At 65.2% G+C, this 54,555-nt stretch carries 57 protein-coding genes (2 of these 57 cut by a window edge); 32 read left to right on the top strand and 25 right to left on the bottom strand.

The genetic code is table 11. From position 1 onward, the window contains the following. Positions 1-813, bottom strand: partial view of a branched-chain amino acid aminotransferase gene (locus AB7535_RS43680; RefSeq protein WP_085403340.1) — the 5' portion only. 270 nt of this gene lie to the left of the window's left edge; only the first 813 of its 1,083 coding nucleotides appear in the window; the start codon lies at positions 811-813; its stop codon lies beyond the left edge, outside the window. A 336-nt stretch (positions 814-1,149) separates the two neighbouring features. Here AB7535_RS43680 and AB7535_RS43675 point away from each other — a divergent pair, with 336 nt between their 5' ends. Genes AB7535_RS43675 through AB7535_RS43665 form a run of 3 tightly spaced genes read left to right on the top strand, consistent with a single transcriptional unit; the run spans position 1,150 to position 3,827 of the window. Then, entirely contained in the window at positions 1,150-1,692 is a 543-nt protein-coding gene (locus tag AB7535_RS43675) for a MarR family winged helix-turn-helix transcriptional regulator (RefSeq protein WP_063985573.1), read from the top strand. Then, positions 1,689-2,420, top strand: a complete 732-nt coding sequence (locus tag AB7535_RS43670; RefSeq protein ID WP_028169830.1) for a response regulator — start codon at positions 1,689-1,691, stop codon at positions 2,418-2,420. Before AB7535_RS43675 ends, AB7535_RS43670 begins: the two co-directional genes overlap by 4 nt. 18 nt (positions 2,421-2,438) lie before the next feature. Beyond that, complete coding sequence (locus tag AB7535_RS43665; protein WP_028151545.1) at positions 2,439-3,827, top strand: ATP-binding protein; 1,389 nt, start codon at positions 2,439-2,441, stop codon at positions 3,825-3,827. Between the two features lie 255 nt (positions 3,828-4,082). Here the strand turns inward: AB7535_RS43665 and AB7535_RS43660 are convergent, their stop codons facing one another. The 3 genes from AB7535_RS43660 to AB7535_RS43650 form a co-directional block, all read right to left on the bottom strand. Next, positions 4,083-5,042 (bottom strand): IS5 family transposase, encoded by a 960-nt coding sequence (locus AB7535_RS43660; RefSeq protein WP_166348444.1) that lies wholly within the window; start codon positions 5,040-5,042, stop codon positions 4,083-4,085. Between the two features lie 83 nt (positions 5,043-5,125). After that, a complete protein-coding gene (locus tag AB7535_RS43655; protein WP_063985575.1) occupies positions 5,126-5,656 on the bottom strand; it encodes a DUF3617 domain-containing protein in 531 nt (176 codons plus the stop codon). A 30-nt stretch (positions 5,657-5,686) separates the two neighbouring features. Continuing rightward, a complete protein-coding gene (locus AB7535_RS43650) occupies positions 5,687-5,980 on the bottom strand; it encodes a hypothetical protein (RefSeq protein ID WP_063985576.1) in 294 nt (97 codons plus the stop codon). A 183-nt stretch (positions 5,981-6,163) separates the two neighbouring features. Here AB7535_RS43650 and AB7535_RS43645 point away from each other — a divergent pair, with 183 nt between their 5' ends. The 4 genes from AB7535_RS43645 to AB7535_RS43630 all read left to right on the top strand — a co-directional run bounded on the left by AB7535_RS43645 (position 6,164) and on the right by AB7535_RS43630 (position 8,977). Continuing rightward, positions 6,164-6,625, top strand: a complete 462-nt coding sequence (locus AB7535_RS43645; RefSeq protein ID WP_063985577.1) for a hypothetical protein — start codon at positions 6,164-6,166, stop codon at positions 6,623-6,625. Positions 6,626-6,747: 122 nt separating this feature from the next. Then, entirely contained in the window at positions 6,748-7,467 is a 720-nt protein-coding gene (locus tag AB7535_RS43640; RefSeq protein WP_085403341.1) for a ribonuclease T2 family protein, read from the top strand. A gap of 179 nt (positions 7,468-7,646) precedes the next feature. Further along, entirely contained in the window at positions 7,647-8,507 is an 861-nt protein-coding gene (locus AB7535_RS43635; RefSeq protein WP_085403342.1) for a 23S rRNA (adenine(2030)-N(6))-methyltransferase RlmJ, read from the top strand. A gap of 254 nt (positions 8,508-8,761) precedes the next feature. Then, complete coding sequence (locus AB7535_RS43630) at positions 8,762-8,977, top strand: cold-shock protein (RefSeq protein WP_063986700.1); 216 nt, start codon at positions 8,762-8,764, stop codon at positions 8,975-8,977. Between the two features lie 85 nt (positions 8,978-9,062). Here the strand turns inward: AB7535_RS43630 and AB7535_RS43625 are convergent, their stop codons facing one another. Next, positions 9,063-9,686, bottom strand: a complete 624-nt coding sequence (locus AB7535_RS43625) for an outer membrane protein (protein ID WP_014491976.1) — start codon at positions 9,684-9,686, stop codon at positions 9,063-9,065. A gap of 249 nt (positions 9,687-9,935) precedes the next feature. Here AB7535_RS43625 and uvrC point away from each other — a divergent pair, with 249 nt between their 5' ends. The 7 genes from uvrC to AB7535_RS43590 all read left to right on the top strand — a co-directional run bounded on the left by uvrC (position 9,936) and on the right by AB7535_RS43590 (position 16,231). Beyond that, positions 9,936-11,999, top strand: coding sequence for an excinuclease ABC subunit UvrC (gene uvrC, locus AB7535_RS43620; RefSeq protein WP_085403343.1), 2,064 nt, complete (start codon positions 9,936-9,938; stop codon positions 11,997-11,999). Positions 12,000-12,095: 96 nt separating this feature from the next. Continuing rightward, a complete protein-coding gene (gene pgsA / locus AB7535_RS43615; RefSeq protein ID WP_014491974.1) occupies positions 12,096-12,713 on the top strand; it encodes a CDP-diacylglycerol--glycerol-3-phosphate 3-phosphatidyltransferase in 618 nt (205 codons plus the stop codon). Then, entirely contained in the window at positions 12,710-12,961 is a 252-nt protein-coding gene (moaD, locus tag AB7535_RS43610) for a molybdopterin converting factor subunit 1 (protein ID WP_015688556.1), read from the top strand. The genes pgsA and moaD overlap by 4 nt, the downstream gene beginning before the upstream one ends. Positions 12,962-12,964: 3 nt before the next feature. Continuing rightward, a complete protein-coding gene (locus AB7535_RS43605) occupies positions 12,965-13,462 on the top strand; it encodes a molybdenum cofactor biosynthesis protein MoaE (protein ID WP_071909541.1) in 498 nt (165 codons plus the stop codon). Then, entirely contained in the window at positions 13,462-14,421 is a 960-nt protein-coding gene (prmB, locus tag AB7535_RS43600; RefSeq protein ID WP_071909540.1) for a 50S ribosomal protein L3 N(5)-glutamine methyltransferase, read from the top strand. Before AB7535_RS43605 ends, prmB begins: the two co-directional genes overlap by 1 nt. 90 nt (positions 14,422-14,511) lie before the next feature. Next, entirely contained in the window at positions 14,512-15,099 is a 588-nt protein-coding gene (locus tag AB7535_RS43595; protein ID WP_085403344.1) for a hypothetical protein, read from the top strand. A gap of 1 nt (position 15,100) precedes the next feature. Next, positions 15,101-16,231, top strand: a complete 1,131-nt coding sequence (locus AB7535_RS43590) for a YihY/virulence factor BrkB family protein (RefSeq protein ID WP_085403345.1) — start codon at positions 15,101-15,103, stop codon at positions 16,229-16,231. 49 nt (positions 16,232-16,280) lie between these two features. On the opposite strand, the gene AB7535_RS43585 is transcribed toward AB7535_RS43590, so the two are convergent. Further along, positions 16,281-17,120 carry a class I SAM-dependent methyltransferase gene (locus AB7535_RS43585; protein WP_063985583.1) on the bottom strand — a complete coding sequence of 280 codons (840 nt, stop codon included), beginning with the start codon at positions 17,118-17,120 and terminating at the stop codon, positions 16,281-16,283. A 120-nt stretch (positions 17,121-17,240) separates the two neighbouring features. Between AB7535_RS43585 and AB7535_RS43580 the strand changes: the two genes are divergently transcribed. The 3 genes from AB7535_RS43580 (at position 17,241) to AB7535_RS43570 (ending at position 21,379) form a co-directional block, all read left to right on the top strand. Beyond that, the gene (locus AB7535_RS43580; protein ID WP_085403346.1) at positions 17,241-18,803 is read left to right on the top strand and encodes a winged helix-turn-helix domain-containing tetratricopeptide repeat protein; all 1,563 of its coding nucleotides are present in this window, start codon (positions 17,241-17,243) and stop codon (positions 18,801-18,803) included. Between the two features lie 230 nt (positions 18,804-19,033). Next, on the top strand, positions 19,034-20,509 hold the full coding sequence (locus AB7535_RS43575) for an EAL domain-containing protein (RefSeq protein WP_063985585.1): 1,476 nt from the start codon (positions 19,034-19,036) through the stop codon (positions 20,507-20,509). Positions 20,510-20,524: 15 nt separating this feature from the next. Next, the gene (locus AB7535_RS43570) at positions 20,525-21,379 is read left to right on the top strand and encodes a TIGR01459 family HAD-type hydrolase (RefSeq protein WP_063985586.1); all 855 of its coding nucleotides are present in this window, start codon (positions 20,525-20,527) and stop codon (positions 21,377-21,379) included. Between the two features lie 215 nt (positions 21,380-21,594). Here the strand turns inward: AB7535_RS43570 and AB7535_RS43565 are convergent, their stop codons facing one another. Continuing rightward, entirely contained in the window at positions 21,595-21,990 is a 396-nt protein-coding gene (locus tag AB7535_RS43565; RefSeq protein WP_007596883.1) for a response regulator, read from the bottom strand. Positions 21,991-22,220: 230 nt separating this feature from the next. Here AB7535_RS43565 and AB7535_RS43560 point away from each other — a divergent pair, with 230 nt between their 5' ends. The 7 genes from AB7535_RS43560 (at position 22,221) to arfB (ending at position 31,242) form a co-directional block, all read left to right on the top strand. Continuing rightward, positions 22,221-23,192: a bifunctional riboflavin kinase/FAD synthetase gene (locus AB7535_RS43560; protein WP_085403347.1), complete on the top strand. Its 972-nt coding sequence runs from the start codon at positions 22,221-22,223 to the stop codon at positions 23,190-23,192. 218 nt (positions 23,193-23,410) lie between these two features. Continuing rightward, complete coding sequence (ileS, locus tag AB7535_RS43555) at positions 23,411-26,410, top strand: isoleucine--tRNA ligase (RefSeq protein ID WP_135214812.1); 3,000 nt, start codon at positions 23,411-23,413, stop codon at positions 26,408-26,410. Positions 26,411-26,419: 9 nt separating this feature from the next. After that, the gene (lspA, locus tag AB7535_RS43550; RefSeq protein WP_085403349.1) at positions 26,420-26,914 is read left to right on the top strand and encodes a signal peptidase II; all 495 of its coding nucleotides are present in this window, start codon (positions 26,420-26,422) and stop codon (positions 26,912-26,914) included. Positions 26,915-27,020: 106 nt separating this feature from the next. After that, positions 27,021-27,743, top strand: coding sequence for a hypothetical protein (locus AB7535_RS43545; RefSeq protein WP_085403350.1), 723 nt, complete (start codon positions 27,021-27,023; stop codon positions 27,741-27,743). 204 nt (positions 27,744-27,947) lie between these two features. Continuing rightward, the gene (locus AB7535_RS43540; protein WP_420480971.1) at positions 27,948-29,342 is read left to right on the top strand and encodes a M16 family metallopeptidase; all 1,395 of its coding nucleotides are present in this window, start codon (positions 27,948-27,950) and stop codon (positions 29,340-29,342) included. Then, a complete protein-coding gene (locus tag AB7535_RS43535; RefSeq protein ID WP_085403351.1) occupies positions 29,339-30,706 on the top strand; it encodes a M16 family metallopeptidase in 1,368 nt (455 codons plus the stop codon). Before AB7535_RS43540 ends, AB7535_RS43535 begins: the two co-directional genes overlap by 4 nt. A gap of 116 nt (positions 30,707-30,822) precedes the next feature. Further along, positions 30,823-31,242: an alternative ribosome rescue aminoacyl-tRNA hydrolase ArfB gene (gene arfB, locus AB7535_RS43530; protein ID WP_063985592.1), complete on the top strand. Its 420-nt coding sequence runs from the start codon at positions 30,823-30,825 to the stop codon at positions 31,240-31,242. Between the two features lie 70 nt (positions 31,243-31,312). Here the strand turns inward: arfB and AB7535_RS43525 are convergent, their stop codons facing one another. Continuing rightward, positions 31,313-31,618 carry a hypothetical protein gene (locus AB7535_RS43525; protein ID WP_085403352.1) on the bottom strand — a complete coding sequence of 102 codons (306 nt, stop codon included), beginning with the start codon at positions 31,616-31,618 and terminating at the stop codon, positions 31,313-31,315. Positions 31,619-31,920: 302 nt separating this feature from the next. Between AB7535_RS43525 and AB7535_RS43520 the strand changes: the two genes are divergently transcribed. The 4 genes from AB7535_RS43520 to AB7535_RS43505 are packed head-to-tail and all read left to right on the top strand — an operon-like array spanning position 31,921 to position 34,895. Continuing rightward, positions 31,921-32,307: a c-type cytochrome gene (locus AB7535_RS43520; protein WP_085403433.1), complete on the top strand. Its 387-nt coding sequence runs from the start codon at positions 31,921-31,923 to the stop codon at positions 32,305-32,307. After that, entirely contained in the window at positions 32,308-32,703 is a 396-nt protein-coding gene (locus AB7535_RS43515; protein WP_085403353.1) for a VOC family protein, read from the top strand. A 45-nt stretch (positions 32,704-32,748) separates the two neighbouring features. Continuing rightward, positions 32,749-33,297, top strand: a complete 549-nt coding sequence (locus AB7535_RS43510; RefSeq protein ID WP_063985596.1) for a hypothetical protein — start codon at positions 32,749-32,751, stop codon at positions 33,295-33,297. 29 nt (positions 33,298-33,326) lie between these two features. Beyond that, a complete protein-coding gene (locus tag AB7535_RS43505) occupies positions 33,327-34,895 on the top strand; it encodes a GMC family oxidoreductase (protein ID WP_085403354.1) in 1,569 nt (522 codons plus the stop codon). Positions 34,896-35,155: 260 nt separating this feature from the next. Here AB7535_RS43505 and AB7535_RS43500 read toward each other — a convergent pair whose 3' ends face one another. Continuing rightward, complete coding sequence (locus tag AB7535_RS43500; RefSeq protein ID WP_085403355.1) at positions 35,156-35,473, bottom strand: ribbon-helix-helix domain-containing protein; 318 nt, start codon at positions 35,471-35,473, stop codon at positions 35,156-35,158. A 241-nt stretch (positions 35,474-35,714) separates the two neighbouring features. On the opposite strand from AB7535_RS43500, the gene mutL reads away from it, so the two are divergent. Next, a complete protein-coding gene (gene mutL / locus AB7535_RS43495; protein ID WP_439037200.1) occupies positions 35,715-37,526 on the top strand; it encodes a DNA mismatch repair endonuclease MutL in 1,812 nt (603 codons plus the stop codon). Between the two features lie 104 nt (positions 37,527-37,630). On the opposite strand, the gene rsmD is transcribed toward mutL, so the two are convergent. Continuing rightward, complete coding sequence (gene rsmD, locus AB7535_RS43490; RefSeq protein ID WP_085403357.1) at positions 37,631-38,185, bottom strand: 16S rRNA (guanine(966)-N(2))-methyltransferase RsmD; 555 nt, start codon at positions 38,183-38,185, stop codon at positions 37,631-37,633. Beyond that, a complete protein-coding gene (locus tag AB7535_RS43485) occupies positions 38,186-40,345 on the bottom strand; it encodes a pseudouridine synthase (RefSeq protein ID WP_085403358.1) in 2,160 nt (719 codons plus the stop codon). A gap of 119 nt (positions 40,346-40,464) precedes the next feature. Here AB7535_RS43485 and AB7535_RS43480 point away from each other — a divergent pair, with 119 nt between their 5' ends. Continuing rightward, positions 40,465-40,923: a nucleoside deaminase gene (locus AB7535_RS43480; RefSeq protein WP_071909524.1), complete on the top strand. Its 459-nt coding sequence runs from the start codon at positions 40,465-40,467 to the stop codon at positions 40,921-40,923. 142 nt (positions 40,924-41,065) lie between these two features. Here the strand turns inward: AB7535_RS43480 and AB7535_RS43475 are convergent, their stop codons facing one another. The 5 genes from AB7535_RS43475 to AB7535_RS43455 form a co-directional block, all read right to left on the bottom strand. Further along, the gene (locus AB7535_RS43475) at positions 41,066-41,968 is read right to left on the bottom strand and encodes an alpha/beta fold hydrolase (protein ID WP_085403434.1); all 903 of its coding nucleotides are present in this window, start codon (positions 41,966-41,968) and stop codon (positions 41,066-41,068) included. Between the two features lie 215 nt (positions 41,969-42,183). Then, a complete protein-coding gene (purD, locus tag AB7535_RS43470) occupies positions 42,184-43,467 on the bottom strand; it encodes a phosphoribosylamine--glycine ligase (protein ID WP_085403359.1) in 1,284 nt (427 codons plus the stop codon). 223 nt (positions 43,468-43,690) lie between these two features. Next, entirely contained in the window at positions 43,691-43,990 is a 300-nt protein-coding gene (locus tag AB7535_RS43465) for a winged helix-turn-helix domain-containing protein (protein WP_085403360.1), read from the bottom strand. A 3-nt stretch (positions 43,991-43,993) separates the two neighbouring features. Further along, positions 43,994-44,548 carry a hypothetical protein gene (locus AB7535_RS43460; protein WP_135214809.1) on the bottom strand — a complete coding sequence of 185 codons (555 nt, stop codon included), beginning with the start codon at positions 44,546-44,548 and terminating at the stop codon, positions 43,994-43,996. Then, a complete protein-coding gene (locus AB7535_RS43455; RefSeq protein WP_085403362.1) occupies positions 44,545-45,555 on the bottom strand; it encodes an alpha/beta hydrolase in 1,011 nt (336 codons plus the stop codon). Before AB7535_RS43455 ends, AB7535_RS43460 begins: the two co-directional genes overlap by 4 nt. A 136-nt stretch (positions 45,556-45,691) precedes the next feature. On the opposite strand from AB7535_RS43455, the gene xseA reads away from it, so the two are divergent. Beyond that, positions 45,692-47,314 carry an exodeoxyribonuclease VII large subunit gene (gene xseA / locus AB7535_RS43450; protein WP_085403363.1) on the top strand — a complete coding sequence of 541 codons (1,623 nt, stop codon included), beginning with the start codon at positions 45,692-45,694 and terminating at the stop codon, positions 47,312-47,314. Between the two features lie 181 nt (positions 47,315-47,495). Here xseA and AB7535_RS43445 read toward each other — a convergent pair whose 3' ends face one another. After that, positions 47,496-47,645, bottom strand: a complete 150-nt coding sequence (locus AB7535_RS43445; protein WP_008130160.1) for a hypothetical protein — start codon at positions 47,643-47,645, stop codon at positions 47,496-47,498. Positions 47,646-47,870: 225 nt separating this feature from the next. Further along, positions 47,871-48,695, bottom strand: coding sequence for a dienelactone hydrolase family protein (locus tag AB7535_RS43440; RefSeq protein ID WP_085403364.1), 825 nt, complete (start codon positions 48,693-48,695; stop codon positions 47,871-47,873). 194 nt (positions 48,696-48,889) lie between these two features. Between AB7535_RS43440 and AB7535_RS43435 the strand changes: the two genes are divergently transcribed. Continuing rightward, complete coding sequence (locus AB7535_RS43435) at positions 48,890-49,117, top strand: DUF2093 domain-containing protein (RefSeq protein ID WP_014491939.1); 228 nt, start codon at positions 48,890-48,892, stop codon at positions 49,115-49,117. 146 nt (positions 49,118-49,263) lie between these two features. Here the strand turns inward: AB7535_RS43435 and AB7535_RS43430 are convergent, their stop codons facing one another. The 7 genes from AB7535_RS43430 to AB7535_RS43400 all read right to left on the bottom strand — a co-directional run. Next, positions 49,264-49,578: a hypothetical protein gene (locus AB7535_RS43430; RefSeq protein ID WP_085403365.1), complete on the bottom strand. Its 315-nt coding sequence runs from the start codon at positions 49,576-49,578 to the stop codon at positions 49,264-49,266. A 534-nt stretch (positions 49,579-50,112) separates the two neighbouring features. Next, positions 50,113-50,283, bottom strand: coding sequence for a hypothetical protein (locus AB7535_RS43425; protein WP_166083903.1), 171 nt, complete (start codon positions 50,281-50,283; stop codon positions 50,113-50,115). Between the two features lie 386 nt (positions 50,284-50,669). Beyond that, complete coding sequence (locus AB7535_RS43420) at positions 50,670-51,005, bottom strand: GYD domain-containing protein (protein ID WP_063985608.1); 336 nt, start codon at positions 51,003-51,005, stop codon at positions 50,670-50,672. 297 nt (positions 51,006-51,302) lie between these two features. Then, the gene (gene lpxK / locus AB7535_RS43415; RefSeq protein WP_071909517.1) at positions 51,303-52,319 is read right to left on the bottom strand and encodes a tetraacyldisaccharide 4'-kinase; all 1,017 of its coding nucleotides are present in this window, start codon (positions 52,317-52,319) and stop codon (positions 51,303-51,305) included. After that, the gene (locus AB7535_RS43410; protein ID WP_354113967.1) at positions 52,312-53,646 is read right to left on the bottom strand and encodes a 3-deoxy-D-manno-octulosonic acid transferase; all 1,335 of its coding nucleotides are present in this window, start codon (positions 53,644-53,646) and stop codon (positions 52,312-52,314) included. Before AB7535_RS43410 ends, lpxK begins: the two co-directional genes overlap by 8 nt. Continuing rightward, entirely contained in the window at positions 53,609-54,322 is a 714-nt protein-coding gene (locus AB7535_RS43405) for a lysophospholipid acyltransferase family protein (RefSeq protein WP_085403367.1), read from the bottom strand. The genes AB7535_RS43410 and AB7535_RS43405 overlap by 38 nt, the downstream gene beginning before the upstream one ends. Continuing rightward, on the bottom strand, positions 54,319-54,555 hold the 3' portion of the coding sequence (locus AB7535_RS43400) for a DUF4170 domain-containing protein (protein ID WP_014491932.1). Its footprint extends 6 nt past the window's final position; 237 of the gene's 243 nt are visible here — the last part of the coding sequence; its start codon lies beyond the right edge, outside the window; the stop codon is at positions 54,319-54,321. The genes AB7535_RS43405 and AB7535_RS43400 overlap by 4 nt, the downstream gene beginning before the upstream one ends.

Below are 54,555 nucleotides of genomic sequence, written 5' to 3'. Positions count from 1 at the left end.
GAGCGCGATGATGGAGTCGCGGGTGATGCCGGGCAGGATCGTGCCGAGCGGCGGCGTCGAGAGCGAGCCGTCCTCGAACACGAAGAAGACGTTCATGCCGCCGAGCTCCTCGATGTAGCGGCGCTCGACCGCGTCGAGGAAGACGACCTGATCGCAACCGTGCTGGATCGCTTCGGCCTGCGCACGCAGGCTCGCGGCATAATTGCCGCCGCACTTGACGGCGCCGGTGCCGCCGATCGCGGCGCGGGTGTAGTTCTCCGAGACCCAGATCGAGACCGGCGCAGGTCCGCCCTTGAAATAGGAGCCAACCGGCGAAGCGATCACCGCGAAGATGTATTCGGACGACGGCTTGACGCCGAGGAAGGTCTCGCTCGCGATCATGAAGGGGCGCAGATAAAGGCTGCCCTCGCCACCCGGCATCCAGGCGCGGTCGATGCGCACGACCTGCTCCACCGCCTCGATGAAGACGTCCTCGGGCAGCTGCGCCATCGCCATGCGGTCGGCGGAATCCTTGAAGCGGCGCGCATTGGCGTCGGGGCGGAACAGGTTCACACCGCCGTCGTCACGCTTGTAGGCCTTGAGGCCTTCGAAGATTTCCTGCGCGTAGTGCAGGACCGCGCCGGCCGGATCGAGCTGGAAGTTGGCGCGCGCCTCGATGCGTGCTTCGTACCAGCCGCCCTTGGCCTGGTTGTAGCGGACGATCGCCATGTGATCGGTGAAAACCCGACCGAAGCCGGGGTCCACCAGCTTGGCGACGCGGTCCTTCTCGGATGTCGGATTGGATGCGGGCTGGATGTCGAATTTCATACTCATGTCCTTGCCTCCCGCTGCCGGTAGCGGCGCTGTTCTGGCGCCCGCCTGCCCTGTTTGGGCCCGGCTGGCTTGATTAGGTTGTGGCTGGACCGCCGCCAGCCTTGTTACGGCCGGTTTCCGTGGCCAGCATGTCGCCGAGGACATGCTTTTGCGGAACGCGGAAGTCCAGTATGTTTTGCCGAAATGCCGCTCGACAATCGCACGGTAGATCTGCTTCGGCCGTCGTCGCCTGTCCGGCTCTCTCCGGCCGCTCCTAGAACTGCCACCCGACGCGAAGCGATCTAAAATTTCGTGCGGGCTGATCGTTTTGTAACATTGAACCCAAGATACGTCAATATGCCTGACATAAATTTCGCAACTCCCTCTCAAGACGCAGCCGAGCCGCGGCCGGCCGCAGGCGATGGAGGCAATTTGCGCTGGGATATCATCGAACTGCTGTTCTTCGCCTATCGTGATTTCGTCGGCGATCCCGACCAGGAGCTGGAGGCTTTCGGCTTCGGCCGGGCCCACCACCGGGTCATGCATTTCGTCTATCGCTATCCCGGCCTCAAGGTCGCCGACCTGCTCGATGTCCTGCGCATCACAAAACAGTCGCTCGGCCGCGTGCTCAAGCAGCTCCTGGACGAGGGCTATATCGTGCAGAAGACCGGCGACAATGACCGCCGCCAGCGCCTGCTCTACGCGACGCCGAAGGGCGAGGCGCTGGTGCAGAAGCTCGCCGGGCTCCAGACCACGCGGATCACCAAGGCGCTCGCCGAGTTGGCGCCGCAGGATGCCGATACCGTCAAGCGTTTCCTGCGCGCGATGATCGACCGCGACGATCCGGACAAGGTGCTGGAGACGATCTTCGCCAACGTCAATCAGGACGGAAAGGAGTGAACGTGCCGTTCGCTGCCACGCTCGCCCGCCCGCCGGTAGAACCGGCCGACGATGCGCCGCATCTGCTGCTGGTCGACGACGACCGCCGCATCCGCGATCTGTTGTCGCGCTTCCTCGCCAGCGAAGGTTATCGCGTCACTACCGCCGCAAGCGCCGGCGATGCACGCTCGAAGCTCATGGGGCTGCATTTCGATCTCCTGATCCTCGACGTCATGATGCCCGGCGAGACCGGCTTCGATCTCGCCCGCTTCATCCGGACCTCCTCCTCGGTGCCGATCGTGATGCTGACGGCGCGGCACGAGGCCGAAGCCCGCATCGAGGGCCTGCAGATCGGGGCCGACGATTACGTGGCAAAACCGTTCGAGCCGCGCGAGCTTGCGCTGCGCATCAACAACATCCTCAAGCGCGCCGCACCGCCGCCGCAAACCGCCGCGGTGGAGAAGATCGCGTTCGGCCCTTACGTCTACCATCTCGATCGCGGCGAGCTGCGCCAGGGCGAGGAGGTCATTCACCTCACCGACCGCGAACGCGAGATGCTGCGGATTCTCTCGGAGACCCCGGGCGAGACCGTGCCGCGCAGCGCGCTCACCGGCAATGGCAGCGTCAACGAGCGCGCCGTCGACGTGCAGATCAACCGCCTCAGGCGCAAGATCGAGACCGACCCCGCCAATCCGCTGTTCCTCCAGGCGGTACGCGGGATCGGCTACCGCCTGGTGGCCTCGCCATAAAGCAGTGAAGCGCGACCGATGAGCACGATCGATACCGGCCTGACGCTGTTGAAGAGCGCCGCCGGCCGCGTCTCCGCCGCCAATGGCTGGATGGGCAACGCATTCAAAGGCTGGATGCCGACCGGCCTCTATGCCCGCGCGCTGCTCATCATGATCGTGCCGATGGTGATCCTGCAATCGGTCGTCGCCTTCGTGTTCATGGAGCGGCACTGGAACACGGTGACGCGCCGCCTGTCGGCTGCCGTCGTGCAGGACATCGCCGCGCTGATCGACGTCTACAAGGGCTATCCGCAGGACAAGGACCGCAACGAGATCCGCCGCATCGCCCAGCAGCGCCTCGGCCTCGTCGTCGACTTCCTCCCCGCCGGCGACATGCCGCCGCCGGGCCCAAAACCGTTCTTCTCGCTGCTCGACCAGACGCTGTCGGTGCAGCTCGGCCGCCAGATCGGACGCTCGTTCTGGATCGACACCGTCGGCCGCTCCAACCTCGTCGAGATCCGCATCCAGCTCGACGATGCCGTAATGCGCGTGTTCGCGCAGCGTAGCGCCGCCTATGCCTCGAACTCGGAGATCTTCCTGTTCTGGATGGTCGGCACGTCCTCGATCCTCCTGATCGTAGCCGTGCTGTTCCTGCGCAACCAGATCAAGCCGATCCTGCGGCTGGCAGACGCCGCCGAGAGTTTCGGCAAGGGCCGCGAGGCGCCGAACTTCAGGCCGCGCGGCGCGCGCGAGGTACGGCGCGCGGCGGTCGCCTTCCTCGAGATGAAGTCACGCATCGAGCGCACGATGGAGCAGCGCACCGCGATGCTAGCCGGCGTCAGCCACGATCTGCGCACCATCCTGACCCGGTTCAAGCTCGAGCTGGCGCTGATTGGCGACAACCCAGAGCTTGAGGGCATGCGCAAGGACGTCGACGAGATGTCGATGATGCTGGAGGACTACCTTGCGTTTGCCCGCGGCGATTCCGGCGAGCAGTCGCAGCCGACCGACATGGCGCAGGCGCTCGAGGAGCTGCGCAGCGACGCCGAGCGCCACGGCCACACCGCGACCGTCGCGTTCCACGGTCTGCCCGTGGTGACCGTGAAGCCGGCCTCGTTCAAGCGCTGCCTCGCCAACCTCGTCACCAACGCGGCGCGCTACGGCAAGAGCATCGCCATCAACGGCCAGCGCGATCACCGTTATTTGACCGTCACGGTCGAGGACGACGGCCCCGGCATTCCCGCGCACTTGCGCGAAGAGGTGTTCAAGCCGTTCCTGCGGCTCGACAACGCCCGCAACCAGGACGAAGGCGGCACCGGCTTGGGGCTAGCCATCGCCCGCGACATCGCGCGCTCGCATGGCGGCGACATCACCCTCGGCGACAGCCCGATGGGGGGATTAAGGGCGAGTGTCCGGATTCCGGTGTAGGCGGCTCTTCCTTCTCCCCTTGTGGGAGAAGGTGGCGCGAAGCGCCGGATGAGGGGTTGTTTCCGCGAATTCAGAAGTAAGAGAGTCACGCGCGGAGAGATACCCCTCACCCGTCTCGCCGCTACGCGGCGAGACACCCTCTCCCACAAGGGGCCTGTTGCGTTATCGGCTTTTGAGGCTGAAGACGTCAGGAGAGAAGGCCTTGGTCCTGGCAATGCCTGCGAAGATCTGTAGTTGTTGCCCTCAGCGGGCAGCTCACGCGGCGATCGTGGCCCACCGCCTCATGTTGAAGGCGATTGAGGCGAGCAGAACTTGCCCGGTCGCCTTGATCAGACCGACGTAGCGGATGCAGGTCAGCCGCATGCGGCGTTTGAGAGTAGCGAAGGTGGTCTCGACCTGGGCTCGGCGGCGCGCGATGAGGAGGTTGTAGCGTTTGAGCCTCGGCGGCAACTCCGGGTGATGCCGGTTGGGCCGACGAGCAATGCGGGGTTTCTTGCCCTCCGCCTTCAGCCGGGCCCGTCGGGCATGGGTGTCGTAAGCCGCATCGGCCCACACCGCAGCTTCATCGCCGCGGATCAAAGCGTCCGCCGGTGTCGTGTCGTTGATGTTGGCCGGTGTGGTCAGTACCGTGCGGATCAAGCCGGATCCTTCGTCGACACCGACATGGGCCTTGTAACCGAACGTCGTGCCGCTCTTGCCTTGCCGCTTGGTGAAGCGGGCGTCGGGATCGTTTGAGGGGCGATCCTCCTTCGGAGGAGCCGACACCGCCTGGATCAAGGTCGCATCCAGCATCGTGCCGCGCTTGAGGATGACGCCGGCATTTTCAAGCTGACGATCCAGCTCACCAAACAGCTTCTCCAGCAGGCCTTGTTCGACAAGCTGGTTCCGAAAGCGGTTCAGGACCGTATGGTCGGGCGTCGCATCCTCGAGGCTCAAACCGACGAAGCGCTTGAACGACAACCGGTCGCCCAGCGCTTCCTCGAGTTCGCGCTCCGAAAGACCATACAGCGACTGCAACAGCACAGCACGAAACAGCACCAGCACCGGATAGCCTGGTCGACCGGGGCTCCCTTCATCCCGCAAATGGCCGATCAGCTTCTCGAACCGGTACCACTTGACCAGGCCCGCCAGCCGATCCAGCGCCGCATTGGCGCCGGCCCCCTTCGGCATCAGCGCTTCCACAAAGCTCGGCTGTCCCGTCCGCTTGACCGCCATCGCTACCCTCCAAGGCTTTGCCCTAGGGAATCACAATTGACGAATTACGCAACAGGCCCACAAGGGGAGAGGGGAAGACAAACCTACTTCGGCAGCAACGCCTTCAACTTGTCCATGTCGCGCACGTTCATCTTGAAGCCGCCGGGCATCACGATGTCGCCGGGCTTCTGGTCGGGCTTGCAGGCCCCGAGCCACTTGGCTTCGAGCTGCATCGTGGTGTCGCGGCCTGCTGCGCCGGCGGCGCCGCCTTGTGCATGCGACGAGGTCTTCACCGTATAGGCCGAGTTGAAATCGCCGGTGATCTCGGCATGCGAGGTCGTGCTGATGCCGGCGACGTTGCACTCGGAATCACTGACATAGCCGGTCGCGGTCTTCTTGATGTCCTGCTTGGCGCAGATCTGCTTGGCCATCGGGGAGACGTTGTTGTTCATCTCCTTGTCGACGGTCTCGTCGGTGCAGTGCTGCATGGTCATCTCGGGCATGGGCGTGCCGGTCCTGACCATCTTCATTTCCCAGAGACCGGCCTTGCGCACCGGCAGATCGTCGGCGCTGGCGCTGCCTGCCGACACCACAAGACAAAGGGCCGAGCCGAGCAAAGCGAGCTTGCGCGTCATGTGGGAAGCTCCCGACGTTCCGAAAGCGCCTCAGTACAGCGTACGGATCGGCTGTTGGGCAGCGCCATAGGGCACCCAACGGCAGGAGAACGAGATATAGCCGCCCTCAAAGGCCTGCACCGCGAGGAATTTCACGACCTTGCCGTAGCGCGCGCAGTGATCGACCGCGACCTGCCGCGCATCAGCCTGGGTCGCCAGCGAATAAGCGATGATGCCGCCGGTGTCGTTGCCCTTGAACGGAGGCACCGGAAGGAGATCGGCGCGTGCCGACTGGCTGGCCATCATCCCCAGGGCAAGAAAGCCCGCGGCCGCAATGATTCGCATTCCCGTTACTCCAATTGGTTGGGACCAGTTTACGGTGCCGGGAGGTCCATGAAAAGAACTGATGCCCCGCCGGCTGCGAGGTTGGGGTCAACTCTTGGCCAAGTGTTGCCGCGCTGCACTTGACCTGCCCCGGCCTTCGCGGCACCGTCCATCCTTCGCAAGACCCAGCTGTCCGGATTGCCCATGCGCGCCCTCCCCCTGAAATCGCTCCGCTTTGCCACCTTGCTTGGCCTCATGTTCGGGGCGCTGTCGCTCGGTGAGGCCAGGGCCGCCAATCCGCTGGAGCTGAACTTCTGGCTGAACGGGCCGCGCTATGACGGCGCCGTCGTCGATTGCGAGAGGGCGCTGCCGACCATCGCCACCCAGTTCTGGGAGAAGGAAAGCTCGTTCTGGAATTCCTCGTTGAAGATCACCGGCTTCGCCGCCGTTCACGAGATCGCGTTCCGGCCCTGGCAGTCTGACAACATTCCGCGCCGCTATTGCACCGGCGACGCCATGCTCAATGACGGAAAGGTGCGCAAGGTGCATTTCTCGATCATCGAGGATGGCGGCTTCTCCGGCTACGGCAATGGTGTGGAATGGTGCGTGGTCGGGCTCGACCGCAACTGGGCCTACAATCCGTCCTGCCGCGCCGCCAGGCCCTGAGGCTCGATCGAAAGGCCTGAATCGGACTGATCAGGCGCCTGACGGGCCGGCCCGAATTTTGTTCTTGAAATGTTCTTGTTGCCTGCTAGGCTGACTGCACAGTCTAGTTGAGGGGCGTCGCCATGTTTCATTTTAGATTGCATTCGTTCACCCGTCTCGTGATCTCACTGACCCTCCCCCTGGTTCTGGCCGCCGGGCTGGTCGCGCTGCCGGGCGGCGCGAAGGCCCAGGACAAACGGCAGAACGCGCCCGGCGAATTCGACTTCTATGTGCTGTCGCTGTCATGGTCGCCCTCCTTCTGCGAGGAGGCGTCCGAGCGCAACCGCGGCGGCGGCGGTGGTCGCTCGCAGATGCAGTGCAGCGGGCGGCCCTACGCGTTCGTGGTGCACGGGCTGTGGCCGCAATATGAGAATGGCTTCCCTGAATATTGCCAGCGGCCCTCGCCACGCCTGAACCGCAACATCGTCTCTTCGATGCTCGATTTGATGCCGGCGCCGGGGCTGATCTTCAACGAGTGGGACAAGCACGGCACCTGCTCCGGGCTCGACAGCCGCAATTATTTCGAGACGATCCGAAAGGCGCGCGCCGCGATCAAGATCCCGGCGGAATATCTCGAACTGTCGCAGGCCAAGACCGTGGCGCCGGGCGAGGTGGAGGAAGCCTTCATCAAGGCCAATGCGGGCCTGAGCAACGCGGCCATCTCGGTCACCTGCAACCGGACCCGGCTCTCGGAGGTCCGCATCTGCCTCAGCAAGGACCTGCAATTCCGGGCCTGCGAGGAGATCGAGCGCCGCGCCTGCCGCCGCGACCAGGTGACGATGCCGCCGATCAGAGGTGGCTAGTCCAACTGCTCATGCCCCGTACGCCGCGCCGCTTCGGCGGTGCGCTGCAGAATCGGGGCCTATGCTGCATGGGAATCCAGACCCGGGCCCTGGCCCGCAACGCTAAGAGCGTTGCAGCGCGTCCGGGACAGACGCGCATGCCGCTTTGCTCAAGCCGTGACGTAGCGTAGTCCTGTCTCATGAACTACCGTCACGCCTTCCACGCCGGAAACTTCGCCGATGTCATCAAGCACATCGTGCTCGCGCGCATCATTACTTACCTCCAGGACAAGCCGGGGGCATTCCGTGTCATCGACACCCATGCCGGCGCCGGCCTCTATGATCTCGAAAGCGACGAGGCGCGCCGCAGCGGCGAATGGCTGACCGGCATCGCGCGGCTGATGCAGGCGCGCCTGTCGAACGACGCCGTGGCGCTGGCCAAGCCCTATCTCGACATCGTTCGTGCCTACAATCCGAAGGGCGAACTCAAGGCCTATCCGGGTTCGCCGCTGATCACGCGCGGCCTGCTGCGGCCGCAGGACCGCCTCGTTGCCTGCGAGCTTGAGCCGAAGGCGCGCAAGGCGCTGATCGGTGTGCTGCGCCGCGACGAACAGGCGCGCGTGGTCGATCTCGACGGCTGGGTCGCGCTGCCGGCCTTTGTGCCACCGAAGGAACGGCGCGGGCTCGTGCTGATCGACCCGCCGTTCGAGGCGAAAGACGAGTTCGAAAAGCTCGGCGACGCCTTCTCGGCGGCTTTCGTGAAATGGCCGACCGGTATCTATGTAATCTGGTACCCGGCCAAGAGCCGACGCGCCACCGACACGCTGGTGCAATCAGTGGCGCGGCTCGCAGCCGCAGCAAAACCGCCAGGAAAATGTCTGCGTCTCGAATTCAGTGTCGCGCCGCAGCTTGATGGCGCCGCCCTCACCTCCGCCGGATTGTTGATCGTCAATCCGCCGTACACGCTGCATGGCGAGCTCAAGACGATCCTGCCCGAGCTGGAGATACCGCTCGGACAGGGCGGAGCTGCCAGATTCCGATTAGAGGTGCCGAGGCCGTAACACACCGGCATTCTTGGGAAAAAGATGCAGGAGCGGTAGTCAATCTGCAGAGAACCGTATTATGCTGTTTCCGTGACTGGCTTTACGTTCCGCTTCCGCGAATGGTTGCGGCGGAGTGAAGGCCTAAGAAAGATCCGATCGGACCGAAAGAAAGGTCCGCCCAAGGATGGCCAGCTCCCGGGCTTCGTAAGGCCCGGTCATGTCGTGACGTGAGTCTGCGTCGCGACGGAGGAGCAATGAGGGGGAGTTTCCCGATGGCCATGACGGGAACGGTCAAGTTTTTTAACGGCGAGCGCGGCTACGGTTTCATCAAGCCCGACGACGGCGGGCGCGACGTCTTCGTGCACATTACTGCTGTGGAGCGGGCGGGACTGAAAGATCTCGCCGAAGGACAGCGCATTACTTTTGAAGTCGAGCCGGACAAGAAGGGGAAGGGACCAAAGGCAGTCAATTTGGTCATCGTCTCCTAGAGCGTTTTCGAGCGAACACCTGGCGAAAAAAATCCCGGCCGCGAGCGGCCGGGAGGCTATTGTCCGGTATTTTCTTCTTCAACTATCAGAAGTGATAGTTCACGCCGGCGCGCACAACGCTGGCGCTATAGCCGTTTGACACGCCGGTAATTGCGAACTGGCTCGTCGACAGATCGATGTAGAGATATTCGAGCTTGGCGCTCCAGTTCGGCGCGAAGCCGACTTCCGCGCCGGCACCGATGGTCCAGCCTGCGGTGGTGTGCGACTCCGTCCAGCCGAATGTCTGCGCGCGCAGTTCGCCGAAGGCGAGGCCGGCGGTGCCGTAGAACAGCACGTTGCTGAAGGCATAGCCCGCACGGCCGCGCAGCGTGCCGAACCAGGGGTTGGAGAACTTCCACGGCGCGAAGGTGTCATCAGCGCCCGCGGCCTGGATATCGCCCTCGACGCCGAACACCCATGGACCGTTCTGGAAATTGTAGCCGGCCTGTACACCGCCGACGAAACCGGAGGGCTTGACGGGCGAGTTACTCACCGAGCCCCACTCATAGCCGAGATTGGCACCGAGATACGGACCGGCCCAACTATAGGCATTGAGCGGCTGATTGACGGTGTAGGGCGCACCCTGCCCGTAATTGAGATCGGCGGCCTCTGCCGAAGCTGTCCAGCCGGCTGCAACCAACACGGCTGCGCCTACAACGAACCCCCTCATCGGTACTCTCCAACGCAACGGCCGCCCCCCGCGATGCCTGCGCCGCCGCGCAAGGCAAAATCGCATGGTTACGGAACCTCCTCTTTTTCGCGTAAGATTTATCGAGAGTTTTAAGTTAAAGGCCTGTTAAGCCGGGTTACCACGCTCTTAACAGGCTTAAGCAAGTGTTACCCGGAACCGCGCCGCCATCCTGTGTGTGCCGCAAGGCTGGAACTTCAAATCGGCACCCCCAGCGCTTAAATTCGCATCATGGCTCACGATTCCACCGACAATCCGGACGACGCACGCGCGCGCAAATCTCCGCGCGGCACGACGGCCGACGCCCCGCCGGAGAGCCTGGCGCCGCCGGACCTCGATCCCGCCACCACCGCTGGCGAGGACGAGGACGACGCGCTGCTGCCTGACATCCTGGAGGAGAGCGGCGCGGTCGGCGAAGAGCCGCTGGCGACCGGCCATGAAGCGATCGAGCGCGCGGTCCGCCTCGCGCCCACCTCGCCGGGCGTCTATCGCATGCTCAGCGCCAATGCCGACGTGCTCTATGTCGGCAAGGCCAAGAACGTCAAAAAGCGCCTGTCGAACTATGCGCGCCAGAGCGCGCCGCAACCGGCGCGCATCCTGCGCATGATCGCAGCCACGGTGACCGTGGAGATCGTCTCGACCAACACCGAGACCGAAGCGCTGCTCCTGGAAGCCAATCTCATCAAGCAGCTCCGGCCGCGCTTCAACGTGCAGCTGCGCGACGACAAGTCGTTTCCCTACATCCTGATCACCGGCGACCATTGGGCGCCGCAGATCCTCAAGCATCGTGGTGCGCAGTCGCGGCCCGGCCGCTATTTCGGCCCGTTCGCTTCCGCCGGCGCGGTCAACCGCACCATCACCGCCTTGCAGCGCGCGTTCCTGATCCGCTCCTGCACCGATTCCTTCTTCGAGAGCCGCTCGCGGCCCTGCCTGCTCTACCAGATCCGCCGCTGCGCCGGCCCCTGTACCCGCGAGATCGATTTCCCCGGCTACACGACGCTGGTGCGCGAGGCGACTGACTTCCTCTCCGGCAAGAGCCAAGCGGTGAAGCAGGAGCTTGCCGGCGAGATGGAGAAGGCCTCCGGCGAGCTCGAATTCGAGACCGCGGCACTCTACCGCGACCGCCTCGCCGCGCTGTCGGCGATCCAGTCGCAGCAGGGCATCAATCCGCGCACGGTGGAAGAAGCCGACGTGTTCGCCATCCACCAGGAGGGCGGCTTCTCCTGCGTCGAAGTGTTCTTCTTCCGCACCGGACAGAACTGGGGCAACCGCGCCTATTTCCCGCGCGCGGAGAAGACCTATACGCCGGAGGAAGTGCTGGGGTCGTTCCTCGCCCAGTTCTACGACGACAAGCCGCCGCCGAAGAACATCCTGCTCTCGCACGAGATCGAGGAGAGCGAGCTGCTCGCCAACGCGCTGTCGATCAAGGCCGGCCACAAGATCGAGGTCACGGCGCCCAAGCGCGGCGAGAAGAAGGAGCTGGTCGCCCACGCGCTGACCAATGCGCGCGAGGCGCTCGGCCGCAAGCTCGCGGACACCGCGACGCAGAGCCGGCTGCTCGACGCCATGGCCACGACGCTGAGCCTGCCGCATTCGCCCAAGCGCATCGAGGTCTACGACAACAGCCACATCCAGGGCACCAATGCGGTCGGCGCAATGATCGTCGCCGGCCCCGATGGTTTCGTGAAGAACCAGTACCGCAAGTTCAACATCAAGTCGGAAGGGCTCACGCCGGGCGACGATTACGGCATGATGAAAGAGGTGCTGGAGCGCCGCTTCAAGCGCCTGATCAATCCGCCCGAGGACGCCGCCGGCAAGGCCAAGGACGACGACTTCCCGCAATGGCCCGACCTCGTGATCATCGACGGCGGTCGCGGCCAGCTCAACGCCGTCCGGGAGATCTTTACGAATCTCGGCCTGACCCAGGTGTCGCTGATGTCGGTCGCCAAGGGACCGGACCGGGATGCCGGCCGCGAAACCCTGTTCATGCCGGAGCGCGAGGCAATCAAGCTGGAGCCGCGCGATCCCGTGCTTTACTTCATCCAGCGCCTGCGCGACGAGGCCCACCGCTTCGTCATCGGCTCGCACCGCAAGCTGCGCAAGAAGGACATCCGCGAGGCCGGTTTGCAGGAGATTCCGGGCATCGGCCCGTCACGCAAACGTGCCTTGCTGCACCATTTCGGAACCCTGAAGGAGATCGAGCGGGCCTCGATCGCCGATCTCGGCAAGGTTCCGGGGGTGAGCGCCGAGAGCGCTCGCAGGATTTTCGACTATTTCCATCCCCAGCCGGGGTGAACTAAGGGAGCCGCGGTCATATGGTCGTCGCATGCTGCACCTCATTTGGGGAGCGGGACGGTTGACCTTCAGGCACGAGCGGTATTGGTAGGACGGATGAACATCGCCACGACACGAGGGACGACCAGCCGCGCGATGTCCCTCCCGAACATCCTGACCTATGGCCGGATCGCCGCGATCCCGGTCGTGGTCGGGTGCATCTATGCACAATCGATTCTGGATCAGCCGCTGTGGCTGCGCTGGGTCGCGGTCGCCATCTTCATCGCGGCAGCAGTGACCGATTACCTCGACGGCTATTACGCGCGGATCTGGAATCAGCAATCGGCGTTCGGCCGGATGCTCGATCCGATCGCCGACAAGCTGCTGGTGGCCTCCTGCCTGCTGATGCTGGCCGCCGACGGCATCATCCATGGCTGGTCGCTATGGGCCGCCATCGTGATCCTGTGCCGCGAGATCCTGGTCTCGGGCCTGCGCGAATATCTCGCCGCGCTGCGGGTGAGCGTTCCCGTGACCAAGCTTGCGAAGTGGAAGACGACCGTTCAGCTCATCGCCATCGGCTTCCTGCTCGCTGGCCCGGCCGGCGATGAGGTGGTGCCCGTGGTCTCGATGATCGGGCTGGCGCTGCTCTGGGCGTCAGCGATCCTCACCATCTACACCGGCTACGACTATTTCCGCGCCGGCATCCATCACCTCATCAAGGAGGATGAGGCATGAAGGTGAAGTACTTCGCCTGGGTGCGCGAACGCGTCGGCAAGGCCGAGGAGACCATAGAGCCGCCGGCGACCGTGCGCACCGTCGAGGAGCTGATCGCCTGGCTGTCCGGCCGGAGCGAGGCCTATGCCTACGCCTTCGAGAAGCCGAAGGTGATCCGCACCGCGATCGATCATGCCCACGTCAAATCGGACGCCGCGATCGCGGGCGCCCGCGAGATCGCGTTTTTCCCGCCGATGACCGGCGGCTAGGCCATGACCTCCCCCGTAAGCACCGCCCCCGTCAGCCCCTGCCCCGTCACCATCCGCATCCAGCAGGACGATTTCGACATCGCGCGCGAGATCGCGATCCTGACCGGGAGCCGCACCGACATCGGCGCGGTCGTAAGCTTTTCCGGCATCTGCCGCGGCGACGAGAACAGCGCGAAGATCGCCGCCCTCACGCTCGAACATTATCCCGGCATGGCGGAAGAAGAGATCAAGCGCCATGCCGACGAAGCTACATCGCGCTGGCCGCTGAACGGCGTCACCATCATTCATCGCGTCGGGCGGTTCATGCCCGGCCAGAACATCGTGCTGGTGCTCACGGCGTCGCAGCACCGCCAGGCGGCGTTCCAGGCGGCCGAGTTCCTGATGGATTATCTCAAGACTAGCGCGCCGTTCTGGAAGAAGGAAGAGAGCGCCACCGGCACCGGCTGGGTCGAAGCCCACGCCCGTGACGACGAGGCCGCCGCACGCTGGACCCGATCCTGATGGCAAGAGCATCCAAGAAGACCACGCGCGGCCGCGCGGCACCGAAACTCGCGAAGGTCGGCCGCGGCGAGTTGCTCACGCTGATCGATTTCGTGCGCTACGCCGTGAGCCGCTTCACCGAGGCGAAGCTCGCCTTTGCCCATGGCACGACCGATCCGGTCGCGGAAGCAGCCTTCCTGGTCTGCGAAGCCCTGCATCTGCATCCCGACCAGTTCGAGATCTTTGCCCATGCCTGCGTCACGTCGGCGGAAGGCAAGACCATCGTCAACCTCATCCATCAGCGCGTCACCACGCGCAAACCGGCCGCCTATCTCGTCAACAAGATCTACATGCGCGGCCTGCCCTTCTATGTCGACGAGCGCGTCATCGTTCCGCGCTCCTTCATCGGCGAACTGCTGGAGTCGCATTTCGGCGGCGACGGCGAGGCGGGCTCGCTGATCGACGACCCCACGGCCGTCGAACGTGTGCTCGATCTCTGCACGGGCTCTGGATGTCTCGCCATCCTCGCCGCGCACCATTTCCCGAATGCCACCGTTGATGCCGTCGACATCTCCAAGGGCGCGCTCGAAGTTGCCTCGCGAAATGTCGGCGAATTCGGGCTCGATGACCGGATCAGCCTGCATCGCGGCGACCTGTTCGCCCCGCTCGGCGACAACAGATACGACCTCATCATCACCAACCCGCCTTACGTCGATGCGGAAGGCATGGCCGCGCTGCCGCCGGAATGCCGGGCCGAACCAAAGCTCGCCTTTGACGGCGGCCCCGACGGTCTCGACGTGGTGCGCCGCATCCTGCGCGATGCGCCCGATCACCTGACGCCGGATGGCGGCTTGATCTGCGAGATCGGCCGCGGCCGCGAACTGGTCGACGAGGCCTTTCCGGAACTGCCGCTGCTCTGGCTCGACACCGAGGAGTCCGAGGGCGAGGTGTTCTGGATCGCGGCCGCCGATCTCGGCTGATCCGTCCCGGCAGCCGCGCTCCGCGCGGAACAAGTCAAATTCCGCCACGTTCATCCCCCGACGATTTTTTCGTTCTCGGAGGATGTCCGCATGCTCGCGCCATCGGGCGAATTGCTGCGCGCCGGCATGGCGCTCAAGATCAATCATCTCAAGCGCGCCGCGCGATCGTACTTGCGCGACCGCACCAATCAGGCCACGGGCCGCGCGACGTCCTATGCGGTCGCGGCAGGACTGCTCGCAATGGCCGGGCTGTTCCTGATCGCCACCCTCTTTGTCGGCCTGATGGCCCTTTATCGTTGGGTCGCAATCACCCAGGGACAATTCTGGGGCTTTGGTGCCGTCGCGGCCGTGCTCCTGGTGCTGGCCGTATCCTGCGCCGGCGTGGCTCTGGTCCAAATAAAGCGTCGGGACAAGCCGATCGTGCCGCTTGCCAGCCGTATGCGCGTCGCGATCGCCACCCCGCGGATCCCGCGCGGAACGGTCAAGCAGGCGGTGAAAGAGGTCGCAACGACGATTCCGCTGGTGTCGCTCGCACCGGGCGAACGTGGCCGTGGCGGCAACGCCGTGTCGGCTCGGACCAACCGGCCCGTGCAGCTGGGTCTGATGCTCGCAGCCGTCGGGCTGCTGGGCTTCACGGCCGCACGGCGGCGGCGGCACGGCCACAGATTGGACGCTTGAAATGCGCGCGCGGCGCACCGAGCACCTCGACAGTTGGTTGCTGGTCGCCGCCACGGCCGTCTTCGTGCTGTCCGCGGAACGCTACTTTCAGGAGTCCGGCCCCATCCGGCCGGGGCCTCCGCAAGACCATCGCAATAATGAAGCAAACTCGCCGGAAACGAGCCCGGCCGGCGCGGCGATGCAGCTTGGCCACGGCCGGCACGCGAAAAGCCCTTTCGCGATCCCGTGGGCGGGCTGGAAAGACATCTTCTGGCGCACCTATCAGCGCATCGACGACGATCGCCTGCTCGCGACTGCGGGCGGCGTCGTCTTCTTCGGGCTGCTCGCGGTCTTTCCCGCCGTGACCGCGCTGGTCTCATCCTACGGCCTGTTCGCGGATCCCTCGACGATCAGTTCCAACCTGCATTCGCTCGCGATGCTGCTGCCCGAGGGCGCGTTCCAGATCGTCGAGGACCAGGTTACGCGCGTGGTGTCCAACGGCAATACCGCCCTGGGTGTCACCTTCCTGTTTGGCCTCTTGCTCGCGATCTGGAGCGCCAATGCGGGCGTCAAAGCCATCTTCGATGCCCTCAACGTCGCCTATGAGGAGCGCGAAAAGCGCAGCTTCGTCCGGCTGAACACGGTGTCGTTGGCTTTCACCGTCGGCGGCATCGCGGCGCTGCTGCTGATGGTGGGCACCGTGGTCGCCTTCCCGCTCGCGCTCAACCATCTCGGCATCGCGCCGGAAAGCAGGCTGATCGTCGCTCTCGCGAGATGGCCGGTGCTGTTCGTCATCCTGCTGGCCGCGCTTGCCGTCCTCTACCGCTTCGCACCGAGCCGCGACGCGCCACGCTGGCAATGGCTGAGCCTCGGCGCGGTGACGGCCGCCATCCTCTGGATCGCCGGCTCGGCGCTCCTGTCCTGGTATCTCTCGGAATTCGCCAATTACAACGCGACCTACGGCTCGCTCGGCGCGGCGATCGGCTTGATGATGTGGATGTGGATGTCGGCGATCGTCATCATGTTCGGGGCCGAGCTGAACTCGGAGATCGAGCGGCAGACCCTTCGGGATACGACCACCGGACCGCCCAAGCCGCTCGGCACCCGGCAGGCCGTCTCGGCCGACACGGTCGGCGCAGCCGCGCCATCGTGATTGCCGGCGGTCAGGCCGGGGCTCGGCCTGACCGGATCACGACGGCAATTCAGCGCTTGCTGATCACGACCTCCAGATACTCGCTATGCACCACCACCGTACCGTCGTCGGCACGGTTGAATTCGCCGAGCAGCGCCATGAGATCGCGCCGCAGCGCGGCCTGGCCGGTCTCCTCCAGCGCCACGAACGCTTTCAGCATCGGCCCGTAATAGGATTTGAAAACCTCGAGCCAGTGCTCCGGCGAGCGATAGCGGAAGGCGAACATGCGCGGCTCGGCGGCGATCTCGGAGGCTTGGCTGCCGAACATCTCCTCAAGCCGTGCCGGCGTGCCCCACAAGGCCGGCGACTTCACGCCCGCTGGCGGCGGCAAATGCCTGCCGATGGTCTTGAAGAGCTGACCGATGAAGCCCTGGGGCGTCCAGTTGGCGAGGCCGATCTTGCCGCCGGACTTGCAGACCCGCGCGAGCTCGGACGCCGCCTTGTCCTGATCCGGCGTGAACATGACGCCGAAGGTCGAGAGCACGACGTCGTAGCTGGCATCCGCAAACGGCAGCGCTTCGGCATCCGCTTCACGGAATTCGACCATCAGATGCTCCGCCGCGGCCCGTTCGCGTCCCCGCTTGAGCAACGCGGGAACATAATCGGTCGATGTGACGTCGCACCAGCGCCGCGCGGCGGCCAGCGTCGCATTGCCGTTGCCGGCGGCGACATCAAGCACCTTGCTGCCGGCGCGCAAGTCGAGCGCCTCGCAGAGTTGCTCGCCGACGATCTGCAAGGTGGTGCCGACAATGGCATAGTCGCCGGATGACCAGGCGCTGTGCTGGCGCTGCTTGACGGCGGCGAGATCGGGCTGGGCGAGGGCCGGCTTGAGCGCGGCGGATGTCGACATGGCAATTCTCCTGCGGTTGAAGACGCCGGGACGATAGGGCGCATGCGGCTCGCTGGCCTTGAGAGTGGCGTTATTTTACGCTGAGAACACCTTGATTTCCCCGCGCGAGCCGAGGGCGGCGTGACATTTCATTTCGAAGATTTCGTGCTCGACCCCGCGCGCCGCGAATTGCGGCGGGCGGAGACGCTCGTCGCGCTCGAGCCCCAGGTGTTCGATCTCCTGCTTTACCTGGTCCGCAACCGCGAGCGCGTGGTGACGCGGGACAATCTGCTCGACGCGATCTGGAACGGCCGCGTCGTCTCGGAATCGACGCTGACCAGCCGGATCAACGCGGCGCGGCGCGCGGTCAATGACAATGGCGAAGATCAGCGGCTGATCCGCACAGTCGCGCGCAAGGGCGTGCGGTTCGTCGGCGAAGTGACCGAACGCTCCGTAGCAGGCTCATCGTCGGCGCCGGGCAAGCCGCCCGACGCAATACCGACGGAATTGCCACTGCCCGATCGTCCCGCAATTGCCGTCCTGCCCTTCACCAACATGAGCGGCGAGGCCGAGCAGGATTATTTCTCCGACGGCATCAGCGAGGACATCATCACCGCGCTGTCGAAGCTGCGCTGGTTCTTCGTGATCGCGCGCAACTCCTCCTTCATCTACAAGGGCCGCACGGTTCACCTGCGGCAGGTCGCCGAGGAGCTCGGCGTGCGCTATGTCGTCGAGGGCAGCGTCCGCAAGGAGGGCGATCGCGTCCGCATCACCGCGCAGCTCAACGATGTCGCCACCGGCAGCCATCTCTGGGCCGAACGCTACGACCGCGAGCTCGCCGACGTCTTCGCCGTACAGGACGAGATCACCGAACGCATCGTCGCAGCGATCGAGCCGCAGCTCTATGCCGCGGAGAATTTTCGCGCCGAGCGCAAGCCGCCCGACAGCCTGGACGCCTGGGACCTTCTGATGCGCGCCCTCTCCCATTACTGGCGCGTGACGCGGCAGGACCACGTCGCGGCGCGAGCCCTGCTCGAAAAGGCCATCGCGCTCGACCCGAACTACGGCAAGGCACTCGGGCTGCTCGGCACCAGCTACATGTTCACGGCGCATATGGGCTGGATGGAGATGGCCGCGGCGCTGCCGGTGGCCGAGCGCGCGGCACGGGCCGCGATCCGCGCCGACGACCAGGATGCCTGGGCGCATAATGCGCTCGGCCATGTCGATCTGTTCGCACGCCGGTTCGAGGATTCACTTGCCGAATTCGAGACCGCGCTGCGGCTCAATCCGAACTTTGCGCTGGCGCAGGGCTATTATGGCCTGACGCTTAGCTATTGCGGCCGCTGGCGGGATGCCGACGAGGCCGCGCGGCGGGCGATCCGCCTCAGCCCGCGCGACCCCTATGCACCCGTCTATTTCGGCATCGCCGCCTTTGCCCGTTTCCTCGGCAGGGACTATGCGGAGGCGATCCGGCTCGCACAGGAGGCCCTGCGCCAGCGCAGTGACTTCGTCGGCGGGCACCGGGTGCTGACCGCGGCCGCGGCGATGGCCGGGCAAACCGAGACCGCCCGCGCGGCGCTGAAGGAACTCCAGCGTGCCCAGCCCAACGTCTCGCTCGCCTGGATCGCCGAGTTCATGCCGATCAAGCTCGCCGCCGACCGCGAGCACTACCTCGAAGGCTTTCGCCGGGCCGGCCTGACCTAGACTGCCCGAGCATGATCTCCGCGCAAACGCGTTCCGCGTTTGTCGCGAGGGAAAACCGCTACACACTTTTCCGGATCATGCTCCGGCGCCGCGAACAGGCCGCTATCCCCTCGAATCAACAATGATGTTAAGGTCGCCTTGCTTGGGGGAGCATGAGGCGTGACGGGTTCGCACACTGACCCGTGTTTTCCCGGATGAGGCAGTCAGCTCTTTGAGGCGTAACGCGCGGCATGATTCGCATTTCGACGATCTTCATCGCCATCTGCATGGTTCTGGTCGCGGCCTCGCTCGGGCTTGTCCTCTACTCGGTCGCCGGCATCAGCGGAACCGAATCCGCCATCGTGGCGCTGACCGCGCTGACCTTCCTGATCCTCTACAACGCGGTCTCGATGCGGCTGCGCGACCGCAGTGACGTCGGCGGCCAGATCGCCGACCTCTCGCGCGGCACCGCCGACCTCGCCCGCCAGGTCGCCGAGTTCGGCCGCCGGCTCGCGGCGATGGAGGGGCGCATCGCCTCGGCCAATTCGACCAACTCCGACCGCATCCAGTCAGTGGTCGGCGAGATCAACGAGCTCGGTGGGCTGGTCAGGCAGCTCGCCACCACCGTGTCAGCCCATGAAGACCTCTTGGCCGGGGCCGCGCCGACCCCCGCCCCCGCTCCGGTCGCCCGGCCAGAGCCGGAGGCGCCGCTCGACCTGATTGCGGCCTTCGAGGAGCGGCCGGCCGCCCCTCCGCCGCTGCCCGCACCGCCGCCGCGGCCAACGCCGGCGATCCAGACCCACACCGCCGTTCCGGTTCAGACGGCCAATGGCCGCAACCCGACCCAGTTACTGGCGACACTGCGCAACGCCATCGACGAGAACCGCATCGACATCTTCCTCCAGCCGATGGTGACGCTGCCGCAGCGCAAGGTGCGGTTCTACGAAGCCGTGACGCGCCTGCGCGACGAGCGCGACCAGCTGATCGCCGCCGAGGAATTCATCAGCATCGCCGAAGCCTCGGGTCTGATCGGACGCATCGACAACATGGTGATGCTGCGCTGTGTGCAGGTGCTGCGGCGCCTGATGGTGCGCAACAAGGATGTCGGCGTGTTCTGCAACGTCGCGGCCTCCACGCTCGGCAATTCCACCACCTTCGCGCAGTGCCTCGACTTCCTCGAAGCCAACCGGGCGCTGGCGCCCTCGCTGGTGCTGGAGTTCAAGCAGTCGACCTTCCGCAATCTCGGCCCGGCCGAGACCGAGAACCTCGCGGCGCTCGCCCAGCGCGGTTTCCGCTTCTCGATCGACCATGTCACTGACCTCAGGATCGAGCCGCGCGAGCTCGCCGATCGCGGCGTGCGCTTCATCAAGGTGCCGGCGTCCCTCCTGCTCGACCCCAGGCAGGCCTCGACCTCGGACATCCACCCTTCCGACCTCTCCGACCTGCTCGGCCGCTTCGGCATCGACCTGATCGCCGAACGGATCGAGGGCGAGCGCGCAGTGGTCGATTTGCTCGACTTTGACGTGCGGTTCGGTCAGGGGTTCCTGTTCGCGCCGCCCCGGCCATTGCGGCCTGAAGGGGCATCTGCTACCGGCGGGGCCTCGCCGAACCCGGCGCAGGAAATTCAGGGATCCAATGGCTCCGCTTCTCCCAGCCCAGGCGCCACGTCTTCAGCGCCTCCAGCCCAACGTATCACCGGCAACGCGGCGCTCGCGCGCCGGATCTGATCGGCCGCACGCATCATGACCACGCTGCATTTCGCCGAAAGCCTGCGCGAGCTCGTGGGCGGCGTTGACGTTGTGCTCAGCGACATCTGGGGCGTGGTTCACAACGGCCTGGAATCCTTCCCCGAGGCCTGCGAGGCGCTGCACACCTATCGCAGCCGCGGCGGTACGGTGATCCTGATCACCAATGCCCCGCGCCCGGCCGACTCCGTCCAACGGCAATTGCGCAAGCTCGGCGTCGCGGACGAGACCTATGACGCGATCGTCTCGTCGGGCGACCTGACGCGGCTCTATGTCGCCGAGCATCCCGGCCGCAAGATGTTCTGGCTCGGACCCGAGCGCGACAACTCGATCTATCGCGGCCTCGATGCGACGACCGCGCCGCTGGAAGAAGCCGACTACATCGTCTGCACCGGCCTCTATGACGACGAGACCGAGACGGCGGAAGACTATCGCGGCATGATGCTGAAGGCGCGCGAGCGCAAGCTGACGCTGGTCTGTGCCAACCCCGATATCGTGGTGGAGCGCGGCGACCGGCTGATCTATTGCGCCGGCGCGATCGCGGAACTCTATCGCGAACTCGGCGGCGAGGTGATCTTCTACGGCAAGCCGCATCGCCCGATCTACGAGCGCGCGATGATGCTCGCCGGCGAGCGCCAGGGCCACATGATCGACCGGAAAAAGGTGCTGGCGATCGGCGATTCCGTCCGCACCGACCTCACCGGCGCGCGCGAATTCGGCATCGACTGCCTGTTCGTCACCCGCGGCATCCATGCCGAGGAGTTCGAGGGCCTCGACCAGCTCGACCCGAATTCGGTGATGGAGTTGTTCGGCCACCCGCCGAAGGCGCTGATGCGCGAATTGAAGTGGTGACGGTGGAGCCCACGCAGGTGCTGCGGGCTTAGACCAATTGCTTAGACCCAAATGCCGTCATGGCCGGGCTTAGCCGTCCGAAGGACGGCGTCGCTTCCGCTCGCCTACGCCCCGGCCATCCACGTCTTCATTTGCAGGATCCAAGAACGTGGATGCCCGGGACAAGCCCGGGCATGACGATCTCTATAGAGAGCTGTTATGCGGTCTGGCGGCGCTTACGCGCTCGCCATGTCCGGGAAGACCGCTTCGATCTTGGTCTTCAGCGTCGCCGCGTTGAACGGCTTGACGATGTAGTTGTTCACGCCGGCCTTCTTGGCCGCGATCACGTTCTCGGTCTTCGATTCCGCAGTGATCATGATGAAAGGCGTGGTGGCGAGGTTCGGATCCGCGCGCACTTCGCGCAGCAGGTCGTAACCCGTCATCGGCTCCATGTTCCAATCGGAAATCACGAGCCCGTACTTCTTGCCACGCATCTTGTTCAGCGCCGCCGAACCGTCGCTTGCATCATCGATATTCTCGAAGCCAAGCTGCTTCAGGAGATTCCTGATGATACGGATCATGGTGCTGTAGTCATCAACCACCAGAACCGACATCGACAAATCAACCGCCATCTCGACTCCCCCAACGCAAACCCAGGAAATATTACGATCGGACCCACCGGAGCCGGAGCCCCGCTGTTCCACATTTCAAGGACTAGCACCAAGGCGTTAAACAGCGCGTTAACTGGGAGCGCCTCCGAAGGACTGAAATCACGTTCAATGCGGCCGCTCCCCTGCCGCTTGACTTCGTCCGGTCGGTCAAGCCACGGTCCGCCGGTCCTGCCGCTTCGAGAATTCCCCTGATGGTCCCGCATTTTACCGTTATCCGCGACACAACGCCGGATTCCGCGGTTTTGCGGGGCGCCGTGGTCGCCATGGGCAATTTCGACGGCGTTCATCTCGGCCATCGTGCGGTGATCGCAGCCGCCCTGGAGATGGGCCGGGCGCATGGCCGCCCTGCGCTGGCATTGACCTTCGAGCCGCATCCGCGCCGGTTTTTCAGCCCGAACACCCCGCAATTCCGCCTGACGGACGAGCCGGCCAAGTTGCGGCTTTTAGCCGGCACCGGGCTCGCCGGCGCCGTGGTCATGACCTTCGACAAGGCCAGGGCCGGGACCAGCGCGCAAGACTTCATTCACCATGACCTGATCGGACGCCTCGGCGTCAGCGGCATCGCGGTCGGCTACGACTTCCATTTCGGCAAGGGTCGCGTCGGCTCGCCGAGCCTCCTGGTCAACGAGGCGCCTCGACTCGGCATCGAGGTTGACGTGCAGGCCCATGTCGACATCGACGAGCGGCCGGTCTCCTCCAGCGCCATCCGGATCGCGCTCGCCGAGGGCCTCATCGACGAGGCCACCACCATGCTGGGCGCGCCCTGGTTCATCACCGGCGAGGTGATCCACGGCGAGAAGCGCGGCCGCGACCTCGGCTATCCCACCGCCAACATCCGCCTCGATGCCAATTGCGGCCTCAAGCACGGCATCTATGCGGTGCGGGTCGGCCGCGGCGCCGAGCGGCTGGACGGGGTGGCAAGCTTCGGCCGCCGTCCGACCTTTGATAATGGCGCGCCGCTGCTGGAAATCTTCCTGTTCGACTTCAAGGGCGACCTCTACGGACAAGCGCTCGACTGCGCCTTCGTCGGCTTCATCCGCGAGGAGCTGAAATTCGACAGCCTGGAGGCCCTGATCCGCCAGATGGACGACGATTCCGCCCGCGCCCGCGCCGTGCTGGCCGCCGCCCCGGACGCGTTTCCGCGGCTTGGCGTGATCGATTGAGGCCCAAATCCGGCCCGCCGAACCTTTTGCGCTTCTACCTTTTGCGCTTCCCTTGGGCCCCTGCTATGGAGAGCCCATGTTTGCGCGGCGCATCATAGGGATTAGCGGCCCGGCTTCCGCCTGAGCCTGAAGGCTCGGCGCAAGACCGGGATTTCGTCGTTTCACCCCGCGATTCCAGTCGCTATCCGTTTCCGCGCCCTTCCGAGCCAGTCAGCCCCATGTCCGAAAAGCCGCAAAAGTCCGACGCCAAAGACTATTCCAAGACCCTTTATTTGCCGCAGACGGATTTCCCGATGCGCGCCGGCCTGCCGCAGCGCGAGCCGGAACTGCTGAAGTACTGGAACGACATCGGCCTCTACGACAAGCTGCGCCGGGAAGCCCAGGGCCGCGCCAAATTCGTGCTGCATGACGGCCCGCCCTACGCCAACGGCAACATCCATATCGGGCACGCGCTGAACAAGATCCTCAAGGACGTCGTGACCAAGAGCCAGCAGATGCTCGGCTTCGACTCCAATTACGTGCCGGGCTGGGACTGCCACGGCCTGCCGATCGAATGGAAGATCGAGGAGGAGAACTACCGCAAGAAGGGCAAGCAGAAGCCCGACTTCCGCGACTCCGCCGCGATGGTGGCGTTCCGCAAGGAATGCCGCGCCTATGCGACGCACTGGATCAACGTGCAGCGCGAGGAGTTCAAGCGGCTCGGCATCATCGGCGACTGGGATCATCCCTATCAGACGATGAGCTATCCGGCCGAAGCGCAGATCGCCCGCGAGCTGATGAAGTTCGCGGCCAACGGCACGCTGTATCGCGGCTCCAAGCCGGTGATGTGGAGCGTGGTCGAGAAGACCGCGCTTGCGGAAGCCGAGGTCGAGTACGAGGACTACACCTCCGACATGGTGTGGGTGAAGTTTCCCGTCACGTCACCGGCGCATGGCGCACTTGCCAGTGCCTCGGTCGTGATCTGGACCACCACGCCCTGGACGCTGCCCGGCAACCGCGCGATCTCGTTCTCGCCGAAAATCGCCTACGGACTCTACAAGGTGACGGATGCGCCCGCCGACAACTGGGCCAAGACCGGCGATCTCCTGATCCTGGCCGATGCGCTCGCCGCAGAAGTGTTCAAGCAGGCGCGCGTCACGTCCTATGAGAAGGTGCGCGACATTCCCGGCGACACGCTGGACGCCGTGGAATGCGCCCATCCCCTGCGCGGGTTCGGTGGCGGTTACGAGTTCATCGTGCCGTTGCTCGCCGGCGAGCATGTCACCGACGACACCGGCACCGGCTTCGTGCACACCGCGCCGAGCCACGGCCGCGAGGACTTCGACGTCTGGACGGCCAACACCCGCGAGCTCGATGCGCGCGGCATCCCGACCGCGATCCCCTACACCGTCGACGAGAACGGCGCCTACACCGCGCAGGCCCCCGGCTTCACCGGCAAGCGCGTGCTCAACGACAAGGGCGAGAAGGGCGATGCCAACGAGGCCGTGATCAAGGCGCTGATCGAGGGCGGCAAGCTGCTCGCGCGCGGCCGCCTCAAGCATCAATATCCGCACTCCTGGCGCTCGAAGAAGCCGGTGATCTTCCGCAACACGCCGCAATGGTTCATCGCGATGGACAAGGACATCAGCGATGACGGCCATGCGAAGAAGGGCGACACGCTGCGCGCCCGCGCGCTGCACGCGATCTCGGTCACGCAATGGGTGCCGCCGTCGGGCGAGAACCGCATCAACGGCATGATCGCCAATCGTCCGGACTGGGTGATCTCGCGCCAGCGCGCCTGGGGCGTGCCGATCGCCGTGTTCGTGCGCGAGAAGAGCAACGGCTCGGCAGAGATCCTGCAGGACGAGATCGTCAACCAGCGCATCGCCGAAGCCTTCATGGAGGAAGGCGCCGACGCCTGGTACATGGACGGCGCCCGCGAGCGCTTCCTCGGGTCCCGCGCGAGCGAGGACTGGAAGAAGGTCGACGACATCTGCGACGTCTGGTTCGATTCGGGCTCCACGCACGCCTTCGTGCTCGAGGATCGCCAGAACTTCCCGCAGCTCGGCAACATCGTCCGCAAGATCGACGGCGGCAACGACACCGTGATGTATCTGGAAGGCAGCGACCAGCATCGCGGCTGGTTTCATTCCTCGCTGCTGGAAAGCGCAGGCACGCGGGGCCGCGCGCCCTACGACATCGTGCTCACCCACGGCTTCACGCTCGACGAGAACGGCCGCAAGATGTCGAAGTCGCTCGGCAACACCGTCGAGCCGCAGAAGGTGATCAAGGATTCGGGCGCGGACATCCTGCGCCTGTGGGTCTGCGCCACCGACTATGCCGACGACCAGCGCATCGGCCCGGAGATCCTGAAGAACACCATCGAGACCTATCGCAAGCTGCGCAACTCGATCCGCTGGATGCTCGGTACGCTGCATCACTTCAAGGCGAGCGAGAAGGTCGCCTATGCCGAGATGCCCGAGCTCGAGCGGCTGATGCTGCACGAACTGGCCGGCCATGCCGAAACCGTTCGCAAGGCCTATGCCGCCTTCGACTACAAGACCGTGGTCGCGAGCTTGGCAGCCTTCATGAACTCCGAGCTGTCGGCGTTCTACTTCGATATCCGCAAGGACACGCTCTATTGCGACCCGCCGTCGTCGCCGGCGCGCAAGGCCGCGCTCACCACGATCGACCTGTTGTGCGATGCCCTCCTGAAATGGCTCGCGCCGATCCTGAGCTTCACGACCGAGGAAGCCTGGCGCATGTTCCGGCCGAACGCGGAGCCTTCCGTCCATCTGACCCTGTTTCCCGAAGGCATCGAGAAGCTCCGCGACGACAAACTCGCCGCGAAATGGGAGACGATCCGCAACGTCCGCCGCGTCGTGACCGGCGCGCTGGAGCTCGAACGTGCCGCCAAGAACATCGGCTCGTCGCTCGAGGCCTCACCGGTGATCTATGTCGCCGACCGCGACATGCTGGCGACGCTGTTCGACACCGATCTCGCCGAGGTCTGCATCACCTCGAACTACGAGGTGCGTGAGGGCGAGGCGCCTGCGGGCGCGTTCCGTCTCGATGCCGTGCCCGGCGTCGCGGTCGTCGTCGAGAAGGCCGTGGGCACCAAATGCGCCCGCTCCTGGAAGATCTCGCCTATGGTCGGTGAAGACCCTGAATACCCCGACGTCACCCCGCGCGACGCCCAGGCGCTGCGCGAATGGAAGGCGCTGGGGGTGGGGGTCTGATCCCCGGCCATGACCCCGCTTCGCGCCGGCATCCTCGCGGCCGTGGTCACGCTGGTGGCCGATCAGGCCTCAAAGCTGTGGCTCCTGAACGTGTTCGACCTCGCCCGCCGTGGCGTGGTGAAGGTGACGCCGTTCTTCGACCTGGTGCTGGCCTGGAACATCGGCATCAGCTTCGGCTGGCTCCAGAACGACGGCCAGTCGGCGCAGATCGCGCTGATGGCGGTCAAGGTCGTCGCCGTGGTCGCCCTCGCCATCTGGATGGCCCGCTCGCACACCCTGCTCGCCACGGTCGCACTCGGGCTGATCATCGGCGGCGCGATCGGCAACGGCATCGACCGCTTCGCCTACGGCGCGGTGGTCGATTTCGCCCTGTTCCACATCGAGATCGGCGGAAATACCTATAATTGGTATGTGTTTAACCTCGCGGACGTGGCCATCGTTGTCGGGGTGGCGGCGCTATTGTATGATTCCTTCCTGGGGGTACCCGCCGCAAAAGCGCCCTGATCCCGGCCGATACGGACCGGCAGGTGGAACCCTGCGTTTTGCGAGGATTGGCCGCGTGCGAGCGGCAAAGTGCAGCAATCTGCCACAATATGGAACAGGTACAGTGATGCGCAGCTCCGAGACCAGCGGTTCGATGGTTCGAGACCCCAAAGCGGGGTTCTGGCGGGCGTTGAAATTGTCCGCTGTCGCGCTCGGCATCGGCCTCGTCATGACGGCAGGCCCGGTCCGTGCCGGTGACGACGACGATGATGATGACGGGATGACCTTCGAAGAGAAGATCATCGACAATCTGATGTCCGGCATCGGTGCCAAGAGCATGGAAAAGCCCGGCATCGAATACCGCGAGCGCTCGCCGCTCGTCGTGCCGCCCAAGCTCGACCTGCCGCCTCCGGCAACCCAGGCCAAGAATGCTCCGAACTGGCCGAAGGACCCCGAAGAGAAGCGCCGCAAGGAAGCCATCGCAGCGCGCAAGAAGGCGACCAAGGCGACGGAGAACTGGCAGGCGGCCCAACCGCTGACGCCCGCCGAGATGAAGGCCGGCGAGGTCGCCGCAGCCCCCCGTACAAGCAATGACCCGATCCAGCCGGGCACCAACGGCAACCCGTCGCTCAGTCCCGCCGAACTCGGCTACGCCGGCGGTCTCTGGAACATGATGAAGGGCGGCAACAGCTCCGAAGAGAAGAAATTCACCAGTGAGCCGCCGCGTTCGTCGCTGGTCGAGCCGCCGCCGGGCTACCAGACCCCCTCGCCGAACTACGCCTATGGCGCAGGGCCGGACAAGTCGCGCCGGACCTATTTCGACATCATGTCGGGCAAGGAAAAGGAATAATAGCGCTCCTGCCCCACCGCGACATCCTGACAGGCGCATCCTGGCACCGGCGGCTTACGCACGCCGGACGCAGTCTGCATATTGCTTATCAGTAACTTGCCACCGCGTTGAGTTCTCTGCTTCGTGACGCGAAGCCTCAGCCGCACGGTGTAGCATGCCGTGCCTCCGAGCCGGACATCCGGGTTCGGCCTTTTCATAAGGATTATGATGTCCTCTTACCGATCGGCCGCCTGCCTCCTTGCCGCGCTGCTTTCGACGAGTGTCCTCTCAGCCAGCGCCGCCCTCGCCCAGACCACGGTGACGTCGGCCCCGCCCGCCAGCTTCACGCTCGCCAACGGCATGCAGGTCGTGGTGATCCCGGACCACCGCACGCCCGTGGTCACGGAGATGATCTGGTACAAGGTCGGCTCGGCCGACGAGACGCCGGGCAAGTCCGGGCTCGCGCACTTCCTCGAACATCTGATGTTCAAGGGCACCTCGAAGCATCCGGTCGGCGAATTCTCCCAGACCGTGCTCCGCGTCGGCGGCAACGAGAACGCCTCGACCTCGGTCGACTACACCAACTACTACCAGCGCGTGCCGAAAGAGCAGCTGCCGACCATGATGGAGTTCGAGGCCGATCGCATGACCGGCCTGATCCTTAAGGACGAGAACGTGCTGCCCGAGCGCGACGTCGTGCTCGAAGAGTACAACATGCGGGTCGCCAACAATCCGGACGCGCGGCTCAACGAGCAGATCATGGCCGCGCTCTATCTCAATCATCCCTACGGCCGGCCGGTGATCGGCTGGCACCAGGAGATCGAGAAGCTCGACCGCGAGGATGCGCTCGCCTTCTACCGCCGCTTCTACGCGCCGAACAACGCGATCCTCGTGATCGCCGGCGACGTGGAAGCCGCCGACATCCGCCCGCTGGTCGAGCGGAATTTCGGCTCCATTCCGGCCCAGCCCGCGATCCCGGAGCGGCGCATCCGTCCGCAGGAGCCGGAGCCGGCGGCGCCGCGCACGGTCACGCTGGCCGACCCGCGCGTCGAGCAGCCGGGCCTGCGCCGCTATTATCTCGTACCGTCGGCGACCACCGCCGCGGCCGGTGAAAGCGCCGCCCTCGACGTGCTGGCGCAGCTGATGGGCAGCGGCAGCAATTCCTATCTCTACCGCGCGCTCGTGGTCGACAAGCCGCTCGCGGTGTCCGCCAGCGCCAGCTATTCGAGCATCTCGCTCGACCCGACCCAGTTCGCGATCTCGGCCTCGCCGAAACCGGGCGTCAGCTTTGCCGATGTCGAGCAAGTGGTCGACGGCGTCATCGCCGACATCGCGCAGAACCCGATCCGCGCCGAGGACCTCGAGCGGGTCAAGACCCAGCTCATTGCGGAAGCGATCTACGCCCAGGACAACCAGGCGGTGCTGGCGCGCTGGTATGGCGGCGCGCTGACCACGGGCCTTTCGATCGAGGACATCAGGAGCTGGCCCGACCGCATTCGCGCGGTCACCGCCGAGCAGGTTCGCACTGTCGCGCAGAAATGGCTCGAGAAGAAGCGATCGGTGACGGGCTATCTGATCAAGGACACCAGTGCCGCCAAGCGTGAGGAGAAGCGTTCGTGACCTATCCCTTCCTTCGACGCGTTGCATTCTCGCTTGCCACCGGCGCGGCACTCGCGCTGGCTACGGTGTCGCCGTCTCAGGCGGCCGCAAAGATCCAGCACCTGACTTCGCCGGGCGGCATCGAAGCCTGGTTCGTACAGGATGCGACGGTGCCGCTGATCGCCATGGAATATTCCTTTGCCGGCGGCTCGGCGCAGGATCCCAAGGACAAGTCCGGCGTCGCCAATCTGGTCGGTGATCTCCTCGACGAAGGCTCCGGCGATCTCGACTCCAAGACCTTCCATGAGCGGCTCGACCGCCGCGCCATCGAGCTCTCCTTCAGCGCCACCCGCGATACGTTCCGCGGCAGCCTGCGGATGCTGCGCGACAACAAGGACGAGGCCTTCGACCTGCTCAGGAGCGCGCTGACCTCGCCGCATTTCGACACCGCCGACGTCGAGCGCATCCGCTCACAGGTGATCTCGGGCCTGCGCCGCGAGACCACCAATCCGTCCTCGCTGGCGAGCCGAAAATTCCTGGAGGTCGCGTTCGGCGACCATCCCTATGGCCGGCAGACCAATGGCACGCTGGACAGCGTGCCGACCATCACGGTCGCCGACATGAAGGATTATGTCGGCCGCGTGATTGCGAAGGACGGGCTGAAGATCGCGGTGGTCGGCGACGTCGATCCGGCCACCCTCGGCAAGCTGCTCGACCACACTTTTGGTAGCCTGCCCGCAAAAGCCAATCTCACGCCGGTCGCCGACGTCGAGGCGGCAAAACCGCCGCAGCGCGCCTTCGTGCCGCTCGACGTGCCGCAGACCGTGATCACCTTCGGCGGCCCCGGCGTGAAGCGCAACGATCCGAACTTCATGGCCGCCTATGTCGTCAACCACATCCTGGGCGGCGGCGGATTGTCCTCCCGGCTCTATCGCGAGGTACGCGAGAAGCGCGGGCTGGCTTATTCCGTGTTCGAATCGCTGCTCTGGATGGAGCATTCGGCGGTCTTCATCGGCAACACCGGCACCCGCGCCGACCGTGCCGGCGACACCATCGACGCCATCGACAAGGAAGTGCGCCGCATCGCCGAGGAGGGCCCGACGCAGAAGGAGCTCGACGAAGCCAAGTCCTACCTCAAGGGCTCGCAGATGCTGGCGCTGGATACCTCCTCGAAGCTCGCGCAGGCGCTGCTGCAATACCAGCAGGACAAGCTGCCGATCGACTATATCGAGAAGCGAAACGCCATCGTCGATGCGGTGACACTGGACGACGCCAAGGCGGCCGCCAAGCGCCTCTGGGGCCAGGGCCTCCTGACCGTGGTCGTCGGCCGCGCCCCACAGGCCGCCGCGCAACCGGCCGCGGCACCGGCGACGAAGTCGAACTGACGTCCCCTGACATTTCCTGAAATGGCCGGGCTCGCCCGGCCATTTGCGTTTCCAGGATGCGCCATTGCCGAACGTGGACGTCCGCGATATGTCCGGACATCACGAATGGTGCCATCATGCTGCGGATATCCCGCGATCTCGTCATCGACGAGGACGATATCGAGATCGGCTTCGTCCGCGCCTCCGGCCCGGGCGGGCAGAACGTCAACAAGGTCTCGACCTCGGCCCAGCTGCGCTTCGACACGCGCAAGCTGACCCTGCCGGAGGATGCGGTGATCCGGCTCGCCCGCATCGCCGGCCAGCGCATGACCAAGGACGGCGTGATCGTGATCCACGCCCAGCGCTTCCGCACCCAGGAGCGCAACCGTCAGGACGCCATCGACCGGCTCACCGAGATCCTGACCGAAGCGATGATACGGCCGAAGCCGCGCCGCGCCACGCGGCCGACCTTTGGCTCCAAGCAGCGCCGGCTCGACGGCAAGAAGCGCCGCAGCGACATCAAGGCAGGGCGCGGCGGCGGCCGCTTCGACGACTAACAAAGCAGACCCAGTCAAAAAAACTCCGGCCGCAGGGCGACCGGAGTCTGCTTGCTTCACCCCGGCGGGACTAGTAGCGCTTGGCTGGGGCTGCACCGCCCGTCGCGGAATCGTCGGCGGTTCCCTTATGCGCAGCGCTACCGGTGGTGCCGACCGTGCCCCTGGTGCCTTTGGTCGACTTCATGCCCGTCTTCTCGCCCGCAGCGCCCGGCTGAGCATTCATCTCCTCATCCCCGCTGCCCATTGTGCTGCCTTGCATCGGTTTGCTTTGCACGGTGCCGCCCGTCTTGGCGGGTGGCGCGCCTTGCGCGAGAACCGGCGTCGCAATGAGAGCCGACAGAGCGCATGCGATCATCGAGGTCTTCACCAACTTCATCCATTTCTCCTGGATTCTTCCGCGACGAATGGCTCGGCTGCATCCTGCGCCGCTCACCTGCACCGGGTCATCGCATCGCGTAGGGAGTTTAAGCGGCGCAATCGTCATGCAATGCGCATGGTGTGGTGATCGTTTAGGGATTTGACGGCAGTTTCGCGGAATTGTGCTCCGCATATAAGGCATTGCGGAACACACGCGGTCACCAGTGTCTCCGCGGCATCGAAACAGCCCGCTACTACCACCGCATCTTTGACGCCGCCTAGAGTTTGCGCACGTTGATGTGGATGGGCGGATTCTTGGCGATGCGCGCAGTCGTGCTTGGATTGTGCACCGCGATGGTGCTGGTGACGCGGGTTGCCGATGCGCAAATGCCCTTGCCGGCCGGCAAGCCGCCGGATGGCGCGACGCTGTTCAAGCAGCAATGCGCGGTGTGCCACACGACAAACCTGTCAGAACCGGCGCGGCAAGGCCCCGCACTGGTGAAGGTCGTTGGCCGTCCCGCCGGCAAGACCGAAGGTTTTAAGTACTCAGAGGCGCTGTCGAAAGCGGACTTCGCCTGGGACGAGACCAGGCTCGACGCCTGGCTGAGCAATCCGCAAGCCGTCATTCCCGGCGTGACCATGGTCTACCGGCAGGCGAAGCCGGAGACGCGCGCCGCCATCATCACCTACCTGAAGGAGCTGAACTGAATGGCAAAGCCCGTTCATTCCATGATCCGCGTGCTCGACGAGGCCCGCTCGCTCGACTTCTACAAGCGCGCCTTCGGCTTGGAGGTCGCCGACCATCTGAAATTTTCGGACTTTGCCCTGATCTACCTGCGTCACCCCTCCTCACCTTTCGAGGTGGAGCTGACGGTGAATTTCGATCGCAAGGAGCCGTACCAGCTCGGCGACGGCTACGGACATATTGCCGTGGTGGTCGACGATCTCGATACCGAACATGCCCGCTTCGAGCGCGAGAAGCTCGCACCGGGACCGCTGCGCGACTTCAAGCACGACGGCAAGACGCTGGCGCGCTTCTTCTTCGTCAGCGATCCCGATGGCTACAAGATCGAGGTGATCCAGCGAGGGGGTCGTTTCGGCTGATCAAAATCACAAAAATCCAAATCACAAAATCTACGGAGGAATGCCATGAGAGAAGTCGATCGTCGAAGCAAGCACAGCCGCCGCGTCTTTCTCAAGGGCGCGGCGACCGCCGTTCCGGTCGTCGCTGTCGCGACCAGCGTCGCCGTCAGCATCGAGGATGCCTGGGCGGATGATGCCAGCACGCTCTCGCCCGCAACGATGAAGACGCTGCTGAAGGTCGCGCGCGACATCTATCCGCACGACGTCCTCGGCGACAGCTACTACATCACCGCGATCAAGCCGTGGGACGGCAAGGCGGCCAAGGACCCCGCCGTCAAGTCTCTGATCAGCGACGGCATCACGCGGCTCGATCAGAACGCGCGGGATCGCCACAAGGTGGCTTACGCCGAAGTGCCATGGGAAGCCGACCGCGTGGTGCTGCTGACGGAGATCGAGCAGAGCGACTTCTTCCAGAAGGTGCGCGGCGACCTCGTCGTGTCGCTCTACAACCAGAAAGAGGTCTGGCCGCGGTTCGGCTACGAAGGCTCCTCCGCCGAGCACGGCGGCTACATCAACCGCGGCTTTGCCGACATCGACTGGCTGCCGAAGGCTTAAGGCTCACCCAACGGTTCAGGAGAACGCATATGGCAAAATTCGATCTGAACGACTCCAGCGTTGTGGTGATCGTCGGCTCCGGTGCCGGCGGCGGCACGCTGGGCAACGAGCTCGCGCAGAAGGGCGTCAAGGTGGTCATCCTTGAAGCCGGCCCACGCATCGAGAACCAGGATTTCGTCAACGACGAGTGGGAGAGCTTTTCCCAGCTCGCCTGGACCGATGCCCGCACCACGTCGGGGACATGGCGCGTCGCCAAGGATTTTTCGGGCCTTCCCGCCTGGATCGTCAAGGCGGTCGGCGGCTCGACCACGCATTGGGCCGGCGCGTCGCTGCGCTTCGACGAGCATGAGTTCAAGGTGAAGAGCACCTACGGCGGCCTGCCCGGCGCGAACCTGCTGGACTGGCCGGTGACGCTCGCCGAGATCGAGCCATGGTACGCCAAGGCCGAGAACAAGATGGGCGTGACCCGCACCAACGGCATTCCCGGACTTCCCGGCAACAATAATTTCAAGGTGCTGGAGGCCGGTGCGAAGAAGCTCGGCTACAAGACCGTGCATACCGGCAATATGGCCATCAACAGCCAGCCGCGTGACGGCCGCGGCGCCTGCCAGCAGATCGGCTTCTGCTTCCAGGGCTGCAAATCCGGCGCGAAATGGTCGACGCTCTACACCGAGATCCCCAAGGGCGAGGCGACCGGCAATCTCGAAGTGCGGCCGAGCAGCATGGCGGTCAAGATCGAGCACGACGCCTCCGGCAAGGTGACCGGCGTTGTCTATGCCGACGAGAGTGGCGCGATGCAGCGCCAGAAGGCGCGCGTCGTCGCGGTGGCCGGCAACTCGATTGAAAGCCCGCGGTTGCTGTTGAACAGTGCCTCGACCATGTTCCCCGATGGCCTCGGCAATTCATCGGGCCAGGTCGGGCGCAACTACATGCGGCACATGACCGGCAGCGTCTACGCCGTGTTCGAGAAGTCGGTGCACATGTATCGCGGCACCACTATGGCCGGCATTATCCGTGATGAATCCGCCAACAATCCGAAGCGCGGCTTCGTCGGCGGCTACGAGATGGAGACGCTGTCGATCGGCTTGCCGTTCATGGCGGCCTTCCTCAATCCCGGCGCCTGGGGCCGTCCGTTCACCGCAGCGCTCGACGGCTATCCCAGGATGGCCGGCATGTGGCTGGTCGGCGAGGACATGCCGCAGGAAACCAACCGCATCACGCTCGACCCGAGCGTGAAGGACAAGTTCGGGCAAGCGGTCGCGAGCGTGCATTTCGACGACCATCCCAACGATCTCGCGATGCGCGCACATGCCTACAAGCAGGGTGCTGCGGTCTATGACGCCGTCGGCGCCACCGTGACCTATCCGACGCCGCCCTATCCGAGCACGCACAATCTCGGCACCAACAGGATGAGCGAGAAGCCGCGGGATGGCGTGGTCAACAAGTTCGGGCAGAGCCACGACGTCAAGAATCTGTTCGTCTCGGATGGCAGTCAGTTCACCAGCGGGGCGGCCTGCAATCCAACGCTGACCATCGTCGCACTCGCGATCCGGCAGGCGGATTACATTGCGGGGGCGATGCAGAAAAAGGAGATTTGAAGGTTCAAAGGAAACCGTTTCCTGCTCCCGTCATTGCGAGCGAAGCGAAGCAATCCAGAATCCCGCCGCGGTGACGGTCTGGATTGCTTCGTCGCACTAGCGCAAAATTGCTACGCAATTTTGTCGCGGGCTCCTCGCAATGACGGCGGAGAGAATATCGTAGCCCGGACGGAGCGAAGCATAATCCGGGGTGCTCGCGGGTGAGCTGAATCCCGGATTGCGCTTCGCTTCATCCGGGCTACGCACTTTTGTCGGGAAAGCTACTCGGCCGCATCAAGGATCGGCGCGACGGTTGCCTTGAAATCCTGCACCTGCGTCACGCTCCGGGAGCGGTAGATCAGGCAGGAGCAGCGTAGCAGCGAGGCGAAATTATTGACCTCGCCGTGATGGTCGAGCACCTCGTTGTAGAGCGTGGTCAGGAACTTGCCGACGCTCATGCTCTCCTTGGCCGCGATCTCCTCCAGCGTGTCCCAGAACGCCATTTCCAGCCGGATCGAGGTGCAGTGCCCGCCGATCCGCAACGAGCGGGTCTGGGATTCGTAGTTGCGTTGGGGCTGGTGCGCGAAGAAATTGCACATGGCGTCCTCCCGTCCTGTTGCCATTTTTTCACGATGCTACACCGCTGCCCGGCCCCCCACAATCAGGACGGCAGCAGGACGATCGCTCCGTCCCGGTTGCGCAATTTTCTCGAACGTCCAATCCCTTCAATGTGATAGGCATCCCTCTTCCCCAGGCCGCCACACGGCTGTTGCCCAACACATGCTTTTGACGCAACACGGCCTAGAATAGCGCCGTCAGCGAATCCAGATCGAAAGCCCCATGCCCGTCCGCCAACTGCCAGAGCAAATCGTCAACCGCATCGCCGCCGGCGAGGTGGTCGAACGTCCGGCAAGCGTGGTCAAGGAACTGGTCGAGAACGCCATCGATGCCGGCGCCAGCCGGATCGACGTCTTCACCGATGGCGGCGGGCGGCGGCGGATCGGCATCACCGATGACGGTGGCGGCATGACCGCGAAGGACCTGGCGCTCGCGGTCGAACGCCATGCCACCTCCAAGCTCGACGACGAGGATTTGCTCCAGATCCGCACGCTCGGGTTCCGCGGCGAGGCGCTGCCCTCGATCGGCTCCGTCGCGCGTCTCTCCATCACGACGCGGCACGCGAGCGAACCACATGCCTGGGCGCTGTCAGTCGAGGGCGGCGACAAGTCCGAGATCATGCCGGCGGCGCTGGCCCACGGCACGCGCGTCGAGGTCAACGACCTCTTCTATGCAACGCCCGCGCGGCTGAAATTCCTAAAGACCGATCGCACCGAGGCGGAGGCGATCCGTGAGGTGGTCAGGCGCCTTGCCATGGCGCGGCCCGACGTCGCCTTCACGCTGGCCGGCGAGGAGCGCGCGCCGGTGACCTGGACCGCGGCGCTGCCTGGCGCCGCCGGACGGCTGACGCGGCTCGGCGATATCCTCGGCGCAGAATTCCGCAGCCACGCCATCGAGGTCCATGCCGAGCGCGAGGGCGTCGTGGTCGCCGGCTATGCCGCGGCGCCGGCGCTGACCAAGGCGAACGCGCTCGGGCAATATCTCTTCGTCAACGGCCGTCCCGCGCGCGACAAGCTGATCCTCGGCGCCGTGCGCGGGGCCTACGCCGACTATCTGCCGCGCGACCGCCATCCGGTGCTGGCGTTGTTCGTCACGCTCGATCCGCGCGAGGTCGATGCCAACGTGCATCCGGCCAAGACCGAGGTGCGCTTCCGCAATGCCGGCCTCGTGCGCGCGCTGATCGTGCACGGATTGAAGGACGCGCTCGCGCGCGAGGGCCGGCGCACGGCCGCCAACAGTGGCGAGAGCGCGTTGTCCTCGTTCCGGCCGGCCTTCACGCCGCGGCCTGCGAGCTGGGACTGGCGCGCCTCGCCATCCGCCCCGGTCGCACCGATGCCGTCGTTCGACGGATCGGCTGCGCCCGTCTTCGCCGAGCGCGCACAGGCGGCATTCGATGTCGGCGCGCCCAGTGCGGACGTGCGGATCGAGACCCAACCCGTCAGCGACCTCGTCGACCGCCCGCTCGGCGCGGCGCGCACCCAGATCCACGAGACCTACATCGTCTCGCAGACTCGCGACGGCCTTATCATCGTCGACCAGCATGCCGCGCATGAGCGCATCGTCTACGAGCGGCTGAAGGCCTCGCTCGCCGCCAACGGCGTGCAACGGCAGATCCTCCTGATCCCCGAGATCGTCGAGATGGACGAGGCCACGGTGGAGCGCCTGCTGGAGCGCAGCGAAGAGCTCGCATCGTTTGGCCTCGCCATCGAGTCCTTCGGCCCCGGCGCGGTCGCGGTGCGCGAGACGCCGTCGCTGCTCGGCAAGACCAATGCAGGCGGGCTGCTGCGCGATCTCTCCGAGCACATGGCCGAATGGGACGAGGCGCTGCCGCTGGAGCGCCGCCTGATGCACGTCGCCGCGACCATGGCCTGCCACGGCTCGGTGCGCGCCGGCCGCCGGCTGCGGCCGGAGGAGATGAACGCCCTGCTCCGCGAGATGGAGGACACCCCGAACTCCGGCCAGTGCAATCACGGCCGCCCGACCTATGTCGAGCTGAAGCTGAGCGATGTGGAGAAGCTGTTCGGGCGGAGATGATCTTCGTAGGGTGGGCAAAGCGAAGCGTGCCCACCACCTACCGCGATCGCAGAAAGTTGGTGGGCACGGCGCGTTGCGCCTTTGCCCACCCTACGGCAGCGAGACTACGGCCTCTTCAAAAACACGAACTCCGTGTCGTCATAAGCCCGCCGCTCCAATTCCTCGAAGCCCTCAGGCGTCACGAACTGCGCAGCCTTCGCCTCTTCCACCACGAGCAGCGCGCCCGGCATGAGCCAGCCGCCGTCGCGCAAGCTCGCGAGCGCCTTCTCCGCAAATCCTTGGCCATAGGGCGGATCGAGGAACACCAGCGAGAACGGCTCGACGGGATGCGCAGGGCCAAGATCCGTCGCATCGCGGCGATAGACCTTGGTCACGCCGCCAAGGCCGAGCGTCTCGACATTGTTGCGCAGCAGCGCGCGGGCCTCGGCGCCGTTGTCGACGAACAGCGTGAACTTCGCGCCGCGCGAGGACGCCTCGATGCCGAGCGCACCGGTGCCGGCGAAGAGATCGAGCACGCGCGCATCCTCGATCGGATCGTCATAGGCGTGCACGAGGATGTTGAACACGGACTCGCGCAGCCGGTCCGCCGTGGGGCGGATGTCGCGCGAGGACGGTGAGGCGAGATTGCGCCCCTTCAAACGACCGCCGACGACGCGCAATCAGTCCTCCCGCGGCGTCAGATCGCGCTTGCCGTGATAGCCGCGCTTGGGCCGGCGCGGCGGGCCGTAGCCGTTGGCCTCGGCCTCGTTGCGCTCGCGCGCCTCCTCGCTGCCGGTGCGCTGTACCAGCACGCGGCGGCCCTTGCGATCGTTGATCACGTCACGCTTGCTGGCAGGCTTCTTCTCGCGTGGCGCTTCGCCGTCGGGTGAAGAAGATTTCTTCGGCACGTCGAACTGCGCGCCCGACTTCTCGATGACCTTGTCGCCGAGCTGATCGCGCAGCACGCGTGACTTGATCTCCTCGACCTGGCCTTCGGGGACCTCGCCGAGCTGGAACGGTCCATAGGACACGCGGATCAGCCGGTTCACCTCGAGCCCGAGATGGGCGCAGACGTTGCGCACCTCGCGGTTCTTGCCTTCGCGGATCGCGAACACCAGCCAGACATTGGCGCCCTGGTCGCGCTCCAGCGTCGCCTCGATCGGACCGTATTTGACGCCCTCGACCTCGATGCCGTTCTTCAATTCGTCGAGCTGCGCCTGGGTGACGTCGCCATGGGCGCGGACGCGGTAGCGGCGCAGCCAGCCGGTGTCCGGCAACTCGAGCGTACGCGCGAGCCCGCCGTCGTTGGTGAGCAGCAGCAGGCCTTCGGTGTTGAAGTCGAGCCGGCCGATCGAGATCAGCCGCGGCAGGCCTTCGGGCAGATTGTCAAACACGGTCGGACGGCCCTCGGGGTCGTCATGCGTCGTCATCAGCCCGCGCGGCTTGTGGTAGAGGAACAGCCGCGTACGCTCACGCTCCGGCAACGGCTTGCCGTCGACAGTGACGACATCGTTCGAGGTGATGTCGAGCGCCGGCGAATTGATGACGCGACCGTTGACGGCGACGCGCCCCTGCGTGACCATCTCCTCGGCGTCGCGGCGCGAGGCGAGGCCCGCACGCGACAGCACTTTTGCGATACGCTCGCCGGCCTTTTTCGGCTTCGGTGCTTCGTCACGGCGCGGACGGCCCTCGAAATCCCGATCACGGTCACGATAGGCGCCGCGGCCACCGAAGGCGGGGCGCTTCTCGAAGATCCTGCTCTCATCCTCGTTTTCACGGCGCGGACGGTCGCCGGAGCGGCCTTCGCTGCGCGGATGCTCGTGCCAGTCGGAGCGGCCCTCGGAGCGCTCGCGCGGACGATTGAATTTGGGACGGTCACCGCCGCGTTCGCCATCGCTGTCACGACGAGGCCGATCGAATTTCGGACGGTCGTCGCGCGGACGATCGAACTTGGGCCGATCGAACTTGGGCCGCTCGCGGAACGGACGATCGCCGGACGCGCGATCGTCGCGCGAGCGCGAGAAACGCGGACGGTCATCGCCGCCACCCTGCCGATCGTCGCGCTTCTGCCAGGGCTTGTCTTCGCTGCGGTCACGGCCGCCGAAATCCTTGCGCGGACCCTTGCTGAAGTCCTTACGCGGCGGACGATCGCCACGCGGACCCGCGTCGCGCTTCTGCCACGGCTTTGAATCGCTGCGCTCGCCACGATCGCGCGGGCGGTCACCGAAGTCACGCGGGCGATCGCTGCGATCCCCACGGTCGCGCTCGCGATCCGGCGCACCACGCGAAAACTTCCGCTCGCCGTCGAACTTGCGTTCCGGGCGGTCGCCACGCGGCGCGTAGGGCCGCTTGTCGCCGAACTTCTTGTCGCCGAACCGGCCGGCGGGACGGGAATCGTCGCGATCCCGGCTGCGCGGCGGACGGTCGTCACGGCCATAGGACGGGCGATCACCGCGCGGTTTGAACGGCCGCTTCTCGCCATCGCGCGCGCCGCGATCCGAGAACGGGCGGTCGCCACGCGGCTTGAAGCTGCGCTCGCCGCGCTCCTCACCACCACGGTCGTCGCGCTTGAACTTCGGACGGTCGCTGAAATCGCGGCGCGGGGCATCGCCCTCCTCGCGGCGGCGGAACGGACGATCCCCGCGGTCGGCGCGAGGCGGACGGCTGTCGCGGTCGCCACGGGGCGGGCGGGCGTCGCTCCTGCCCTCAGGGCCGCGCTTGGCGAATTTCTTCTCAGGGCCACGCGGCTTGCCGGACCGGCCCTTGGGCGGGCCACCCCTGCCCGGGCCTCGATCACGCCGGCCGCGGGAATCGTTGTCTTTGTCGCTGTCGCGAGGCATGAATAAACTCACTTAGGGGGTGGCCAGAAAGCATTGTGCGCGCTCGTTTCGAGCCGCATGCTCAGGCAAATCCGGTATTCACTCTTGCTGAAGGCGGAGCTACTAGCAGGTTTCTGGCGATGATACGAGGCTTGAAAGCCCCCTCTTTCATGGATTTGGCGCTCAAAACGGCCGAAAATGCCGGAAAGGCGGGCGAAGTTCCGATCGGATGCGTCGTGGTCCGCAATTACGAGGTCATCGCGACCGCGGCGAACCGGACGCTGACTGATTACGACCCGACCGCCCATGCCGAGATCATTGCGCTGCGCGAGGCCGCCAAAAAGATCGGCAGCGAGCGCCTGGTCGACTGCGACCTCTACGTGACGCTGGAGCCCTGCACCATGTGTGCGGGCGCGATCTCCTTTGCAAGGGTCAGGCGGCTCTATTACGGCGCCGCCGATCCCAAGGGCGGCGCGGTGGAATCAGGCGTGCGGTTCTTTGCATCCCCAACCTGCCATCATGCGCCGGATGTCTATTCCGGGGTCGGCGAGAGCGAGGCGGCGCGGCTGCTCAAGGACTTTTTTCGCGAGCGGCGGTAGATTCACATATTCCGCCGTCATGCCCCGCGAAGGCGGGGCATCCAGTACGCCGCGGCCTATCGATCAACCACCACCGTCTCGGAGTACTGGATCGCCCGGTCAAGCCGGGCGATGACAGTTGTGTGTGTCGCGACAGCTTAGTTCAGCCTGCGAAGAACTCGCGCAGCGCCTTTGCGGTGACGTCCGGGTTCTCCTCGGTGAGGAAATGGCCGGAGTCCACCGGCATGCCGTCGACGTTGGTCGCCCATTGCTTCCACGTATCGAGCGGCGTGGCGGCGGCCTGGGCGATGCCTGCGCCACCCCACAAGGCCAGCATGGGAATCGTGATCTTCTTGCCGGCTTCGAAATCGGCCTTGTCGAGGTCGTAATCGAAATAGGCGCCGGCGCGGTAGTCCTCGCACATCGCATGCACGCGGGCGGGATCGCGGAACGGGGCGATGTAATGTTCGAGTGCACGCTCGTCGATGGCGTCCAGCGTCTTCGACTTGGTCTGGCTCGCCATCTTGAAGCGCAGGAAGAACTCGCCATTGCCCGAGATCAGCGTCTCCGGCAGCGGCGCCGGCTGGGCGAGGAAGGTCCAGTGATAGATCTTCAGCGCGTAGGCGCGGTTCATCCGCTCCCAGTAATTATAGGTCGGCAGGATATCGAGCACGGCGAGCTTCGACAGCCGGCCGGGATGGTCGAGCGCAAGCCGATACGACACCCGGCCGCCGCGGTCGTGGCCGGCGAGCGCGAAGTGGACGTGGCCGAGCTGCTCCATCGCTTCCACCATCGCCTTGGCCATCGCGCGCTTGCTGTAGGGGATGTGCTGTGCATCGCTCTCGGGCATGTCGGACCAGCCATAGCCCGGCAGATCGGCGATGATCAGCGTGAACTTGTCGGCGAGCTGCGGCGCCACGCGGTGCCACATCACGTTGGTCTCGGAGAAGCCGTGCAGCAACAGCAGCGGCGGCCCCTTGCCGCCGACGCGGGCGAAGATGCGGCCCAAGGAGGTGTTGATCCATTCGGAGGCGAAGCCGGGGTAGAGGTCGGCGAGATCGGACATCTTCGGCATCCTTATCGGGTCAGTCCTGTCTGGTCAGTCCCGGGCCGCCTCGAACAAAAATGTCGAAAACAACCCCATGCACAGTAGCACGATGGTCACCTGTGAGGGTTGCTAACCCCAACAGGCGATTGCGCAATTTTGGAATGTCGATGTGGCGGAGCGGTGGCACGCGGCAATCTTGATGCCGGCGTGCGCGCAGTCCGGAAAAAAGCCTGTCAGCCCCGGGCCTTCTCGGCTTCCACCGCCTGCCAGCCGATGTCGCGGCGGCAGAAGCCTTCCGGCCAGTTGATGCGGTCGACGGCCTGATAGGCACGCGCCTGCGCTTCCGTCACGGTCTTGCCGAGCGCGCAGACATTGAGCACGCGGCCGCCATTGGCGAGGATCGCGCCGTCCTTCTCGACCGTGCCCGCATGGAAGATCTCGGCGGTGTCGACCTTGGCTGCGTCATCGAGCCCCTCGATGCGCGTGCCCTTCTGGTAGTCGCCGGGATAGCCCTTGGCCGCCATCACCACCGTGAGCGCGGATTCCGGATACCAGCGCAGATCGAAGTGCTTAAGCTCCCCGTCGCAGGCGGCGATGAACGCCGGCACGATGTCGGACATCATGCGCAGCATCAGCACCTGGCACTCGGGATCGCCGAAGCGGACGTTGAACTCGAACAGCTTTGGGCCCTGCGTCGTCAGCATGATCCCGGCATAGAGGATGCCGCGGAACGGCGTGCCGCGCTGCTTCATGCCGGCAACCGTCGGCAGGATGATCTTGGCCATGATCGCGTCGTGGATCGCGGGCGTGACCAAAGGCGTCGGCGAATAGGCGCCCATGCCGCCGGTGTTCGGGCCGAGATCGTGGTCGAACACCCGCTTGTGGTCCTGCGCGGAAGCGAGAGGGATGGCGGTCTCGCCGTCGCACAGCGCGAAGAAGCTGATCTCGCGGCCCGGCAGAAATTCCTCGATCACGACCTCGGCGCCGGCATCGCCAAAGGCGCCCTCGAACATCATGGCGATGGCGTCCTCGGCCTCGCGCACGGTCTTGGCGACCACGACGCCCTTGCCGGCGGCAAGGCCGTCGGCCTTGACCACGATCGGCGCACCCTGGCTCTGGACGTAAGCACGCGCATCATTGGCGTTGGTGAAGCGCTTGTAGGCGCCGGTCGGAATGCCGAATTCGGTGCACAGCGCCTTGGTGAAGCCCTTGGAGCTCTCGAGCTGCGCCGCCACCCCGCTCGGCCCGAACGCCTTGATGCCGGCGGCGGTGAGGTCGTCGACGATGCCGGCGGCCAGCGGCGTCTCCGGGCCGACCACCACGAGCTCGACCGCATTCGTCTTGCAGAAATCGATCACCGCGGCATGGTCGGCGACATCGAGCGCCACGCATTCCGCCTCCCGCGCGATGCCGGCATTGCCGGGCGCGCACCAGAATTTGGTCACCAGGGGGGAGGCTGCGATTTTCCACGCCAGGGCATGTTCGCGGCCGCCGGAACCGAGCAGGAGAATGTGCATCGAAGGCTCGAAATGAGGGGTTTTGCTGGGGCGGAGGTCGCACGAATCGCGGCGGGTCTCAAGGGGAAACGCCCACACTCCCCGTCATTCCGGGGGCGTGGCGAAGCCGCGAGCCCGGAATCCATAACCACCATCGTGAGTATGGATTCCGGGCTCGCGCCCAAGGGGGCGCGCCCCGGAATGACGGCGGAGAGAGGGGAACGCCCGAGGACGACAATCGCCGCTAAACCTGCCTCCCCGCAATGATCTCCTGCAACGTCGCCACATGCCGCGCGAAGGCGCCGCGGCCGACGGCGGTGGCGGTTACTGTGGTCTGCGGCTTCTTGCCGACGAAGGCCTTGTCTACCGAGACGTAGCCCGCCTTCGCCAGCGTCTCGATATGTGCGCCGAGATTGCCGTCGGTGGCGCCGGTGAGCTTTTTCAATCGCGAGAACTCCAGGCCAGCGGAGACCGGCAGCGCGTTCAGCGCCGCCATGATCTTGAGGCGCAACGGCTGATGGATGATGTCGTCGAGCTCGGCCATTGGCTAGATCCGCCGCATCCAGAGGCCGCCGAGGATCAGTCCGCCACCGTTGACAAAGGCCATCCAGAGCGGGAACGCCTCGCCGATGTAGAAGAAGCCGAACAACGTCAGTGCAGCGATGCCAAGACCGATCGCGACGAAGGCGTAGCCGAACCAGAGACCCGCCAGCGTATAGAACAGCATGAAGTAGAGCGGCCAGAACGCGCCGAGCTGGCGTGGGCCGAAATGGCCGACGACGTTGGTGCAGAGATAGCCGAAGGCGAAGAACAGCACGAAGACCAGAACGAGCCTGACATCGAAGGCGGCACCATGCGGACGGGGCGATGGATTGAGCAACCGGATTCCGACCAGACCACCGACGCCCAGAACGTCCACGGCAACCCAGGCGTGGACCGCGTAGACCGGCCAGAGCCAGGTCACGAGATTGCCTGCGAATACCAGGACTCCCCACCAGACTGCGGCGAGGCTTGCGAGCTCGTAGAGCTGCGATTGCTTCACGCGCTGGACGATGTCGTCGATGTCGGCCAGCGCTGCAGACGCCTCCTTGCTGTCGATCATGACTGGCCTGCTCCGCGCGTTGCCACGTCCTCGGCGATTGCATTGACCGCCTTCGGGTTGGTGACCATGCCCATGTGATTGACGCCGTCGATCATCTTGACGTCGATCGACGGCTTCACCGCCCGCACGGTCTCGGCATATTTGTCCGAGATCATCATCTCATCGTCGGCGCCGCCGAAAATCGTCATCGGGTGTGTCACCCCGGGCAGATCGAGGCGATAACCGCGTGTCGCAAAGTTGCGCATCAGGCGGTCGGAATAGGTAGAGGTGAGGTACTTGGCCGAATTCGCCGGCACGGCGAAGGCCAGCACTGGAAGCTGCGAACAACAGTCGATGCCGAGCTTGCGCAGCGCCGCCAGCCCGAAGTAGCGCGGAAGGTCAGCATTGGCCCAACCGCCGGCGTGCGGTTTGTTGGTCGGCGCGTCGTAGCCGAGATAGGGCGCGATCAGGACAGTGCGGACGAACAGGTCCTGCATGATCGGCGTCGCGGCAACACGCAACGAGAAGCCGGCGCCGGCGGAATGACCGATCAAGGTCAGTGGCAAATCGGGCGCGCTCTTGCGGACATGGGCGACGAAGTCGACCAGATCGTCCTCGAGCTGGCCGACATAGCCGATATCACCGCGCGTGCCGGAGGCGCCGTGGCCGCGCGTATCGAGTGCCCAGGTCTCGACGCCGTGCGCGGCGAATGCTGCCGTCAGGGCATGGTTCACGGTGCCGGAGGAACCGGACGATCCATGGATGAAGATGGCGCCGCGATCGGTGGCCGTCCCCTTCGGCGCGTAGTGCCGGAAGCCAAGCCAGGTGCCATCGCGGGCCTGAAAGCGCTCGAGCGGTGGCAGCGTAGACCAGTCGATCCCCTTGGCGGAGTCCGAGACCGAGCGCATCTCCGCAGGCCGCTCCAGCGGCGTCGCGATCAGGGCGGTGAGCAGCAGCGCGACTGCGCCAACCGCGCACAGGCCCCATTTCAACAGGCTTAGAGAACCCCGCAGCAGCCGCATCGCCATCGCAAACTCCCTCGAACTGATCATTTATAGAGAACTCTATATTACAGAGTACTCTCCATATCAATCCCAGGATTGGCGCCGCGCGGCGAAAATCCTTAACGTCGGGTCTGACCCCAAAATGCCGAATCGTTTGCCGATGCCGCCTGCGGAACCACTGCTCAACGCCCCCGAATTCACCGTCTCCGAGCTCTCGCAGTCCCTGAAGCGGACGGTCGAGGACGCCTTTGGCCATGTCCGGGTCCGTGGCGAGATCTCCGGCTTCCGCGGCGCCCACTCCTCCGGCCACTGCTATTTCGCGCTCAAGGACGAGAGCGCCAAGATCGAGGCGGTGATCTGGAAGGGCGTGCACGGCCGGATGCGCTTCAAGCCCCAGGAAGGGCTCGAGGTCATCGCCACCGGCAAGCTCACCACTTATCCGGGCTCCTCGAAGTACCAGATCGTGATCGAGGCGCTGGAGCCGGCCGGCATCGGCGCGCTGATGGCGCTGATGGAGGAGCGCAAGAAGAAGCTCGCCGCCGAGGGCCTGTTCGACGAGGCGCGCAAGCAGTTGCTGCCCTGGCTGCCGGAGGTGATCGGCGTGGTGACCTCGCCGACCGGCGCCGTCATCCGTGACATCCTGCATCGGCTCGAGGACCGCTTTCCCCGCCACGTACTGGTGTGGCCGGTCAAGGTGCAGGGTGAAGGCTCGGCCGAGCAGGTCGCAGCCGCGATCCGCGGCTTCAACGCGCTGCCCGAGGGCGGCAAGATTCCGCGGCCCGATGTGCTGATCGTGGCACGCGGCGGCGGCTCGCTGGAGGACCTCTGGTCGTTCAACGAGGAGATCGTGGTGCGGGCGGCAGCCGAGAGCATGATCCCGCTGATCTCGGCGGTCGGGCACGAGACCGACATCACGCTGATCGACTTCGTCGCCGACAAGCGCGCGCCGACGCCGACGGCAGCGGCCGAGATGGCGGTGCCGGTGCGCAGCGATCTGTTCGTCGAGGTCGCCGATCTCGCGCGGCGCACCCGCGCCTATTGGCAGCGTGCCCATGAGAGCCGCCGCAGCGAGCTGCGCGCCGCCGCGCGCGCCCTGCCCGCGGCGGGCGATCTGCTCGCGATCCCGCGGCAACGGCTGGATTCAGCGGGCGCGTCGCTACCCCGCGGCCTCAAGGCCAACACGCACGCGCATTTCCGCCGGTTTACCGCGGCGAGCGCAAAGCTGACGCTGCGGGTGCTGCACGGGCAGATTTCGCAGGCCGATCACCGCCTCACCGTGTGCGGCGAGCGGCTCGGCCTGTCCGCGCGCTCGCTGCTGCGGCAACGGCGCGACCGTTTTGCCGGGCTGGAGGTGCGCTTGCGCGCCTCGAAACTTTCGAATGCGCAGGCGCAGCGCAACGCAATTGCCCGCCAGCGCGAGCGCACGCATCGTCTGGCCGAGCGCGCCAACCGCGCGCTTGTCACGCTGTTACAGCGGCTGGATGCCCGCATCGAGAACAGCGGCAAGCTGCTCTCGGCCTTGTCGTATCGCGGCGTGCTCGCGCGCGGCTTTGCTCTGGTACGGGACGAGGCCGGCCATCCCTTGCATTCGGCCGACGCGATTGGTCCCGGCGCACGCCTCGAGATCGAGTTTGCGGACGGCCGTGTCGGCGCGACGGCGGATGCGGATCGCCCGGCGCCGACGGCAAAGCGTGCGCCGGCGCAAGCAAAGCCGGCCGCGCAAGACGCAAAACCTGCGCCGAAGCGCGCGGGCAAGCCGGTGGATCAGGGCACGTTGTTCTGAGCGCTACGGCGGCGTTCCGCCCTCAGTGTCATTCCCCGCGAATGCGGGGAATCCAGTACGCCGCGGCTTCTCGGCTCAATCACTAACGTCTCGGAGTACTGGATCGCCCGGTCAAGCCGGGCGATGACAGCCAGTGTGGGACGCGTGTCGCCACAACCTCGTCATTGCGAGCGCAGCCCGCCTACCGGCAGGACAATCCCGCGTCGATCGTGGTCCAGAAGCCGCAATGTTCCGGCGCGATCATCGGCGCGCCGGCGTGGGCTTCGAACAGGAAGATCGCGACGGTGAAGACGATCAGTGCGGATGAGAACAGGACGAAGCGGTTGCGCATGAGGACTGCGTTTAATCGACATCGTGGTCGAACTAAGGCGCCGTCACCTGCTGAAACCGCCGCGACACGCGATACGTAGATTCACGGTCGGCCATACTCCGTGCAGGGCGGTGGTCGATGCGGGGCTGTCCGCCTAACGTTGTTCCTCGGGCGGCCCCGCTTCCGCCTTCGCTCTATCGAGCTACGGCGGGACAAGCCCGCTCCATCCGGGCTACAGGACCGCCCTCACCGCGCCAGCCACTCCGCGACTTCCTTCTGCGACTCCGCGCGCGCCTCTGCGTCCGTGCCGAGATGGCCGTGCTCGGGCGCGGCGGCGTCGGTGGTGCCGGCAGCTGCGTGCAGCGGCGTATTGGCGCGGTCGAAATCGTGATAGGCGCCGGGATAGACCACGATGCGCGTGAGCGCGCTGCGGCCGCGCGCGCCGTCGACCATCTGGCGGCAGGCCGGCGGCGACGAGACGTCGTCATTGGCGCCGATCAGCACCAGGGTCGGCACCCGCGCGCTCCAGCCGAGGCCGGCGGAGATCCGGCAATCCGGATAGAACGCGATCGCCGCGCGAAAATCCGGCCCGGCTTCGCGCGCGGCGCTCTGCGGACGCACGGCCCAGAGCAGCGCGCTGGCACCATTGGCCCAGCCGATCAGGCTGACGCGGTCGCGCGCGACCCAACTCTGCTTCACCAGCCAGGCGCGCGAGGCCGCGATGTCGGCGACGCGCTCGCGCCGCGCCTTGACGTGCATCTCCTTGACGCGGCATTGCGGCCCGAGCTCGCGCGAGCCGTAGCTGTCGGGCAGCAGAACGGCGTTGCCGGCCTTCAGCAGTTGCAGCGCCCAGTCGCGATAGCGCGGCAGCACCGATTCTGAATGATTGCCGAGGCCGCCGCAGCCATGCAGCGCGATCACGGTCGGAAACGGCCCCTCGCCATCGGGCTTGTAGAGCTGCCCATGCAGGATTCCGGACGACAGCGGAATGTCGACCTGCTGCGGCGCCGGCGCGGCGTGCGCGGCCGACATCAGCAGCATCATGAACAGGGCGGTCAGTCGAAGGCGCATCGGATTCTGCCGTGGAAGATGCCGGAACCGGCCATCCCTCGCGCGAAGCACTATCATGCGGAAACGGCGGCAAAACATCACAAACCGGTGGGTTTACCGGGCGGACAAGCCACCCTATCTATGCTAAATTCGGTGCAACACATCGTGCCCTCCAGGGTTTTCCACGGAGAGGCCTTCCACGGAGACTTTCGACCGTGCTGAACAAGTTCGGCCCCTCGGGCCATGGCGAAGCGCAGGTGCAATATCTCGACGGCGATTTCCGCGTGATCTCGCCGGGGACCTTCGTCCGTTGCGCGATCACCGACACGCGGATTCCGCTCGACGAATTGAAGTACTGGAGCGTGGATCTGCAAGAGGCCTACGCCACGCCCGCCGCCGTGCTGCAGCGGCATTTCCCCGGCGCGCTGAAGCCGCAGCCGTAGGGTGGGCAAAGGCGCCTCGCGCCGTGCCCGCCATCTCTTCACGACCGCAACGAACAATGTAGGCACGCTTCCGCCTTCGCTCGCTCAGCTTCGGCGGACAATTCGCCTTGCCCACCCAACGATACCGAGTTCGTGGCATCGCGCGGCTATTGCGGCTCGGGACCATCCGCGCCCACACAGGTCTTGATGAAAGTCTTCCTGGTCTCACCGACCACTTTCTGATCGATCGCCTGCTTCAGACAATCGACCCGTGCCTGCGCCATGCAGAGCTGCATCTGATCGCGCTTGTCCTGGCCCTTCAGGCTTTGCGTCGTCGCAAGGCACGTGACGCGCTTGGTCGCGGGGACTGGCACCGTGCTGGTTGGAGCAGCGGGAGCCGTCGTCGGCGGCGTCTGCGCAAACACGGGCGCCATGATCAGACACAGAAGACTGGCAGCGACGGCTGCAGATGGCAGTTTCATCGGATTCTCCTGATCGTCTGGAACCGATAGGCGTCTGGCGAAGAATGTCGCCTGAATGGCGGGCCGCTACAGGGTGAGCAAAGGGTAGCTGTCCTGCCGGCGCCGCATGAGCGGCACAGCTTATCGCGCAGCAGGAGGATGGAGACGATGTTCGCGCGCACCTGAACTGCGCGCCTCGCCGCCGAAATGATCTCCGTCGCGCCGATCCGCGTTGCAACGAATTGCGCTTGCACTCCGTGGTAAGTCACTTCGCGCTGTGGTTGGATTTTTCGCTGCGGTTCGGCGCCCTTAAGTTGTTTGACGAAGTTCTGGTGAAACAGAGCGCTGCTAGAGTGCGCGTTAGGTAATTAGCCCTGCTGCTTTGTCGCACAGACCATCAAGTCAACCAAACGACCATTGAGCTTTGGAATTGGCGCAGTCTGTGAACGGGCTCACATCGGAAGAGCCATCTGACGGGCTACGATCACCTCGAAAATTCGCGGTGGATACTTTGTAAATCGAAAGTCAACGATGGGGGTGATCATGCCCACCATACTAGACATGCTCTATCGTGAATATTGCCGCGCCCGCCTCGCTGAAATGCGGAAACAGCTTCTGATCATAGCTCAACGCTCTGAAGCTTCCGAAGCGCATCATCATCTTGCGGATCAGGGTGACGATGAGAGGACGGACGCACAACGCAAGACCGGTCGCGGCGTGCCGCATTGAAGCGGCCCGAGACCGGCGAACTCTCCCGCGTAGCAGTGACCAAGCAATTGGCGGCAGTTTGGGAGCAAGCGATGAATACACCCGAATGCTATACTGTCATGGTGGCCTGCGTCTCGTGCCTGACCATCATCGGAATGATGGCTGTTGGAGCCTGGTGAGGGGACTGAGGGCTGAGCCGGGATTGCACGCCCTGAACGGGTCCGCTGGCAAGCACGTTCAGTCGGACCTGTGGCGCCGGACACAGCACGCGCCCTCCCGCATCGTCCGTCGATGGACGCCGGAAGGCCTTCGCCTCGCCTCAGCGCGCAGACCTGCTTTTTGCTGTGAGGTAAGCGTTGCCGCCGCCTGATACGATTGCGGCGGCATCGCTTGAGATCCGGATGTCAGCCTCCGGGCGGACTATACGAAGAGCGCAGCTTCGCCGCGTTCTGGCGGACCTGCTTGATCTCGTCCTGCGTGAACAGCCGGGTCAGTTTCACGTTCTGCAGGGTGCCCACCGTGACGGTCAGACCGGAGATGGCCGGAGCCGTGCTCGGATCAGGCACATCGAAAATCACCAAAACGCCCGGACCGTCGGCAGCAACGCTGTACATCGAAATCAGCTTGCCGCCGGCCGCTTCAATGAGTTTTGTCGCCGCCTCCTGGCGATTGATCGTGGGGTTTTCCAAAATGGCGTTGAGAGCGCGTGGTGTATATTGTCCAGTGAGGCAAAAATGCATGGCATGTTCTCCTCTGAGCTTTTGGCAATAACTCTCCGGCCGTTCCGAACTGATCGTAACGGTCTCGCATCTGAAATGATGATGGTACGTTGCCCGCCGTGGGCATAAACGCCGCCGATGATTGCCGGGAGTTCGGCACGTCCCGGTGACGGCTCTCATGCGAGGCTACATCAACTCCCGAACGTGCGGAAGACAATTCATCCGCCGCGACATGTCGCATATCGCAAGGCGCGCGGTGTTGGGCTACGGCGGAGCGCTTTGCCCACGCCAAGAAATCATCAAGAAATCATCAAGAAATCATCGCCTGCCGAACCGCCGCTCGCGCGCCTTGTAGAGATGATCGCTGATCAATTGCCGGAGCGCTGCCGGATCATCGAATTCGAGCTGCACCGCGAACGGCACGATGCCGTCGGGGACGCCTTCGCGGCCGCGGAGGCGCGCAAGATCCTTTTCCGTCGTCACCAGCGTGAGTTGCTCGCGCTGCGCCTCCGCTGCGAGCGCCGCGATCTCGTTCTGCGAAAACATGTGGTGATCGGCGAAGGGGCGCGTGCGCGCGACCTCGATGCCGCAGGCGCGCAAGCTGCGGAAGAAACGCGCGGGATCGCCGATGCCGGCGAACGCAAAGACTCGTTTGCCGAGGAGTTGCGCGACCGAGGCCGCATCCGGCTTCAGGCGCGCGCGCAGCTCCGGCTTGTTGCGCTTCGCAAGCTCCGCCGCGACATCGTTGGCGGCATGGCCATTGCCGATCAGCACCAGCGCATCGGTGCGCGCGAGCTGCGCCTTCAGCGGCGCGCGCAAGGGACCGGCCGGAAACACCTTGCCGTTGCCGAGGCCGCGCTCGCTGTCGATCACGATCAGGGAGGCGTCCTTCAGCAGGCGCGGGTTCTGGAAACCGTCGTCCATCAGGATCACGGTCGCGCCCCGCGACTTCGCGAGCGCAACGCCTTCGAGACGGTCGTGCGCGACCACGACAGGAACGTCGCGCACCATCATCAACGGCTCGTCGCCGATGTCGGAAGCGGTGTGGCGCTCGCGGTCGACCATGACCGGACCCTTGAGGCGCCCGCCATAACCGCGGCTGAGCACCACCGGCGTCTCGCCGAGCTCGCGCAACAGCTTCGTCAATGCGAGCACGGTCGGCGTCTTGCCGGCGCCGCCGACATGGTAGTTGCCGACGCAGATCACGGGGATGCCGGCGTCAAAGCCCTGGCGCAGCATGCGCCGTTCGGTGATCGCGCCATAGAGCAAGCCCAACGGCCGTAACGCATGAGACTTGAAGGAACGCGGCCGGTACCAGAAGGCCGGCTCACGCATTGGCGGCCCCCATCTCGATGGTGAGCTGCAGGAGATAAGGCTCGAGCGCCGTCATCGTGCGATTGAGCGCGCCGCCGAGATCCTCGACCACGCCTGAGCCTGCGCGCTGCATCCCGTCGCGCACCGTGGGATCGGCCAGCAGCTGGCCGAGCTGCTTGACCAGCGTCTCCTGCGTGTCGGCCTGGCGCGCGCCGCCGCTGCTATCAAGCGCCTCGTAGACATCGGCGAAGTTGAAGACGTGCGGACCATGGACGATCGCAGCGCCGAGCTTGATCGCCTCGATCGGATTCTGGCCGCCATGGCGGATCAGCGATCCGCCCATGAACACGACCGGCGAGAGGCGGTAGAACAGGCCGAGCTCGCCCATGGTGTCGGCGACATAGACGTCGGTCGCGGCCGTCGGCAATTCCTCGCGCGAGCGCAACGCCGGCTTCAGGCCCGACGCCGTGATCAAGCCGGCAATCGAGGTGCCGCGATCCGGATGCCGTGGCACGATCACGGTCAGAAGCTGCGGGAAGAAACCGACGAGGCTGCGATGCGCCGCGACCAGCATCTCGTCCTCGCCCGGATGGGTCGAGGCCGCGACGATGATCGGGCGGCCGCGCGTCATCGCCATCAGCCGCTCGAGCTTGGCGGGATCGGCCGGCGGCGCGGCCACGTCGAGCTTGAGATTGCCCGTGGCGACCACGTCGCGGCCGCCGAGCGCGGAGAAGCGCTCCGCATCGGTCTTCGATTGCGCCAGGCAAATGTCGAACCGCGACAGCAGCGCCGAGATGGTGCCGTACATCCGCCGCCAGCGCGGGAAGGAGCGCGGCGACATCCGCCCGTTGATCAGCACCATCGGCAGGCGGCGTGCGGCGCCCGCCAGGATCAGGTTCGGCCACAAATCGGATTCGATGAACAGCGCCAGCGAGGGCTTCCAGTGATCGAGGAAGCGCGCGACATAGCGCGGGGAATCATACGGCACGTATTGATGGATGACGTCGGGCGGAAACCGCTTTGCGACGACGGCGGCGGAGGTGACGGTGCCCGAGGTGAGCAGGATGCGAAGATTGAGGTCGCGCAGGCGCTCGATCAGCGCGGCTGCGGCGAGCACCTCGCCGACGCTGGCGCCGTGAATCCAGACCAGGGGGCCGTGCGGACGCACGTCCCGGGACAGGCCCCGCCGCTCGCCGACGCGCGCGGGATCCTCCTTGCCCTGCTTCAGCCGCCGCTTGATCAGCGCCGGCGCAAGCGGCACCAGGCCCGAGGCCAGGCGCCGGTACATCCGCAGCGTTATCGGCAGCGAATTAGCCATCTTGGGGCCCCGGACGGCCGAGTTGCGCATAGGCGCGGCGGGTCGCCTCGTTCAAGGTCTCTTCCAGCTCCAGCCGCAGCGCTTCCATGGTGGCGGCGTCGGCATCCGGCGGCACGTGGATTTCCTTGATCCCGACCAATGCGCCCCGCCCGAACGGCAGGTTGATGGTGGTGCGGTCCCAGTTCTTGAGCCGGATGAAGCGGCTGGTCGCCATCGCGAAAGGCATGATCGGCCGCCCCGATTCCCGTGCCAGCATGATGATGCCGAGCCCGGCCACGCGCGAGCGTTTGGGGACATCGGCGGTCAGCGCGACATTACAACCGTCCTGGAGCGTGTGCACCATTTCCCTGAACGCGCCCACCCCGCCCTTGCGGTGGAAGGCGCCGCCGTGGTCACCGGAACCACGGATGAGGCCGATGCCGAGCCGCTCGACGGCGATCGCGTTGAACTCGCCGTCGCGATGCCGCGAGATCAGGACCTTGGCCCGGTAGGAGTCCTTATTCCTGATGAAGGGCGTGAGGAAATGCTGGCCGTGCCAGAAGGCGAAGATCGCGGGGATCTGCGGCTCGACGATGTCATAGACGTCAGGCGGATCGAACGTGAATTTGTTGGTCCGCCAGACCAGACGCAGATATTCGGCCGCCAGAACCCCGACGGCACGCTGAAGCCAGCTGCTTCGCAGCGTATTGCGAAGCAGTTTTTTCAACGTGCCGGTTCTTGATTCGGGTCGAGCAGCCGATGGAGATGGACGATGAAGTAGCGCATCTGCGCGTTGTCGACCGTGCTCTGCGCCTTGGCGCGCCAGGCGACGTGAGCGGACGCGTAGTTCGGATAGAGGCCGACGATCTCGACGTCGTCGAGGTTCTTGAAGGTGTTGTGCTCGAGATCGAGCAATTCGCCGCCGATGACGAGATGCAGCAATTGTTGCGGGGCACTATC

It is taken from the genome of Bradyrhizobium sp. 956_D2_N1_4, assembly GCF_052076025.1.
GTDB lineage: Bacteria > Pseudomonadota > Alphaproteobacteria > Rhizobiales > Xanthobacteraceae > Bradyrhizobium > Bradyrhizobium barranii.
This window is presented reverse-complemented; position numbering and strand designations above follow the sequence as displayed.

Excerpts from the sequence above, each read along its gene's own strand:
- AB7535_RS43675 (WP_063985573.1), top strand. The coding sequence starts at position 1,150 with ATGCCTGACATAAATTTCGCAACTCCCTCTCAAGACGCAGCCGAGCCG.
- AB7535_RS43665 (WP_028151545.1), top strand. The coding sequence starts at position 2,439 with ATGAGCACGATCGATACCGGCCTGACGCTGTTGAAGAGCGCCGCCGGC.
- AB7535_RS43660 (WP_166348444.1), bottom strand. The coding sequence starts at position 5,042 with ATGGCGGTCAAGCGGACGGGACAGCCGAGCTTTGTGGAAGCGCTGATG.
- AB7535_RS43655 (WP_063985575.1), bottom strand. The coding sequence starts at position 5,656 with ATGACGCGCAAGCTCGCTTTGCTCGGCTCGGCCCTTTGTCTTGTGGTG.
- AB7535_RS43650 (WP_063985576.1), bottom strand. The coding sequence starts at position 5,980 with ATGCGAATCATTGCGGCCGCGGGCTTTCTTGCCCTGGGGATGATGGCC.
- AB7535_RS43645 (WP_063985577.1), top strand. The coding sequence starts at position 6,164 with ATGCGCGCCCTCCCCCTGAAATCGCTCCGCTTTGCCACCTTGCTTGGC.
- AB7535_RS43640 (WP_085403341.1), top strand. The coding sequence starts at position 6,748 with ATGTTTCATTTTAGATTGCATTCGTTCACCCGTCTCGTGATCTCACTG.
- AB7535_RS43635 (WP_085403342.1), top strand. The coding sequence starts at position 7,647 with ATGAACTACCGTCACGCCTTCCACGCCGGAAACTTCGCCGATGTCATC.
- AB7535_RS43630 (WP_063986700.1), top strand. The coding sequence starts at position 8,762 with ATGGCCATGACGGGAACGGTCAAGTTTTTTAACGGCGAGCGCGGCTAC.
- AB7535_RS43625 (WP_014491976.1), bottom strand. The coding sequence starts at position 9,686 with ATGAGGGGGTTCGTTGTAGGCGCAGCCGTGTTGGTTGCAGCCGGCTGG.
- uvrC (WP_085403343.1), top strand. The coding sequence starts at position 9,936 with ATGGCTCACGATTCCACCGACAATCCGGACGACGCACGCGCGCGCAAA.
- pgsA (WP_014491974.1), top strand. The coding sequence starts at position 12,096 with ATGAACATCGCCACGACACGAGGGACGACCAGCCGCGCGATGTCCCTC.
- moaD (WP_015688556.1), top strand. The coding sequence starts at position 12,710 with ATGAAGGTGAAGTACTTCGCCTGGGTGCGCGAACGCGTCGGCAAGGCC.
- AB7535_RS43605 (WP_071909541.1), top strand. The coding sequence starts at position 12,965 with ATGACCTCCCCCGTAAGCACCGCCCCCGTCAGCCCCTGCCCCGTCACC.
- prmB (WP_071909540.1), top strand. The coding sequence starts at position 13,462 with ATGGCAAGAGCATCCAAGAAGACCACGCGCGGCCGCGCGGCACCGAAA.
- AB7535_RS43595 (WP_085403344.1), top strand. The coding sequence starts at position 14,512 with ATGCTCGCGCCATCGGGCGAATTGCTGCGCGCCGGCATGGCGCTCAAG.
- AB7535_RS43590 (WP_085403345.1), top strand. The coding sequence starts at position 15,101 with ATGCGCGCGCGGCGCACCGAGCACCTCGACAGTTGGTTGCTGGTCGCC.
- AB7535_RS43585 (WP_063985583.1), bottom strand. The coding sequence starts at position 17,120 with ATGTCGACATCCGCCGCGCTCAAGCCGGCCCTCGCCCAGCCCGATCTC.
- AB7535_RS43575 (WP_063985585.1), top strand. The coding sequence starts at position 19,034 with ATGATTCGCATTTCGACGATCTTCATCGCCATCTGCATGGTTCTGGTC.
- AB7535_RS43570 (WP_063985586.1), top strand. The coding sequence starts at position 20,525 with ATGACCACGCTGCATTTCGCCGAAAGCCTGCGCGAGCTCGTGGGCGGC.
- AB7535_RS43565 (WP_007596883.1), bottom strand. The coding sequence starts at position 21,990 with ATGGCGGTTGATTTGTCGATGTCGGTTCTGGTGGTTGATGACTACAGC.
- AB7535_RS43560 (WP_085403347.1), top strand. The coding sequence starts at position 22,221 with ATGGTCCCGCATTTTACCGTTATCCGCGACACAACGCCGGATTCCGCG.
- ileS (WP_135214812.1), top strand. The coding sequence starts at position 23,411 with ATGTCCGAAAAGCCGCAAAAGTCCGACGCCAAAGACTATTCCAAGACC.
- lspA (WP_085403349.1), top strand. The coding sequence starts at position 26,420 with ATGACCCCGCTTCGCGCCGGCATCCTCGCGGCCGTGGTCACGCTGGTG.
- AB7535_RS43545 (WP_085403350.1), top strand. The coding sequence starts at position 27,021 with ATGCGCAGCTCCGAGACCAGCGGTTCGATGGTTCGAGACCCCAAAGCG.
- AB7535_RS43540 (WP_420480971.1), top strand. The coding sequence starts at position 27,948 with ATGATGTCCTCTTACCGATCGGCCGCCTGCCTCCTTGCCGCGCTGCTT.
- arfB (WP_063985592.1), top strand. The coding sequence starts at position 30,823 with ATGCTGCGGATATCCCGCGATCTCGTCATCGACGAGGACGATATCGAG.
- AB7535_RS43525 (WP_085403352.1), bottom strand. The coding sequence starts at position 31,618 with ATGAAGTTGGTGAAGACCTCGATGATCGCATGCGCTCTGTCGGCTCTC.
- AB7535_RS43520 (WP_085403433.1), top strand. The coding sequence starts at position 31,921 with ATGCGCGCAGTCGTGCTTGGATTGTGCACCGCGATGGTGCTGGTGACG.
- AB7535_RS43515 (WP_085403353.1), top strand. The coding sequence starts at position 32,308 with ATGGCAAAGCCCGTTCATTCCATGATCCGCGTGCTCGACGAGGCCCGC.
- AB7535_RS43510 (WP_063985596.1), top strand. The coding sequence starts at position 32,749 with ATGAGAGAAGTCGATCGTCGAAGCAAGCACAGCCGCCGCGTCTTTCTC.
- AB7535_RS43505 (WP_085403354.1), top strand. The coding sequence starts at position 33,327 with ATGGCAAAATTCGATCTGAACGACTCCAGCGTTGTGGTGATCGTCGGC.
- AB7535_RS43500 (WP_085403355.1), bottom strand. The coding sequence starts at position 35,473 with ATGTGCAATTTCTTCGCGCACCAGCCCCAACGCAACTACGAATCCCAG.
- mutL (WP_439037200.1), top strand. The coding sequence starts at position 35,715 with ATGCCCGTCCGCCAACTGCCAGAGCAAATCGTCAACCGCATCGCCGCC.
- AB7535_RS43485 (WP_085403358.1), bottom strand. The coding sequence starts at position 40,345 with ATGCCTCGCGACAGCGACAAAGACAACGATTCCCGCGGCCGGCGTGAT.
- AB7535_RS43480 (WP_071909524.1), top strand. The coding sequence starts at position 40,465 with ATGATACGAGGCTTGAAAGCCCCCTCTTTCATGGATTTGGCGCTCAAA.
- AB7535_RS43475 (WP_085403434.1), bottom strand. The coding sequence starts at position 41,968 with ATGTCCGATCTCGCCGACCTCTACCCCGGCTTCGCCTCCGAATGGATC.
- purD (WP_085403359.1), bottom strand. The coding sequence starts at position 43,467 with ATGCACATTCTCCTGCTCGGTTCCGGCGGCCGCGAACATGCCCTGGCG.
- AB7535_RS43465 (WP_085403360.1), bottom strand. The coding sequence starts at position 43,990 with ATGGCCGAGCTCGACGACATCATCCATCAGCCGTTGCGCCTCAAGATC.
- AB7535_RS43460 (WP_135214809.1), bottom strand. The coding sequence starts at position 44,548 with ATGATCGACAGCAAGGAGGCGTCTGCAGCGCTGGCCGACATCGACGAC.
- AB7535_RS43455 (WP_085403362.1), bottom strand. The coding sequence starts at position 45,555 with ATGGCGATGCGGCTGCTGCGGGGTTCTCTAAGCCTGTTGAAATGGGGC.
- xseA (WP_085403363.1), top strand. The coding sequence starts at position 45,692 with ATGCCGCCTGCGGAACCACTGCTCAACGCCCCCGAATTCACCGTCTCC.
- AB7535_RS43445 (WP_008130160.1), bottom strand. The coding sequence starts at position 47,645 with ATGCGCAACCGCTTCGTCCTGTTCTCATCCGCACTGATCGTCTTCACC.
- AB7535_RS43440 (WP_085403364.1), bottom strand. The coding sequence starts at position 48,695 with ATGCGCCTTCGACTGACCGCCCTGTTCATGATGCTGCTGATGTCGGCC.
- AB7535_RS43430 (WP_085403365.1), bottom strand. The coding sequence starts at position 49,578 with ATGAAACTGCCATCTGCAGCCGTCGCTGCCAGTCTTCTGTGTCTGATC.
- AB7535_RS43425 (WP_166083903.1), bottom strand. The coding sequence starts at position 50,283 with ATGCGGCACGCCGCGACCGGTCTTGCGTTGTGCGTCCGTCCTCTCATC.
- AB7535_RS43420 (WP_063985608.1), bottom strand. The coding sequence starts at position 51,005 with ATGCATTTTTGCCTCACTGGACAATATACACCACGCGCTCTCAACGCC.
- lpxK (WP_071909517.1), bottom strand. The coding sequence starts at position 52,319 with ATGCGTGAGCCGGCCTTCTGGTACCGGCCGCGTTCCTTCAAGTCTCAT.
- AB7535_RS43410 (WP_354113967.1), bottom strand. The coding sequence starts at position 53,646 with ATGCGCAACTCGGCCGTCCGGGGCCCCAAGATGGCTAATTCGCTGCCG.